Consider the following 57,671-nt stretch of genomic DNA (forward strand, 5'->3'; position numbering starts at 1 on the left):
TTTACGCGGGTCATCGTCATCTTACGGAAGATTAACGAAATCATCTGGAAGGTGGATGCACTCCCCAGACCGGCGGTCAGGAACAGCACCATAAACACGCCGAAGAAGGCAATAAAGTTACCGCCTTCCCCATGAGTCGGCAGCGTCAGGAACAGCAGGCCGCTGAAGATAGCCATCACCACGAAGTTCACCAGCGTCACGCGAGTCCCGCCCAGACGGTCGGAGATCGCCCCGCCCATTGAACGTGCCAGCGCACCGATAAACGGCCCGAAGAAGGCAAAATGCAAAATCTGCACGTCCGGGAACTGGGTTTTCGACAGCATGGCGAAGCCGGCGGAGAAACCGATAAACGAACCGAAGGTTGCCAGATACAGCAGCGCCATGATCCACAGATGGCCACGCTTAAGTACCGGTAACTGTTCACTAAGAGAAGCTTTGGACGCGGACAGATCGTTCATAAAGAACCATGCCGCCAGCGTCAGTACGACCAGAAACGGCACCCAAATCCAGGCGGCATTTTCCAGGTACATAACGGAGCCATCTGGCTGCTGGGCGCCGGTTCCGCCGAACACGGCGAAAATAGACAGCGAAATCACCAGCGGAGCAACCAGCTGCATCACGCTGACGCCCATATTACCCAGGCCACCATTCAGGCCAAGGGCGCCGCCCTGCTTCTGTTTCGGGAAGAAGAAGCTGATGTTCGCCATGCTGGAGGCAAAGTTTGCCCCGGCGAAACCGCACAGCAGAGAGATGATCACAAAGATACTGAACGGCGTAGAGGTATCCTGCACCGCGAAGCCCAGCCAGACGCAAGGGACAATCATGATCCCGGTGCTGAATGCGGTCCAGCGACGACCACCAAACAGCGGCACCATGAAAGCGTAAGGAACGCGCAATAACGCCCCCGACAGCGCCGGCAGCGCGGTCAACATAAACAGCTGGTCAGTGGTAAACTGGAAGCCGACTTTATTCAGATTCACCGCCACCGCACTAAACAACATCCATACGCAAAACGCCAGCAGCAGACAGGGAACGGAGATCCATAAATTTCGGCTCGCAACACGGTGGCCGCGCTGTTGCCAAAACTCGGGATCTTCAGGACGCCAGTCGGTGATGACTGAAGTACTGGCCTTCTCCGGGAGGGAAGATTGACTCATAAATACCTCTGATTATCTAGATTTTCTGCCGCTACATTAGGGGTTACGAAGGGCGGTAAGTTGATATAAATCAAAGGAAAAGTGGTCATCATTTTGCTTAAAAATAAATCATTATCCGAAGTGAGTAGTCTTTCCTGCCAAAAAAAGTGTGGTTTTTCACATGGCTGCCGGGTTTATACCCTGCGCCACCGTAAACCTACCCACCACCGACAATTAAGGGGTAATACCTTAGGGGTATGGGTATACTCCATGGGATGTCCGAGAATAGTCGCCACTCCCGGATGGTTTGCCGGTCAGGAGCCACGCATTCTATGTTAAAACGTCTTTTTACCCCGCTTACGTTAGTGAATCAACTGGCGTTAATCGTGCTGCTATCGACGGCGATCGGTGTCGCTGGCATCGGGATCTCGGCCCGGCTGGTGCACGGCGTACAGGGTAGCGCCCACGCCATCAATAAAGCCGGATCGCTGAGGATGCAAAGCTATCGCCTGCTGGCGGCGGTCCCTCTTACCGACAGCGACCAGAAGCTGCTGGAAGATATGAACGCCACCGTCTTCAGCGAAGAGCTGCAAAATGCCGCGCTCAGGGACGGCCAGGATCGCCAGCTTAAAGCCTTGCAGCAATACTGGCAGATGGAACTGGCGCCGGGCATGAAGCACGCGAAAAACCAGGCGACCGTCGCCACCGACGTTGCCAGCTTTGTCGATCGCATCGACCACCTGGTGACATCCTTTGACCACACCACCGAACAGCGCATCCGTTATGTGGTCTGGCTGCAGCGGGTGATGGCCTTCGGCATGGCGCTGCTGTTTCTGTTTACCATCGTCTGGCTACGTGCCCGGCTGCTGCGCCCGTGGAAACAGCTGCTGGAGATGGCCCGGGCGGTCAGCCATCGCGATTTTACCCAGCGCGTGAATATCAGCGGCCGCGATGAGATGGCGACCCTCGGCACGGCCCTCAACAATATGTCGGAGGAGCTGGCGGAAAGCTACTCCGTCCTCGAACGACGGGTGCAGGAAAAAACCGCCGGACTGGAGCAGAAAAACCAAATTCTCGCCTTTTTGTGGCAGGCAAACCGCCGCCTGCACTCCAGCGCCCCGCTCTGCGAACGTATTTCACCGGTGCTCAATGGTCTTCAGGGGCTGACGCTGCTGCGCGATATCGAAGTGCGGGTCTATGATTTCGAAGATGAAGACAACCATCAGGAGTTTGCCTGCCATTCCGATCTGCAGTGTGATGATAAAGGCTGCTATTTATGCCCGCGCGACCTGCCACCGCTGCCGGATTCCGGCGCCACGCTGAAATGGCGGCTGTCGGACGCCCATAACCAGTACGGGATCCTGCTGGCCACGCTGCCGGCGGGCCGTCACCTGAGCCACGATCAGCAGCAGCTGGTCGATACCCTGGTCGAGCAGCTCACCGCCACCCTCGCGCTGGACCGCCACCAGGAGCACCAGCAGCAGCTTATCGTGATGGAAGAGCGCGCCACTATCGCCCGCGAACTGCATGACTCTATCGCCCAGTCGCTTTCCTGTATGAAGATGCAGGTCAGCTGTCTGCAGATGCAGGGCGACAACCTGCCGGAAGAGAGCCGCCAGCTGCTGGGCCAGATCCGCAACGAGCTGAATACCTCCTGGGCGCAGCTGCGCGAGCTGTTGACCACCTTCCGGCTACAATTAACGGAGCCGGGGCTTCGCCCGGCGCTGGAGTCAAGCTGTCAGGAATACAGCGCCCATTTCGGCTTCACGGTGCAGCTGGACTACCAGCTTCCGCCGCGGTTTGTCCCCTCGCATCAGGCGATTCACCTGCTGCAAATTGCCCGTGAAGCGCTTAGCAATGCGTTGAAACACGCCCAGGCGACCGAAGTTACCGTCAGCGTATCGCTCAACGATAATCAGGTGCGGCTGGTGGTTGCCGACAATGGCTGCGGCGTGCCTGACCATGCGGAGCGGAGCAACCATTACGGCTTAATTATTATGCGGGATCGCGCCCAGAGTTTGCGCGGAGACTGTCAGGTGCGTCGCCGGGAAAACGGCGGCAGCGAAGTGGTCGTCACCTTTATCCCGGAAAAATCGATTTCAATCCAATAAGGAGAACCCTATGACTCAACAGGAACGGGCCACCATCCTGCTCATTGATGATCACCCGATGCTGCGCACCGGCGTGAAGCAACTCGTTAGCATGGCAAGCGATATTCAGGTTATTGGCGAGGCCAGCAACGGCGAACAGGGTATCGCTCTTGCAGAAACTCTCGATCCCGATCTGATCCTGCTGGATCTCAACATGCCAGGCATGAACGGCCTGGAGACCCTTGATAAGCTGCGCGAAAAGTCGCTTTCCGGGCGGATTGTGGTCTTCAGCGTCTCCAACCATGAAGAAGACGTGGTCACCGCGTTAAAACGCGGCGCCGACGGCTATCTGCTGAAAGATATGGAGCCGGAAGATCTGCTCAAAGCCTTGCAGCAGGCCGCGGCCGGCGAAATGGTGCTCAGCGAAGCCTTAACCCCGGTGCTGGCGGCCAGCCTGCGCGCTAACCGTGCTACCTCAGACCGCGATATCAACCAGCTGACGCCGCGCGAGCGCGATATTCTCAAGCTGATCGCCCAGGGACTGCCGAACAAAATGATCGCCCGTCGTCTGGAGATCACCGAAAGTACCGTGAAGGTGCATGTGAAACATATGCTGAAGAAAATGAAGCTGAAATCCCGCGTGGAAGCCGCGGTCTGGGTGCATCAGGAGCGGATTTTCTAAGGCGTTTCCTGCCAGGAGATGCCCTCGGCCGAGAACTTAACCAGCGGCTCGGTCAGCGCCAGCGCTATCTCATTGGAGGAGACGCGCTGACCCGCATCATCTTCCACCACCACCGACAGATGCCAGACGTTTGCCGCTCCCGGCGTAGTGTCCCATACCGGCAGGATCACGCTCCAGCCGTCCGTGCTGCTGGCGTTCGCTGGCGCGGTGAGGCTCAGCTGCTGGGTATCGCCCTGCCATTTCAGTGATTTAACGCCATGCAGGCTGCGAATTTGTAGCTTCAGCTGCACCGTTTCTCCCGAATGCAGGTCCCACGGCGGCGTCGCCAGATAGACTGACAGCGATTTACGCTGTCGGTACTCCACCACCGGCAGATTATCGCGCTCCGGGCTGTCGTAACGGCTGCCGCGTAACGACCGGCTGGCCGCTACTTCATCGGCCGCCAGCTGCTGCTTGAGCGGTACGCCGAAGCGGTAATTCAGATTCAGCCCCACGTTATTCTGGCTGATGCCGTTCTCGCCCTGCTTATGTTTTGCCGTCATGGTCACCAGCGGCACCGGCGTATAGTTAAGCCCCACCGAGACCGCCACCGGGTTATGGTAGCCGGTACCAGAATGGAACAGGTCGACGCTATCGCCAAAATACTGCTCGACGCTGACGCTGGTATTAATGTGTTGATAAAACGGCAGGCGCGCCTGGGCGGTTACATCGTAACCGCTGGCCATGCGCTGCTCCTGAGTCAGGCTTTCGTTGCGTTGCCAGCTACCGACAGGATGGTAATAGTTGGCCGACAGGCGCAGATATTCCCCCCACGCCTCGGCCCCGACGCTGCCCCGCGCCATGCTTTCACCCAACACTTTATCGTAGAAAGAGTTGTAGCCCAGCAGCCAGTCGCCTTTTCGCCAGCGCTGCCCCAGGCCGATGTTGCCCACCAGATCGTTATCCCGTTGGGTCACGGAATACTGGTTCCAGGTCAGATAGTCGCCGTTATCCTGCAGCGGAATAAACCAGCTGCCTTTACTGCCGGTAAAGTGACCTTCTTTATCCACCAGCAGATCGACATTGGCATTGCCCCAGGGCGAAAGCCAGTTTTCCAGTTGATGGCTGACCTCATTACCCAGCTTACCGATCGCCATCATGCGCGCCTGCTCGCCCGTGGTCAGGCCATTATCGCTCATGCTGGCCTCGCCAAATTTTTTGGCCATTTCGGCAAAGTGGCGGGCATCATCATCGACATGCGGAGCAATCCCCAGGTCCGGGAGCGCCGCCTGTTTTTCACTGAACGGCTGGCTGTCTTGCAGGGCACAGGCAGGACCCCCTGCCAGCAGCAAGGGTATCGCAAGGAGTGGGGCCACGCGGTACGACAACAACATTGAACGGATTAGGTTAACTCATTAATAAACACATCTACGGGTCAGTTTACCGTTTTTTGCCGCCCCTCGCAGCCTCAGGGAAAATTTCAGGAATATACTGAATCTCATGCCGGTGTTTTCACCTCCGCCAGCAGCGCTTTAAGTTCCGGAATGCAGGAGCCGCAGTTGGTCCCGCATTTCAATGCCTTACCCAGCTCACCGGCCGTACGACAGCCACTGGCAATCGCCTCGCTGATGGCCCGCTCACCCACGCTAAAACAGCTGCAAACGATACGCCCCGGCGGCAGCACATCCCCGCCTTTTTTGCCGCCGAGCAGCGCGTGGCGCAACGCCGGTTCGGGCGACGTTACGTTAAAGGCATCGGCAATCCACCCGGCATCGATTGTCGGCTCAGCGGCGTCACTCCACCAGCCGAGCATCAACTGCCCGTCATGCCAGGCCAGCAGGTTCCAGACCGTACCGGCATCGGCTACCTGCATCTGCCACCCCTGCTGGTGGCACCAGTCGGTTAACCACCGACGCGGGCTCTCTTCCCCGGCTAACGAGAAATGGCTGACGCCCGACGCGGCGCGACGCCGCCAGTGCGCTGAAGCCGGGAGCGACACCGGCTGGCGACAAAACAGTTCGCCCTGCCAGGCCGGTTGCCACGGGGCAATCGCCACCGCCACCTGCTTGCTCTCCGGCTGACCGGACCACCGGTCGGTCACCGCCGCCAGCAGATTATTCACCCGCCCATGGCGCGCAAACTGGTTATTCCAGTGCATCGGGACGAACAGTGAACCAGGCCGCTGCCCGTGGCTGACGCTCACTTTCGCCACCATAACGCCATGAGGCGAGCGGATCCGCGCCAGTGCGCCGTCGTACAGCTGCAGGCGCACGGCATCCGTCGCGGCAACTTCCACCAGCGGTTCGGCGATATGCTGCATCAGACGCGGCACGCTTCCGGTGCGGGTCATGGTGTGCCACTGATCGCGGATGCGGCCGCTATTGAGGATCAGCGGATAAAAAGCGTCGGTGACCGCCCGGGTGCCCTGCGGCGTCACCGGCACCATCCGCAAGCGGCCATCGCGATGCCAGCCCTGCTGAATATTGAGATCGCTACCGCGTTGGCTGACCGGCCAGCGAACCGGGGCCAGATCATCCCACGCCTCACGGCTCAGCTGCGCCAGCCCGCCAATATCAAACGCCCGCTGGCCATTATTTTCAAACCCCGAAAGCGCCGCATGCTCGCTGAACACCTCATGCGGATGGCGCCAGGCAAACGCCTCGCCATACCCCAACTGTTCGGCGACCCGGGCAATGATCCACCAGTCGGCTTTCGCCTCTCCCGGCGGCGGCAAAAAACTACGCTGCCGGGAAATGCGCCGTTCCGAATTGGTGACGGTGCCATTTTTTTCGCCCCACGCCAGCGCCGGAAAGCGGATATGGGCGAAGGCGGCGGTGTCGGTGCCGGCGGTGACATCGGAAACCATCACCAGCGGGCAAGCCGCCAGCGCCTGGCTGACGGCATGGCTGTCCGGCAGCGACACCACCGGGTTGGTGCCCATAATCCACACCGCTTTCACCTCGCCGCGGCCGATCGCCGCAAACAGCTCCACCGCCGTCAGACCCGGAGTTTGCGCCAGCCGCTCACTGCCCCAGAAGCGCGACAGCCGCTGCAGATCCTCAAGCTCAAAATTCATATGCGCCGCCAGCATAGTCGCCAGCCCGCCCACTTCGCGCCCGCCCATGGCGTTTGGCTGTCCGGTCAGCGAAAATGGCCCGCAGCCCGCACGGCCATATTTGCCGCAGGCCAGGTGGGCGTTAATAATGGCATTACACTTATCGCTACCGCTGGCAGACTGGTTGATTCCCATGGTGTAGAGGGTTATCGCCCGCGGCGCGGCAATAAAATCACGATAGAACGCCGCCACCTGCGGTTCATCCAGCCCGCAAAAATCGGCCACTTTCGCCGTCGTCCACGCTTCTGCTGCCGCCAGCGCCTGCGGCTGGTCGCGAAAGTCGCCCGTCAGCTCGCCGGTCCCGGCAATGGCGTTCAGCAGGCCGACAAACAGCCCGCCATCGCTGCCGGGTGCCAGCGCCAGGTGGCTGTCGGCGATATCGCAGGTAGCGGTGCGCCGCGGATCAATCACCACCACTTTCATCTGTGGATTGTCGCGCTTCGCCTGCACCAGCCGCTGATACAGGACCGGATGCGCCCAGGCGGCATTCGAGCCGACCAGCACCACCAGATCGCTGCATTCCACATCCTCATAACTGCACGGAACCACATCGGCGCCAAACGCGCGCTTATAGCCGGTCACCGCGGAGGACATGCACAGCCGCGAGTTGGTATCGATATTGGCGGCGCCGATAAATCCCTTCATCAGTTTATTCGCCGCGTAATAGTCTTCGGTAAGCAGCTGCCCCGAGGCGTAAAAGGCCACCGCCTGCGGGCCATGCTGCGCAATGATCTCCCGCAGGCGGCTTCCTGCCGCCTCCAGCGCCTGCGACCAGCTGACGGGTTCGCCATCGAGCTCCGGCGTCAGCAGTCGCCCTGCCAGACCAGTGGTCTCCCCAAGCGCCGCCCCTTTAACGCACAGGCGCCCCAGGTTAGCCGGATGCTGCTCATCGCCGCGCACGTTGACCTGGCCGTTTTCCGCCACCTGGACCAGCACGCCGCAGCCGACCCCGCAATAGGGGCACGTGGTTCGGGTTTCCTTCATTAAGACGCCTCCGCCCGGGCCAGCAGCACCTGGTTTCCGACCCATACCGTGCCGTTTTCCACCTTCACCGGCCAGGCGCGAACCGCCGGCTCGCCGCCTTCGCACGGGCGGCCATCGCGCAGACGAATGCGCTGTTTATACAGCGGCGAAATGACTATCGGCTCGCCCCCGGCATCGCCCAGGATGCCGCGCGACAAGACGTTGGCATCGCTGCCGGGCTCCAGATTGTCGAGGGCGTAAACCTGCTCGCCGAAGCGGAACAGCGCAATCTGCCGCTCCCCGAGCCGCGCGCCGATCCCGGCCTCGGCGGGGATGGCGTCCAGCGCGCAAATGGCCTGCCATGGGCGGGACGAGGCCGCGCCCTCACGGTGTATCGGCGTAGCGACCGGCTGCGGCTGGCCGCGCAGGCTGTGCCGCTGCACCGCTTCATCCGGCTGCTCGCTGTTAACGTAAGAGCGGAACAGCGCCAGCCGCTGCGGATCGTTCAGGGTGGTCTGCCACTCGCACTGATAGCTCTCCACCACCCGCGCCATCTCCTGCTCCAGCTCTTCGCCAATGCCGAGGCTGTCGTTGAGGATCACCTCCCGCAGGTAGTCGACGCCGCCTTCGAGGTTGTCCATCCAGGTGCTGGTGCGCTGCAGCCGGTCGGCGGTCCGGATATAGAACATCAGCAGGCGATCCACCGTGCGGATCAGCGTCGCGTCGTCGATATCGCTGACAAACAGATCGGCGTGACGCGGCTTCATGCCGCCGTTGCCGCAGACGTAGAGATTCCAGCCCTTTTCCGTGGCAATCACCCCAATATCTTTCCCCTGCGCCTCGGCGCATTCCCGGGTACAGCCGGAGACCGCCATTTTGATTTTGTGCGGCGCGCGCAGCCCTTTGTAGCGATGTTCGAGGGTCACCGCCAGCCCCGTTGAATCCTGCACGCCATAGCGGCACCAGGTCGAGCCGACGCAGGATTTCACCGTGCGCAGCGATTTGCCGTAGGCGTGCCCGGTTTCAAACCCGGCATTCGCCAGCTCGCGCCAGATATCCGGCAGCGACTCCAGCCGGGCGCCAAACAGGTCAATACGCTGGCCGCCGGTAATTTTGCTGTACAGCTGATAGCGTTTGGCAATCTGGCCGATGGCAATCAGCCCGTCCGGCGTCACTTCCCCCGCCGCCATCCGCGGCACCACCGAATAGGTGCCGTCTTTCTGGATATTGGCAAAGTAGCGGTCGTTGGTGTCCTGCAGCGGCAAATGCGCCGGTTTCAGTAGATACTCGTTCCAGCAGGAAGCGAGAACCGACGCCACCAGCGGTTTGCAAATTTCGCAGCCGTGCCCCTGCCCGTAGCGGCTAATCAGCTGGTCAAAGGTACGGATATGGTTGACCCGCACAAGGTGATAGATCTCCTGGCGCGACCACGGGAAGTGCTCGCAGATATCTTTTTTGACCTCGACGCCCTGGGCCGCAAGCTGATACTCCATCACCTGTTTGACCAGCGCACTGCAGCCGCCGCAGCCGGTAGCGGCTTTGGTGCAGCTTTTCAGCGCCGCCATATCGCCCGCGCCATCGTTCACCGCCTGGCAGATATCTCCTTTGCTGACGTTGTGGCAGGAGCAAATCTGCGCGCTGTCCGGCAGCGCCGCCACCCCCAGCGCTTTCGGGGCACTCCCCTCCAGCGCCGGCAGAATCAGGCTTTCCGGACGCGCGGGCAGCGCCATTGCGTTCAACATCATTTGCAGCAGGGTGGCATAATCGCTGGCATCGCCCACCAGCACGCCCCCGAGCAGGGTTTTCCCGTCCTCGCTCACCACGATTTTCTTGTAGATTTGCTCCGGCCCATGGGTCCACTGATAGCTTTGACTGCCCGGGGTACGCCCCTGCGCATCGCCGAAAGAGGCCACGTCGATGCCTAACAGTTTCAGTTTGGTGCTCATATCGGCGCCGCTGAACCCAGCATCTTCTCCGGCCAGCTGCGCCGCCGCGGTTCGCGCCATCTGATAGCCCGGCGCCACCAGGCCATAGATTTTGTTGTCCCACAGCGCGCACTCGCCAATCGCCAGTACGTCGGGGTCGGAGGTGCGGCACTGGTCATCGATGCAGATCCCGCCGCGCTCGCCCACCGTCAGGCCGCCGCTGCGCGCCAGCGAGTCCTGCGGGCGAATCCCGGCCGAGAACACCACCATGTCGGTGGACAGCGACCCGCCATCGGCAAAATTCAGCACCAGACCGTCGTCGTGCGGCACAATCGCCTGGGTTGCCTTACTGGTGTGTACGCCGACGCCAATGGCGGTGATTTTCTCACGCAGCATCGCCGCGCCAGCACTATCCAGCTGCACCGCCATCAGGTTGGGGGCAAACTCGACGACGTGGGTTTCCAGCCCCAGTTGCTTCAGAGCGTTGGCGGCTTCCAGCCCCAGCAGGCCACCGCCAATCACCACCCCGCGTCTGGCGGTACTGGCACAGGCGGCGATACGGTCAAGGTCGTCCAGCGTACGGTAGACAAAGCAGCCGTCACTGTCGTGGCCCGGCACCGGCGGGACGAAGGGATATGAGCCGGTGGCCAGCACCAGTTTGTCCCAATGGGTTTCATGCCCGCTGGCATCGCGCACCAGCCGTGCTTCGCGGTCGATACTCGCCACCGGCGCAGACAGCCGCAGCTCAATGCCGTGCTGATTGAAGAAATCCCCCTCCACCAGCGACAGTGACTGCGCGCTGCGTCCGGCAAAATACTCCGAGAGATGCACCCGGTCATACGCGGCGTAGCGTTCTTCGCCAAACACCACGATCCGAAACTGTTGATGCAGGTTGCGGCTGACGCACTGCTCAAGAAAATGGTGGCCGACCATACCGTGGCCGATCAGAACTAAAACAGGTTTTGTCATGGTGATATGTCCTGCAGCACGCGGCTGCGTTGAAGAAGGGTCGAAAAGCCAGTCGGTTGGCGCGCTGGCGCCGAGCTGCGCGGTCAGCGGGGCCGCGTGCTGGCAGTCGCCAAACAGTAAAACGCCGCGCAGGATGCCGTCGCGCACCAGCAGACGCCGGTAGTGACGGGCCAGCGGGTCCCAGCTGGTCCACTGTTGATCCTGTTCCGCGGCCCGCAAGTCGCCGGCGCTGAACAGTTCGATGCCGGTGACCTTCAGGCGAGTACCGCTCTCCTGCCAGGTAAAGTCCTCTCCCGGTGTGCCGCAGAGCCGCTCGGCCAGCACTTCGGCCTGGCGCAGACAGGGGGCCACCAGCCCCCAGGTTTCGCCGTCAATTTCGCAGCATTCACCTAGCGCGCTAATCCCCGGCAGCGCGGTGGCCAGTTGGCGATCGACGACGATGCCGCGATGACACGTAATCCCGCTGCGCTGCGCCAGCGCAATATTCGGGCGTACCCCGGTCGCCAGCACCACCCGGCTGGCCGCAAACGCCCGGCCATCCTCCAGCACCACCTCATGCTCGCTTATCGCGGCAATAGCGCAGCCGGTGACGCAGGCGATCCCCCGTTCCGTCAGCTGCTGCTGGAGCTGCTGGCCGGCGAAGGCATCGGTCTGCTGCTCCATCAGCCACGGCCCGCGATGCAGTAAAGTGACGTTGTCACCATGACGCCGTAACGCCGCTGCGGCCTCGACGCCCAGCACCCCGCCGCCGATCACCACTGCCGGACCACCGCTCGCCAGAATGCGGCTGACGTCGGCAAACGTCCGGAACGGGTAGACATGCGGCATCTCGACTCCGGGCAGCGGCGGAATCATGGCCTGCGAACCGGTGGCAAAAATCAGTTCATCCCAGCCATATTCCCCCAGGGTGGTACGCAGCGTGCGCGCCTCGGTATCCACCGCCAGCGCCGATGCGCCGGTCAACACCGTCACCCCGTGCTGCGAATACCACTCCGCGGGCAGCAGTTGCGTTTGCTCTAGCGTTTTTTCCCCGCCGAGGACCGGTGACAGCTGGATACGGTTGTAGGCCTGATAGGGTTCGTCGCCGATGATCGTTATCTGAAATCTGCCGCCCCCCCGCGCCACCAGCGTTTGCGCCAGTCGGGTGGCCGCCATGCCGTTGCCAATAATCACCAGTTGCCGCTTCATAGCCGCCCCTTACGCCGCTTTCGGCTGCTTTTCGTAGAGGAAATGCAGGATCTGCTGACGCAGATGGTGGTAGCGACTGTCGTCGGCGAGCTGGACCCGGTTCCGCGGGCGCGGCAGATCGACATTGAGGATTTCCCCCACCGTCGCCGCCGGGCCGTTGGTCATCATCATCACGCGATCGGAGAGCAGAACCGCTTCATCAACGTCGTGGGTAATCATCACGATGGTGGTATTCAGCGCCTGCTGGATCTGCATCACCGCATCCTGCAGATGGGCGCGGGTCAAGGCATCAAGCGCCCCGAACGGCTCGTCCAGCAGCAGCACCTTCGGCTTCATCGCCAGCGCTCTGGCAATGCCAACCCGCTGCTTCATACCGCCGGAGATCTCCCCCGGCCGCTTGTACATGGCGTGGCCCATCTGTACCCGCTCCAGGTTGTGTTCGATCCACGCTTTACGTTCGGCTTTGCTCATGGTGCGGCGGAAGACCTGATCGACCGCCAGCGCCACGTTGTCAAAACAGGTCAGCCACGGCAGCAGGGAGTGGTTCTGGAACACCACCGCGCGCTCCGGCCCCGGCCCGGCAATTTCCCGGTTATCACACAGCAGCCCGCCTTCCGTGGGGGAGGTAATGCCGGCGATGAGGTTTAACAGCGTCGATTTCCCGCAGCCTGAGTGGCCAATCAGGCTGACGGTTTCCCCTTCGTGGATGTCGAAAGAGACGTTTTGCAGTGCCAGAAACTCGCCGCTGGCGGTGTTGAAACGCTGGCTCACGGCCTGTACCTGAATTAATGGTTTCATAGCGACTCTCCTATTTATCCTGCCAGCTGAAGCGGCGAGCGATCAGCATCAGCCCCTGCTCAAGCAGCAGGCCGACGACACCAATAATGACGATGGCGATGATGATGTTTTCCACGTTGAGGTTGTTCCATTCGTTCCAGATCCAGAAACCGATCCCGAGGCCGCCGGTCAGCATTTCGGCGGCGACGATCACCAGCCAGGCAATGCCGATGGACAGACGCACGCCGGTCAGCACCGCGGGCAGTACCGCCGGGAACAGAATGCGGCGCATCACCGTCCACTCCGAAAGCTGTAAAACCCGGGCCACGTTGAGATAGTCCTGCGGAATGCGGCGCACCCCTTCGGCGGTGTTGATCACCATCGGCCAGATCGAGCAGATAAAGATGGTCCAACTGGAGGCCGGTTCGGCCTTCTGGAACAGCAGCAGGCCGATAGGCAGCCACGCCAGCGGGCTGACCGGACGCAGCAGCGCAATCAGCGGATTAAACATGCGGGCAAAGAACAGCGAGCGGCCGATCAAAAAGCCCAGCGGGATGCCCACCAGCGCTGCGAGGCCAAACCCCACCGCCACGCGTTGCAGCGACGCCAGCACGTTCCAGCCGATCCCCATATCATTCGGCCCGTCCTGATAGAACGGGTCGGCAAACAGCGTCAGGGCGGAGTCCAGAGTACTGAGCGGCGTCGGAAAGCCTTTGCCGTTGATCGCCGCGAGCTGCCAGCACAGCAGCAGCAGTCCCAGCCCCAGCAACGGCGGCAGGAGTCGCTGAACGGTTTCGCGCAGCCAGCGTCTGAGCGGCGGCGTGGTCCGCCGGACCTGTACCGGCGGCAGAATAATGACTTCGCCCGGCGCGTGCTCAGCGCTGACCGGCGGTTGCGTTTTGTGTGCGTGTTTCATTTCATGCCCCCTTACGTTGAATCGCGAAACTACGGGCGTAACCTTGCGGATCGGCCCCCGTCCAGACCGTGCCGTCCATCAATGTGCTGCTGCGCATCAGCGTCGACGGCGGCGTGATACCGCCCACCGCCTGCGCCGCCTCTTTCCATACGTCAATGCGGTTAATGCGTTGTGCCACCGCCTGATAATCCGGATCCGTTTTCAGCAATCCCCAGCGGCGGAACTGGGTTAAAAACCACATGCCGTCCGAGAGCCACGGGAAGCTCACTTCCCCCTGGTCGTAGAAGCGAATCGGGTGGGCATCCTGCCAGCGACGCCCCAGCCCGTTGTCGTATTCACCGAGCATGCGCCCGACGAGGTACTGCTCTTTGGTATTCAGCCATGCGCGTTTCGCCAGGATACGCGCCGTCTCGCGTTTGTTCTCTTCAGAGGCTTCGATCCAGCGCGAGGCCTCCAGCACCGCCGCCACCAGCGCTCGTGCGGTGTTGGGGTTGCGTTCCACCCATTCGCTACGGGTGCCGAGAATTTTTTCCGGGTGTTCGGGCCAGACGTCCTGGGAAGTCGCGGCGGTAAAGCCGATGCGATCGTTGATCGCCCTTGCGTTCCACGGTTCGCCGACGCAGAAGCCGACCATGTTGCCAATGCGCATGTTCATCACCATTTGCGGTGGTGGCACCACCACGGTGCGCACATCGTCAAACGGGTTAATGCCGCCGCTGGCCAGCCAGTAATAGAGCCACATGGCGTGAGTGCCGGTGGGAAAGGTGTGGGCGAAGGTGTAGCTACCCGGCGCGCTTTGACCAATCAGCCGTTTCAGCCCGCCGAGGTCGGTCACCCCTTTCTGCTGCAGATCGCTGGAAAGCGTGATGGCCTGCCCGTTGCGGTTGAGGGTCATCAGGTTGGCCATCGACTGCGGCTTGCTGGCGATCCCCAGCTCCAGGCCATACAGCAGACCGTAAAGAATGTGCGCCGCATCCAGCTCACCGGCGATCAGCTTGTCCCGCACCGCCGCCCAGCTGGCCTCTTTGGTCGGCACCAGGGTAATGCCATATTTCTTGTCGAATCCTTTCAATGACGCGATGGCTATCGGCGCGCAGTCCGTAAGCGGAATAAATCCCACCCGGACGGTGGTTTGCTCCGGTTTATCGGAGCCCGCTGCCCACGCGCCGTGCATCATGCCAGGCAGCAACATGGCGCCGCCCAGCGCGGCACCCGCCTGTATAAAACGCCGCCGTGAAATCGAAAATTTATCGCCCATACCCGCTCCAGAACGCGCAAAAAAAAAGCGCCCGGCAGTGCTTACGCACTGCAGGACGCCTTTATCCATGGACACACTGACCGTCGTTGGCCCGTTGCCCAAAACTTTTATTCACTCGGATTATCTAATGCAACGCGGATGCCAGGTTTGTCACGGGTCGTTTTACCCGCTTTTGCCGCTAATTTTGTGCGGATCGTTGCCCGATTTGCACCGTCGACTGGCAGTAAATGCCCACTGATTGTGCATCTACTCCTTTGGGGTTACCTGCCATAACGCCTTCACCGTCAGCAGCGCCCGGGCGATCTCCACCATCCGCTGATTCTTATCCATCGCCATTTTCCGCAGCGTCTGCCAGGCCTGTTCTTCCGGCATTCCCTGGTGCGCCATCAGCACGCTTTTGGCCTTTTCGATCAGCTTGCGCTCTTCCAGGGCATCCTTTAACGAGGCCAGCTGCCCGGAGAGCTGCTGCAGCTCGAAGGCCTGCTGGCGAACCAGCGGCAGCAGCTGTTTGTCCAGCCGCCGCGCGACGCCGTCGCCTTCGTCCTCTTCCGACCAGCCGGCAGGCGGCATCGGCGGTTCTTCGCCGCTGAGCAACCGGTCGGCGGCGTTGAGCAGGCCATCAATCAGGTGCTCCTCCAGACCGCGCATCTGCTCCAGCCGTTGGGTCTGGGCGCAAAACCAGCGCAGCGCCGTCTCTCCCCGATCTGCTGCCGGCTGGCGGGTACAGGCGATCCGCCGTAGCTGTTCGATCTCCAGGCTCGCCTGGCACTGCTCCAGAAACAGCGCCCGCTGCGCCTCAGTAGCCAGTGCGATAAAGCTGTCAAAACAGGGCTGCTGGCCGTCAATCCGATCCACCAGCCGCTGGCGTAATTCGTCGCTGAAATGGCCGCGGGCAAACCCTGAGGCCCCGAGGGCGCGCTCCTGTCCTACCAGCTCTTTGCCCTGCATAAAGCTATACAGCGCCACCATGCTGCCGGCGATTTGCGGGTCGTCGATGCTGTCATTGAGCTGTGGAACGATATTCAGCAGGTGGCGGATGATGCGGCTAAACTGGCTTGTAGCCTCTTCGGCGACAATCGTGCGGCGGCCAACGGCATCACGCAGGTGCGGGAGCTGCTCGAGATACCAGACCGCGCTGGCAATCCGCCAGCAGAGCGCGCTGCTGGCGCATCCCTGGGTGGGTTCCAGCGCGGTGCGAAACACCATCAGCTGTTCGTCAACCAGCGCGCAGCTTGCCCGGCACTCGGCGGCATACAGCCGTCCCTCTGTGCATAACCAGATATTGGAGGCCCCGCGTTCACACTGCAGCATATGCACCAGGGCGCTGATCTGATTCGCCAGGGCGCCAAGCTGCGCAAGCTGGCGTAGCTGCTCGTTTTGCAGCTGCCGCGCGCGGTGAAACCAGCGATTGGCGTCAGAGGTGGTGCCGGCGGTGTTATTCATATCCCCTCCCGAGTTAATTCTTTATACTTTGCTTTGCGCTTTATCTATCAATTACTAGCAATAACCGTGCCTTATACCAAGGAGTCTTTATGCAACGCATTGTGATTGTCGCCAACGGCGCAGCCTACGGTAGCGAATCGTTGTTTAACAGCCTGCGTCTGGCGATTGCCCTGCGCGAGCAGCAGTCCGAACTCGACCTGAAGCTTTTTTTGATGTCTGATGCGGTCACCGCCGGTCTGCGTGGGCAGAAGCCAGCAGAGGGCTATAACATCCAGCAGATGCTGGAGATCCTCACCGCGCAGAATGTGCCGGTAAAATTGTGCAAGACCTGCACCGATGGTCGGGGGATCAGCACCCTGCCGCTGATTGACGGTGTCGCTATCGGCACGCTGGTTGAACTGGCGCAGTGGACCCTGGAAGCGGATAAGGTCCTCACCTTCTGAAAAAGCCGCCTCTGGCGGGATTAAATATCATGCTGGCATCAATTGTTAACCGAAAACATATGCCAGCTGAATGCTTTCAGGCAGAACATCATTTTTGTTTAATCTTTATCCCTTTTTTTGATCAAAATCAGCATTCGTCTGCGTCCCATTTGGTGTTATTCACTGAGTAAAGTGTGAACAATATCACGCGCGGGATTGAGCTGGCAGGATGCTGTAGACAGACAACAACGGGGTGGGTAAATGGCAATGGTGAAAACAAGTTTGATGTTATTTGGTGGCGATACGCTGGTGGTTCGGTGCTCTGAACGCTGCCATATTCATATGATGAGCGCGAAAGCCGCCGGCGACAGCCACGCGGACATTCTGAGCGTCCAGGATCGTGACAGCGCGTATTTAACCGTGCCTTACAACGGCACCTGGAACGTCCTGATTGACAGCCACAGTCAGTCGCTGGAGCACTCCATCAGCTACGTTCCCGCCTGATAAGTCTTGCCCGGGGCGTTCCCGGGCACTCTTCACGTCACGCCAGCCCTGGCTGGCTGCTTTCCCCAATCAGGTTCCGCACTTTGGCGACGAGATCGTCAAGGCAATCGTCGTGCATCCCGAGCTTACACAGCTCCTGTTCGAGCGAGAAAAGATACTGCGCGTTGGTACCGAGCGGCCCGCTGGCTTTGGCGATCAGCGGCGCAATGACCTGGGCGCTGGTGTCCGGCTCAAACAGCGGATGACGCGGATCCATAATGAACACCAGCGCGTTGACCGTCCGCCCGTCGTCAAGCTCCAGCTTGCACCAGGTCGGCAGATAGCATCCGGTGATCATCTCCCGCTTCCACAGCAGGGTCAGCTCCTCGTCCAGCGTCTCATCGGGCAGCCGATAGGCCACCCCGGTGGTACGTCCGCCCTCTTTCAGCGCCAGCATCCGCCCGGGTTGACAGGCGCTGCCTCGCCCGGCGGTCAGCCGCAGGCAAAAGGCACGATGCCAGCCCGGCAGCGTACCGGTACAAGACTCGCGGTAATCCAGTGCCGGGTTCCACATCAGTGAACCGTAGCCAAAAATCCAAACTGAGCCGGCATCCGGACGACAGGCCAGAGTCGCAGCCAGCGAGGCTGCCCGTTGCTCTGCCGACCAGAGTAGCGATTCCTCAATAGCACCAAACGCCGTCTTACAATCTGCATTGATTAAGAAATCACGTGTTAACACTTTCTACTACCTCCGCCACTGCCCGCTTCCCGGCGATTATCTGATGGCATCCTTGTAATATTGCCGAATTATTATCCAGCTTTAATCGACAATAAGCAATGAACGACATGTTGGCAAGGCAAGTACCAGCAGATGAGGCACAACAACAGATTGTTTTTTCTTATACCTGCCGTTTGCCCTTGCTGCGGCGCTTGCCCGGGCCTGCCGATGTGGCGTCACATCACCGTCTGAGCGGGCGGCGATAATCAGCGCATCGGGATGAATTTCACAGCACGTGCTGATTTACTGCCATAAGGAAGACTTACCATGCGATTACGCTGAAAACTGACATCTGAATGGCGTATAGCGGCGATTATTGGATGAGTTAGATGTGAATATATTTAATCAACAACATGAATAATAAGAACAAAACATAATTAACAGCAACTTTCAGCAACCCCGACAAACTTTCATGAAATAGCCGTAAATAAAAGTAAAAAAATGCATCTTATTACGTAATCTCTGTTATTTTATCGAATTACGTTATCTATAATTATAACCCCTAAGTAATTCAAGGTGCTCCCAGGGAGCTTACACCGGTAGGTGACAGGAGCGCGCGGGCGCAGCCAACACCGATGCAGCTTGAAGTATGACGGGTAAAACACCTGCAAAAATGGAGATGGTTCATGACGAATGCACATGAGGCGGTGAAAACCCGCCACAAGGAGACATCGCTTATTTTCCCGATTCTGGCGCTGGCGGTGCTGATCTTCTTCGGAAGTAGTCAGTCGCTGCCAGCGGTTATCGGCATTAATATTCTGGCCCTGGTGGGGATTTTATGTAGCGCCTTTAGCGTAGTCCGCCATGCCGACGTGCTGGCACACCGCCTGGGAGAGCCGTACGGTTCGTTAATTTTAAGCCTTTCCGTGGTTATTCTTGAAGTCAGCCTGATTTCCGCCTTAATGGCGACCGGCGACGCGGCCCCGACGCTGATGCGCGATACGCTCTATTCGATCATCATGATCGTCACCGGCGGCCTGGTTGGCTTTTCTCTGCTGCTGGGCGGGCGCAAATTCGCCACCCAGTACATGAATTTATTCGGTATTAAGCAGTACCTCATCGCCCTGTTCCCGCTGGCGATCATCGTGCTGGTGTTCCCGATGGCGCTGCCAGGGGCCAATTTCAGCACCGGTCAGGCACTGCTGGTGGCGTTGATTTCCGCCGCCATGTACGGCGTATTCCTGCTGATACAGACCAAAACGCACCAGAGCCTGTTTATCTATGAGCATGAAGATGACAGCGACGACGATGACCCGCATCACGGCAAGCCATCCGCGCACAGCAGCGCCTGGCACACCGCCTGGCTGCTGGTTCACCTGGTGGCGGTTATCGCCGTAACCAAAATGAACGCCAACCCGCTTGAGACGCTGCTGACCAGCATGAATGCGCCGGTGGCCTTTACCGGTTTCCTGGTGGCCCTGTTAATCCTCTCGCCGGAAGGGCTGGGAGCGCTGAAAGCGGTGCTGAACAATCAGGTCCAGCGCGCCATGAACCTGTTCTTCGGCTCGGTGCTGGCCACCATATCGTTGACCGTGCCGGTGGTGACCTTAATCGCTTTCTTAACCGGGAATGAGCTGCACTTTGGTCTTGGCGCCCCGGAAATGATTGTGATGGTCGCCTCGCTGGTGCTGTGCCATATCTCGTTCTCTACCGGGCGCACCAACGTGCTGAACGGTGCCGCGCATCTGGCGCTGTTTGCCGCCTATCTGATGACGATTTTCGCCTGATGCTCCTCCCCCGGCGGCACGCTGCCGACCGGGGTTAGCCACGCATCACCTGAAAAAGAGATATAAAAAAGCCTGCCGGTTTTGCAACGGGCAGGCTTTTCGCATTTTACAACGCGGTCTTAGTTGCTGGTATCCAGCTCATCAAAACCTTTCACCAGGTCGTCGATGGCTTTCATTTGCTTGAGGAACGGCTCCAGCTTCGCCAGCGGCAGCGCGGACGGGCCGTCGCATTTCGCATGTTCCGGGTCCGGGTGTGCTTCGATAAACAGACCCGCAATACCGACAGCCATACCGGCACGAGCCAGTTCGGCAACCTGCGCACGACGACCGCCGGAAGCAGCGCCAAACGGGTCGCGGCACTGCAGCGCGTGGGTCACGTCGAAGATAACCGGGGAGTTGTTGGACGCTTTTTTCATCACGCCAAAGCCCAGCATATCGACAACCAGGTTGTCGTAACCGAAGTTCGCGCCACGGTCACACAGGATAACTTTGTCGTTACCGCCTTCAATAAACTTGTCGACGATGTTGCCCATCTGGCCCGGGCTGACAAACTGCGGCTTCTTGACGTTGATGACCGCGCCAGTTTTCGCCATCGCTTCTACCAGATCGGTCTGACGAGCGAGGAACGCCGGCAGCTGAATCACGTCCACCACGTCGGCAACCGGCTGCGCCTGGCTGGCTTCGTGAACGTCAGTAATGATTTTCACGCCGAAGGTCTGCTTCAGCTCCTGGAAGATTTTCATCCCTTCTTCCAGACCCGGACCACGATAGGAGTGGATGGAAGAACGGTTGGCTTTATCAAAAGAGGCTTTGAACACGTAAGGAATGCCCAGCTTCTGCGTAACCGTCACGTAGTGTTCGCAGATGCGCATCGCGAGATCGCGGGATTCCAGCACGTTCATCCCACCAAACAGGACGAAAGGCAGGTCGTTTGCTACGTTGATATCACCAATGCTAACCACTTTTTGTTTCATAAGATCGCCTTATCAGGGTGTAACCGGATTCATTCCAGATTAGTGAAGAGTAATTTGTTTATGCGAAATCGTGTTGATTTGCGCGCGGATCATTTCGCTGATCGGGTCCTCAGGGCACTGCTCAACAAAATAGTTCAGATCCAGCAACGCCACATGGTCGCACTCAAGCTGGGCGTAGATCAGCCCGCGATCGCGAATTTCATAGGGATCTTCCGGGTTAAACTGCAGCAGCGCTTCACTGGTTCTCAGCGCCAGCTCCATTTGCCCCTCTTCCATCAACGCGGATTTTAAAGTGTCGAGCAGTTTATGGATAACTTCCGCGTTATCCGCCTCTTCGAGATCTTCGTTAAACAACTCGGCTACCGGGCTGATATTGCCCTTCAGCCAGACTTCCAGCGTGTGTTCGTTGAGGGTTTCACCGTTGAACGGGTTGATCAACCACATCTCTTCGCTGGTTTCCGGGTCGGCACGCATCAGCAGCTGGGTCGGGAAGATAACCGGGACCAGCGGCAGCGACAGGCGCTGGGCAATCCACAGCACGATGGCGCCGAGCGATGCCGCGCTGCCCTGGCGGTTGATCAGCACTTTGTCGATCCACAGCGCATCGGACAACTTATAGACGCCGTGAGAGTCGCGGAAGCCCCACTCTTTGTAGAACAGCTCCAGCAGCCGTTCCAGCTGACGCTCCTGATCCCACGAAGACGCAATCTCCTCCTGCGCCAGAGCCAGCAGCCGCTCCAGTTCATCCTGCACATAGTGCGTCGGAAAATCGTCGCGGATTAATTCCGAAATGAGGACCATGCCATCGCACAATGGTGCTTTATTAAATTCGAAATCAGCTAATGACCTCATGACTTACCCCAGTAACGGTATTCTTGTAATGGCGAGTTGTATGATGATGAACAACACCACCAAAGCCAACAGAAAGGCAATAAACCGGCTCTGCTGGCTGCGCGGACGACGACGGCCCAGCGCGATAAAACCCAATGCGATGTAAATAATAACGCCAAACAGCTTTTCAGTCAGCCATGAGCCGTCTTGCGTAAATGGCAGATAGTGGGTCAAGGCCATTAATCCGGCGCCGCTGAGGAATAACAGCGTATCGCTACAGTGCGGTGCAATCCGCACCCAGCGTTGATTCAGCCGGGCGCTGCCGTTGTAGGTCCACCAGTAGCGCAGGGCAAACAAACTGACCGACACCACCACACACGCAATATGCACATACAGCACCGTACTAAACAAATTCATGACGCGGTCTTCTCCATACCGGGAAATCGCCCGATCGTCAGACGCTCGTTATCACCGTAGTCACGGCAGGTCACGACATCAAGGTAGCCAGCCTGCTGGAACAGCGCCCGAACCGCCTCGCCCTGCGTCCAGCCATGTTCCAGCAACATCATGCCATCGGGGGTCAGGAAATGACGCCCGTGGTCAATAATATGCGCGAGATCGGCCAGCCCGTGATCGGCCGCCACCAGCGCCGTCTTCGGCTCAAAGCGCACGTCGCCCTGATCCAGATGCGGGTCGGTTTCGTCGATATAGGGCGGGTTGCTGACAATCATCGTGAATGATTGCCCCGTCAGCGCCGCAAACCAGTGGCTTTGCAGCACGGTCACGTTGGTGATGGCGAGACGTTCGGCATTGCGCGCGGCTAATGCCGCGGCGTCCGGCATAAAATCTACCGCCGTCACCTGGCAATCCGGGCGTTCACTGGCCAGGGCCAGGGCAATCGCCCCGGTGCCGGTGCCTAAATCCAGGATCCGGCAGGCGGTGGCCGGCAAGCGCGCCAGCGCCTGCTCGACCAGGCACTCGGTATCCGGGCGGGGAATTAAGGTGGCGGGAGAAACCAGCAGCGGCAGTGACCAGAACTCGCGTTCACCGATCAGGTGAGCCACCGGTTCGCCGCGCTGACGGCGGTCCAGCAGCGTCTCCAGCTCCGCCAGCTGTGGCGGCGTCAACGCCGTTTCACCGAAGGCAAGAATATAGGTTCGTGCCTTGCCGGTGACGTGCCCCAGCAGGATCTCGGCGTCGCGTCGCGGACTGTCACTCTCACTCAGGCGGCTTATCGCCTGGGCCAGCCACTGTTGAAATATCATCATTCCTGCTCGGAAAGCGCCGCCAGCTGATCGGCCTGGTATTCCTGAACGATCGGCTCAATCAACATATCCAGCTTGCCTTCCATCGCTTCATCCAGACGATACAGCGTCAGGTTGATACGGTGATCGGTGACGCGGCCCTGCGGATAGTTATAGGTGCGGTTACGATCGCTGCGATCGCCGCTACCCAGCAGGTTACGGCGCTCGGAGGCTTCGGCCTGTTGGCGTTTGGCCACTTCGGCCGCACGAATACGCGCCCCCAGCACCGACAACGCTTTGGCTTTGTTTTTGTGCTGAGAACGTTCGTCCTGGCACTCCACCACGATACCGGTCGGTAAGTGAGTAATACGGATCGCCGAGTCGGTGGTGTTAACGTGCTGACCGCCTGCCCCGGAGGAACGGAAGGTGTCAATGCGCAGGTCGCCCGGGTTGATATCCGGCATTTCGGCTTCCGGCAGCTCCGGCATCACCGCCACGGTACAGGCGGAGGTGTGAATACGCCCCTGGGACTCGGTCGCCGGGACGCGCTGGACGCGATGACCGCCAGACTCAAACTTCAGACGGCCATATACGCCGTCGCCGCTGATCTTGGCAATCACTTCTTTAAAGCCACCATGTTCGCCTTCGTTGGCGCTCATGATCTCGACGCGCCAGCGGCGCGCTTCGGCATAACGGCTGTACATCCGGAACAGATCCCCGGCAAACAGCGCCGCTTCATCCCCGCCGGTACCGGCGCGGACTTCAACAAAGGCGTTACGCTCGTCATCCGGATCTTTCGGCAGCAGCAGAACCTGCAGCTGTTGTTCCATTTCTTCGCTTTTGGCTTTGGCGTCGCGCAGTTCTTCCTGCGCCATTTCGCGCATTTCCGGATCGTCGAGCATCATCTGGGCGGTTTCAATATCGTCCTGCACCTGACGCCATTCGGTATAGCAGCGGGCAACGTCGCTCAGCTGCGCGTATTCCCGCGACAGCGCGCGGAATCGATCCTGATCGGCGATGGTCGCAGCATCACCCAGCAGCGCCTGAACTTCCTCATGGCGTTCGTACAGAGCTTCCAGTTTGGCAACAATAGAAGGCTTCATAGGCGTGAATTCACCCTGTCCTAAAAAAAGAGAGAAATGTGCGCTATTCCAGCCCGAGGCTGTTGCGCAGAATATGCAGGCGTTCATCATCCCCGTCACGGGCGGCCTGCTGAAGAGATTTGGTTGGTGCGTGGATCAGGCGATTGGTCAGCTTGCGTGCCAGATCCTGCATGATTTCCTGCGCATTGCCCCCCTGCTCCAGCGCCGCAAGCGCCTTCGCGGTCAGTTCCTCGCGGACCTGCTCTGACTGGGAACGATATTCACGGATAGTCTCGCTGGCGCTCTGGGCGCGCAGCCAGGCCATAAATTCGCTGGTTTCCTGCTCGACGATCGACTCAGCCTCAACCGCCGCGGCTTTACGCTGCGCCAGGTTGTGCTGAATAATGTTCTGTAGATCGTCCACGCTATATAAATAGGCATTCGCCAGCTTACCTACTTCCGGTTCGACATCGCGAGGTACCGCGATATCCACCAGCAGCATCGGCTGGTTGCGACGCGCTTTCAGCGCGCGCTCGACCATCCCTTTGCCAATAATCGGCAGCGGGCTGGCAGTGGAACTAATAATGATATCGGCCTCTTGCAGCCGCTCGCCGATGTCGCTGAGCGCGATCACTTCCGCGCCGACTTCTTCGGCCAGTGCCTGAGCCCGCTCGCGGGTTCGGTTGGCAATCACCATTTTACGCACGTGGTGTTCGCGCAGATGCCGCGCCACCAGTTCGATGGTCTCCCCGGCGCCGACCAGTAATACCGTCACGCTGGAAAGGGATTCGAAGATTTGTCGCGCCAGGGTACAGGCGGCGAAAGCCACGGAAACCGCGCTGGCGCCGATATCGGTTTCGGTGCGCACGCGTTTGGCAACGGAGAACGACTTCTGGAACATACGCTCCAGTTCGCTGACGTTGAGGTGGCCCCGGCTGGAGTCGGCAAAGGCTTTTTTGACCTGCCCGAGAATCTGCGGCTCGCCGAGAACCAGCGAGTCCAGCCCGCTGGCAACGCGCATCAGATGGCTGACGGCATCGTTATCCTGGTGCCAGTAAAGGCTCTTGCGCAGGTCTTCTTCATTCAGATGGTGGTAATCACACAGCCAGCGGATAAGCACTTCCTGCAGATTATCCTGCTCCTCGACGCTGAGATAGAGCTCCGTGCGGTTACAGGTCGACAGCACCACGCCCCCCTGCACCATTGGCTGAGCCAGCAGGCTCTCCAGCGCCTTATCGAGCGTATCCGGCGAAAACGTTACACGTTCTCGCAGCGCGACCGGGGCTGTTTTGTGATTAATGCCAAGAGCTAAAAGGGTCATTGTGAGGGAGTAGTACCAGCGTTGCTAAGGTTAGTCTGAGCGCATCATACAGGATGCGCGGAATCAATAAAAGAGAGGCTCCCCTTTTGGAGTAATAGGTACGGGAGTAAAAGCCATTAACGGTAATTTTTTGATTTCAGACCATTTGAACGTAGACGCTATCGCCGGGCAACGCTAGCATTATGGGTTAGAATTGTAACCTGCTACACAAATCGTGGGCGCCCTTCCGTCGCCGGATTTCACTGTAGACATCAAGGATTTGTCAACATTATGAATCGACTGCTCCGCCTGTTACCGCTGGCAAGCCTGGTCCTCACGGCCTGTGCAATCAACGCCCCGAAAGGCCCCGCTACCAGCCCGGATTCTCCGCAATGGCGTCAGCATCAGCAAGATGTCCGTCAACTGAATCAGTTCCAGACCCGCGGCGCTTTCGCCTGGCTGTCCGACGAGCAAAAAGTGTATGCCCGCTTTTTCTGGCAGCAAACCGGCCAGGATCGCTATCGCCTGCTGCTGACCAACCCGCTGGGCAGCACCGAGCTCTCCCTGGTGGCGCAGCCGGGCAGCGTGACCCTGATTGATAACAAGGGCCAGACCTATACCGCGACCGATGCCGAAGAGATGATTGGTCGCCTGACCGGCATGCCGATTCCGCTGAACAGCCTGCGCCAGTGGATCGTTGGCCTGCCGGGCGACGCCACAGATTACAAGCTGGACGACAAATACCGTCTGAGCGAACTGAACTACACGCAAAACGGCAAAACCTGGCACGTGACCTACGGCGGCTATACCAGCGATACCCAGCCAGCACTGCCGGCCAATATGGAGTTGAGCAACGGCAGTCAGCGCATCAAGCTGAAAATGGATAACTGGATTGTGAAATGATGACCCGCTGGCCTGCTCCTGCAAAGCTGAACCTGTTTTTGTACATCACCGGTCAACGCGCCGATGGTTATCACCTGCTGCAGACGCTGTTTCAGTTTCTCGATTATGGCGATACGTTAACCATCGAACCCCGTCAGGACGGCGAACTTCGTCTGCTGACGCCGGTTGCCGGCGTGCCGGACGAGGAAAACCTGATCGTGCGGGCCGCACGTCTGCTGATGCAGGCCGCGGCGGATCGTGGGCAGCTTGCGCCAGGCAGCGGCGCCGACATCAGCATCGACAAACGTCTGCCAATGGGCGGCGGGCTGGGCGGCGGTTCCTCCAATGCGGCCACCGTTCTGGTGGCGCTCAACCATCTCTGGGGCTGCGGCTTCTCTGATGATGAGCTGGCGACGCTGGGCCTGCAGTTAGGAGCCGATGTGCCGGTGTTCGTGCGCGGGCATGCCGCCTTTGCCGAAGGGATTGGTGAAGTGCTGACCCCGGTCGAGCCGGAGGAAAAGTGGTACCTGGTTGCCCATCCGGGGGTCAGTATTCCGACGCCGGTGATTTTCCGTGACCCCGAGCTACCACGATCGACCCCGGTCAGGTCAATAAGTACGTTGCTAAAATGTGAATTTCGCAATGATTGCGAGGTTATCGCAAGAAAACGTTTTCGCGAGGTTGATGCGGCGCTTTCCTGGCTGTTAGAATATGCGCCGTCGCGCCTGACCGGCACAGGAGCGTGTGTCTTTGCTGAATTTGACACCGAATCTGCCGCTCGTCAGGTGCAAGAGCAAGCCCCGGAATGGCTACAAAGCTTTGTTGCACGAGGCGTTAACGTCTCACCGCTCAAGCTAGCCCTACTAAAGTAGTCGGCTTTTCGCCGCCATTACTGCACGTACGCCGGGCAAATTGAGTAACGGTGACAACGTCACCCTGTTCCAGACGTTGCATCGTTCTCTATTAAATACACCGCCTGGATAGATTAGTGCCGCCCGCACAGTTTTGGCGCTTTTCATCCACCACTGGACGCATGCCTGAGGTTCTTCTCGTGCCTGATATGAAGCTTTTTGCTGGTAACGCCACCCCGGAACTAGCACAACGTATTGCCAACCGCCTGTACACTTCTCTTGGCGACGCCGCTGTAGGTCGTTTTAGCGACGGCGAAGTCAGCGTACAAATCAATGAAAACGTACGCGGTGGTGATATTTTCATCATCCAGTCCACTTGTGCTCCCACCAACGACAACCTGATGGAATTGGTTGTTATGGTTGATGCTCTGCGTCGCGCTTCGGCGGGTCGTATCACCGCTGTTATCCCTTATTTCGGCTATGCTCGTCAGGACCGCCGTGTGCGTTCCGCTCGTGTGCCAATCACCGCTAAAGTGGTCGCTGACTTCCTGTCCAGCGTCGGCGTTGACCGCGTACTGACCGTTGACCTGCATGCAGAACAGATCCAGGGCTTCTTTGACGTTCCGGTTGATAACGTATTCGGCAGCCCAATCCTGCTCGAAGATATGCTGCAGCTGAATCTGGATAACCCGATTGTGGTTTCTCCGGACATCGGCGGCGTGGTACGTGCTCGTGCCATTGCTAAGCTGCTGAACGATACCGACATGGCGATCATCGACAAACGTCGTCCGCGCGCTAACGTTTCTCAGGTGATGCACATCATCGGTGACGTTGCCGGCCGCGACTGCGTGATGGTTGACGATATGATCGATACCGGCGGCACGCTGTGTAAAGCAGCAGAAGCGCTGAAAGAACGTGGTGCGAAACGCGTATTCGCTTACGCTACTCACCCGATCTTCTCCGGCAACGCAATCCAGAACATTAAAAACTCTGTGATTGATGAATTCGTCGTCTGCGATACCATCCCGCTGGCGCCGGAAATCAAAGCACTGGAAAAAGTTCGTACGCTGACCTTGTCCGGCATGCTGGCAGAAGCGATTCGTCGTATCAGCAACGAAGAATCCATCTCTGCTATGTTCGAACACTAATCGAGCCCGGCCAAAAAACCCGCTGCGGCGGGTTTTTTTGTCTCCGAACCCAATTTGTATGATTAATGCCTCCTTCACCTGCCATTCGTTGACAGATGATGCGCTCATGGATGAAACATTATTGTGAACCGATTATTTACCTCACATGTGATGCCTTTCCGCGCCCTCATCGATGCCTGCTGGAAAGAAAAGTACACCCTCGCGCGGTTTACCCGCGATCTGATTGCCGGAATAACGGTCGGGATTATTGCCATTCCGTTAGCGATGGCGCTGGCCATTGGCAGCGGCGTTGCGCCGCAGTACGGGCTGTATACCGCGGCGGTAGCCGGGATTATTATCGCCCTCACCGGGGGATCGCGCTTCAGCGTCTCAGGGCCGACGGCGGCCTTTGTGGTGATCCTCTATCCGGTATCACAGCAGTTTGGCCTCGCAGGGTTGCTGGTGGCGACCTTGATGTCGGGGATCTTTTTAATTCTTTTCGGCCTCGCCCGCTTTGGCCGACTCATTGAATATATTCCGCTCTCGGTCACCTTAGGGTTTACCTCCGGTATCGGTATTACTATCGGTACCATGCAGATTAAAGACTTCCTCGGTCTGCAGATGGCGCACGTCCCGGAACACTATCTGCAGAAAGTCTCGGCGCTGGTAATGGCGCTGCCGACCACCAACCCCGGAGACGCCGCGATCGGCGTCGTCACCCTCGGCACCCTGATCCTGTGGCCACGCCTCGGGATTCGTCTGCCTGGCCATCTGCCGGCCCTGTTGGCGGGCTGTGCAGTGATGGGTCTGGTGAATCTGTTCGGCGGTCACGTCGCCACTATCGGCTCTCAGTTCCATTATGTGCTGGCTGACGGCAGCCAGGGCAACGGGATCCCGCAATTGCTGCCGCAGCTGGTGCTGCCGTGGGATATGCCGGGCTCCGACTTTACCCTTAGCTGGGCGTCATTGCAGGCGCTGCTGCCGGCGGCGTTCTCGATGGCGATGCTCGGGGCGATCGAGTCCCTGCTGTGCGCGGTGGTGCTCGATGGCATGACCGGCACCAAACATAAAGCCAACAGCGAGCTGATCGGCCAGGGGCTGGGCAATATTGTGGCCCCTTTCTTTGGCGGGATCACCGCAACGGCGGCGATTGCCCGCTCCGCGGCTAACGTCCGCGCTGGCGCCACCTCCCCGATCTCGGCGGTGATCCACGCGCTGCTGGTGATTATGGCCCTGCTGGTGCTGGCGCCGCTGCTCTCCTGGCTGCCGCTGTCGGCGATGGCGGCTCTGCTGTTGATGGTGGCGTGGAACATGAGCGAAGCGCATAAAGTGGTTAATCTGCTGCGCCACGCGCCAAAAGACGACATCGTGGTGATGCTGATGTGCATGTCGCTGACCGTGCTGTTTGATATGGTCATCGCCATCAGCGTCGGTATTGTGCTGGCCTCGCTGCTGTTTATGCGCCGTATCGCGCGCATGACCCGCCTGGCGCCGGTTAACGTGGAAACGCCTGAGGATGTACTGGTCCTGCGGGTCATCGGACCGCTGTTCTTCGCCGCTGCCGAAGGGCTGTTTGCCGACCTGGAAACCCGGATCGCCGGCAAACGTATCGTGGTGTTGAAATGGGATGCGGTTCCGGTGCTGGATGCCGGTGGACTGGATGCCTTCCAGCGCTTTGTTAGCAAGCTGCCGGAAGGTTGTGAACTGCGCGTCTCTAACCTCGAGTTTCAGCCATTACGCACTCTGGCCCGGGCAGGCGTCCAGCCGATCCCCGGACGCCTGAGTTTCTATCCCGACCGCGCCGCCGCGCTGGCCGATATCTGACTACCGTGACGCGGGCGCTCGCGCCTGCGTCATCATCACCCCAATCGCCTGCTGTAACCAGCTCAGCACCTCCGGCGTCATCCACGTCCCCTTCATCAGGTGCGGTTCCCGCTCCATCGCCACGCGAAATTTTTGCTGGGTCGCGGGGCTGGTCCCGGCGTACGACTGAAAGAGCGCCAGCCATTGCCGGGCCAGCACCTGACCGGCGTCCGATGCCGGATCGAGACGATCGCGGCAGGCCTGATGCAGCTGCGTTACCAGCACCGGCCACTCCATCAGGCGATCGAAGTAGTGCTCGCGGGTGAAGGCCAGTTCATCGGCGTCGAGGTAGCGCGCCCAGATAACCAGCTTGCTCTGAGCAAAAGCGCGGGTGATGTAGTCGATAACATCGGCGGTGATGCCGGTTTGCGCGCGCATTTGCGGCTCCGCCGCATGCATCTCGTTCAGGCGGGTCAGAAACTCCGGCCGCCCGGCGGTATCCTGTTCCAGACGTTCCATCCAGCGGGTAGCCAGCGCCATCGCGCGCGGGTCATCCTCCGGACACCCTTCCCCAATCAGCTCCCGTACCTCTGCGACCAGCGCCAGCCAGACCTGATTCCGTTGCTCGTCTTGCTCGGCAAACGGCAACCCCTGCAACTCCTGCGGACTAAACCAACGATCGTACATTTTCATTAACTCCAGCGTCTGTAGCCAGGACTCAAGATCGGGCTCGTTACCGCCCCCCAGCGCATCGCGCAGGGTCACCAGCCGCTCACGCAGCGTACTGATGGTGCGCAGCTGCGTATCCAGCGTCGCGATCTGCTGCACCAGCAGGTCCGACAGCGATAGAGAATCCCGATCCAGATGGTCCTTAATAGTGGCGAGCTCCAGCCCGGCTTGAGCCAGCGCCTTGATCATATGCAGGCGCTGAACCGCCGCCAGGTTATAAAGTCGATAGCCCGCCGCGCTTCTGGCCGACGGCATCAGCAGCCCCGTTTGTTCATAGTGATGGAGCGTGCGTACGGTCATACCGGCACGCCTTGCCAGTTCACCTACCTGAATTAACATACCTGCTCCCGTCGTTGACCAGTGACGCTACCTTGCCGCCTGACGTTACGTCAGGGTCAAGGGGAAAAGTGATGGCATTTTATCGTGAAGGTATCCCCCTGGCAGCAGGAGAATCTATTCGCAGGGAATCGGGGTAAGCACCAAACAAAACAGCCAGCGACCCGAGAGACGCTGGCTGCATAAGAAAACCGTTACATTCATGCCCTGTCGCGAGTGACAGGTGCGCTAGTTAACTGTGCCGGTGCTGGTCACGGCGGCAGCGTTTATCGTAGTGACGAACCCACCAGTACTTGTCGCAGACCTGTTCGTGGCCGCCCACGCGTGCCCCGGCAAGCCACAGTACCGCACCGACGAAGATGCTTAACACTGCGCCATGCGCAAAGAACTGCGGCAGGTCAACTTGCGGAAGCTGGTTTAAAATGGAATAACCGACGCCAACCACCATGACAACGAGTCCTAAACCCATCAGAGTATTACCGAGTAACGAAGCGTTTCTGCGTTTCATATGTCACCTCCGGAACCTTGGGCCATAGGGAATATCCCTAAAACTTATAGGTCTAGTATAGACAATGGGCTTAAAGCTGATTGCGTTAGCGATCACATTAGTCAATATCTGATCAACAAATATTTACAAATAACCCTCTGAACAACATCAAATTCTAATGGTTCATTAGGTAAATTATCGTTTTCCTCGTCGCAATACGGGCAGAATTTTGTCAAGCGCCCCGGCAACCAGTACACTACGCGCCAGAGAACGACCCAAGCAGGATAGAAAAGTGACGATAAAACTGATTGTCGGCCTGGCAAACCCCGGCGCAGAATATGCGGCAACCCGCCATAACGCCGGTGCCTGGTACGTAGATTTACTGGCTGACCGCCATCGTGCCCCGCTGCGCGAAGAGAGCAAATTCTTCGGCTACACCTCGCGGATTAACTTCGCCGGTGAAGATGTCCGTCTGTTGGTCCCGACCACCTTTATGAACCTCAGCGGCAAAGCCGTGGCGGCGATGGCGACCTTCTACCGCATTAACCCGGATGAAATCCTGGTGGCGCACGATGAGCTGGATCTGCCACCCGGCGTGGCGAAATTTAAGCTCGGCGGCGGTCACGGCGGCCACAATGGTCTGAAAGATATCATCAGCAAGCTGGGCAATAACCCCAACTTTCATCGCTTACGCGTCGGAATCGGCCATCCAGGCGATAAAAATAAAGTTGTTGGCTTTGTTCTGGGTAAACCACCGTCAAGCGAACAGAAACTGATTGATGAGGCCGTAGACGAAGCGGCACGTTGTACCGAGGTCTGGCTGAAAGAGGGCCTCACCAAAGCGACCAACCGTTTACACGCTTTTAAAGCGCAATAACCGGTTGCCGTGCGGAATTTTTGCCGCGCACCGTGTATAATAGGCAAAGCTATTTACTTTTCTGCAATCTGTTCCCTGTAACAGGTTGATTATCCAAAGATTAAGGTGATTTAAATCATGGGATTCAAATGCGGTATCGTCGGTTTGCCCAACGTCGGCAAATCCACCCTGTTCAATGCGCTCACCAAAGCGGGTATTGAAGCGGCCAACTTCCCCTTCTGTACCATTGAGCCGAACACCGGTGTCGTGCCGATGCCCGATCCGCGTCTGGACAAACTGGCTGAAATCGTCAAACCGCAGCGTATTCTGCCGACTACCATGGAATTCGTCGACATCGCCGGTCTGGTGAAAGGCGCGTCCAAAGGTGAAGGCCTGGGTAACCAGTTCCTGACCAACATCCGTGAAACCGAAGCTATCGGCCACGTGGTTCGCTGCTTTGAGAACGACAACATCATCCACGTGAACAATAAAGTCGATCCGGCTGACGACATCGACGTTATTAACACCGAGCTGGCGCTGTCCGATCTCGACACCTGCGAACGTGCTCTGCACCGCGTACAGAAGAAAGCCAAAGGCGGCGACAAAGACGCGAAAGCCGAACAGGCCGCGCTGGAAAAATGCCTGCCGCAGCTGGAAAACGCCGGTATGCTGCGCGCGTTGAAAAACCTGACCGAAGAAGACAAGGCCGCCATCAAATACCTGAGCTTCCTGACCCTGAAGCCAACCATGTACATCGCCAACGTCAACGAAGACGGTTTCGAGAACAACCCGTACCTGGATAAAGTGCGTGAAATCGCTGCGGGCGAAGGTTCTGTCGTGGTTGCCGTCTGCGCCGCAGTTGAATCTGATATCGCTGAGCTGGACGACGCCGACCGTGATGAATTCATGGCCGAACTGGGTCTGGAAGAGCCGGGCCTGAACCGAGTGATCCGCGCAGGCTACGAGCTGCTGAACCTGCAGACTTACTTCACCGCAGGCGTCAAAGAAGTTCGCGCGTGGACCATCCCTGTCGGCGCAACCGCCCCGCAGGCGGCAGGCAAAATCCACACCGATTTCGAAAAAGGCTTTATCCGTGCGCAGACCATCGCCTATGAAGACTTTATCACCTACAAAGGTGAGCAAGGGGCGAAAGAAGCCGGCAAGATGCGCGCCGAAGGCAAAGACTACATCGTTAAAGATGGCGATGTGATGAACTTCCTGTTCAACGTCTAAATAAAATTTGTTGTCTCATGCGGTGTCAGAACATCTCATGAAACTCACAAAATCCTCTAAAATCCACGCAATTGCGTGGATTTTTCATTTCAGGCGCTTTGCGAAATATGTCGCGGCCTTTTGTTGCATGGCCAGTTCTTCATCCCGTTCAGCGAGTTTCAGGGCTTCATCGCGAATATTCGGGTGTGTACAGTTTACGGGCCGTTTTGCTGGTTGATGCTGGTTTTGTCATGAGTAATCACCGCTGGTTGAGAATTTACTCACTTAGTCGCGTGTCTACTATGATGGGTCGGATCAGATACCCATCCCCGGGAACTGCTCCGGATGGTATATCAATATGATAGGTTCGGGGTCGTTGTTCAATTAGGACACTCCCAGTGCTTTGTTGAACATAAGCCCCTGATGCCAGCGAAATTAAAGCTGGTATCAGTAGCCACTTCAGCATGAACTTTATTTCTTTTTATTCCTATACAAACAGTAAATTCTGATCACCAGAATAGATTTTCATTTTTAATGGAACATGATTAATCTGTATGAAATCATTAGGAGTCTGAGGTAGGTCGCCCCCTGTTACGATAAATGATTCAAAAGTATCTTCTTAAGGTCATTGAGAGACATACTTATCATCAGAAAAATACGCGGAATAATCATGGACACCACCTTTTTTTTCGAAATTCAGGATTTATGGTAAAATATTACTGATTCAGTCATGAAAAGCACCAAACCACTCATATGATAAAATAAGTAACCTGTTGGAATTATTTTACGTAGCAGAAAGCATCTTATTAAACCGCTAATTTCCATTAACTCATTCAGGAGACAGCATTATGGGGCAGGTGGAGGTTTTTAATGCAAGTAAATCAGATATTTATGTCAGCCTTAATAATGGCAGTTTTTTTACAGTAAATGCTGCTACTCAAGTTTCATGGCAGGCGGGTCAAGCCGCTACCCCGCCCACTTTTGTTAACAATACCACGGCCACCACCGGGCAATTGAAGCTGGGTGACAATATAATAACAGCTTATTCATCAACTTCCGGTCCAGCCACGGCAGGAATCTGCACAATAACTATCCCCGAAAATATTCCTATAAACTCAATACAACTCTATCTTTTCTGGAAAGATGCTACCAGTGTTGCGGCTATTGTTCTGCAGGATGGACAACCTTTCCAGGCGGTAATCATCACCAGGGCAATCACAAGCACATTATTAACTGCCGTCTCTGCCATTCAGTATCCATTAGAAAACAACAAGATGACATCCCCCTCTCATCCAGCAGGCAGTCAGATAAAAATTAATTTGTAATTTATTTTGCAAAAATAATTTTTACTCCTATAGTTTTTACTTATGTTGACTAATTGGGATTAATCCTAGTTAGTCAACGGCCTGTTCAGTGTGAAGTTTAAGCCTGATTAAATATATTTTCTCATGTTGTAGTAAATATAAACTACGGCGCAGAAAGGCGCGCCCGGATCAACACTCAACCGCTGATAGCAAGGTAATTATCTCATGTCAAACGCATATATTTTCAATGCATCAGGTGTCGCCATTTCAGTAAGCGTAAACAATGGCAATTTCCTGTCCGTAAACCCGGCAGACAGTACCACCTGGGTGCCAAGTGTTCCCTCGACTCAGCCTCCGTTTGTCAATAATATCAACCCTGGCAACGGCCAGCTAGGCCTTGGCCCGAACACGATTACCCTCTACCCATCGACCTCCGGGCCGAGCCATAGCGCCAACTTCACCCTCAATATTCCGACCGAAGTTACGGTCAGTTCACTGCAGCTGTATCTGTTCTGGAAAGACGCCGAAAATGTCGCTTTCGCAGCACTGAATGGCGGCCAGTTTATCCAGGTATCTCCAGCTAACCTCGCATAAACTCAGTGCATTCATTAAATTAATATTATTTTTAACAAATTAACCACCTGAAAGCACAGCCCTAGATTAATCATTTACGCCGAAAACACCACGCCTGAATAATATTCATTCAGGCGTAAACACCTCAGTAACTGAATGCAGTAAAAGGGGGGGGGGCATGGCAAATGTTTATACATTCAACACCAGCGGCGTGTCGTTAATGTTCAGCATTAATAATGGCGATTTTATAAAACTGCCCAACACCAGCGGTAGTTTTCAATGGATACCGTTGCCCCCTGCTAATTACCCTGCTTTTTACAATCAACTTAACCCACCCAAAGGCGGATTAGGATTGGGCAATAATATATTGACAATGTATCCTGCAAGCAGCGGCTCGCAATATGCAGGAACTGTGAATATTGACATTCCAGAAGACGTTAGTGCCATCTCAATACAAATATATCTTTACTGGAAAGACGCGAGTCATCTCGGCGCAGTAGTATGTAATGCCGGGAAATATATTAAAGCTATTAGCTTACCGTAATTTTTTCCCTACACATAGCAACACTTGAGGAGCTTGCCATTTATGTCGAGCGTCACCAGCCCCTTACCTGAGATATATCCTGGGCTTTATTTGATTGCTGCGCCGGGATCGTCAGAAGCCAACGGCAGCCCGCTGTGGGTTTATTTTTTGACGGCCACTAGCGGCAGTTCGCTTGCAAAAACACGAAAAAAGAAAACGGCAGCGGCAAGCGCCCCGGAGGTGACCTTACAAAGCAGTTGGGACTCAATTTCAGGCTGGTATTTTTTCACTCCGCAGACCATTAACCCGCAGCAGGCCCCAGCCTTTATTCGTGCCGCACGAAAAGGGTTTCCTCCGCTGTCAGGTTCATCTGTCGTGGCGCACAATATCCTATGGTTGACCCAACAGGACGCCATCACGGCCGCTCTCCCCTGCATTTACTCACAAAAAGTGGGGCAACTCGATGTCGTCACTAACGAATCTCAGTTTAATTGGTCAGGCTTATCCCTGACCATGCAGAGCGGATTACCGCTGGCGTTGATCGTCGAGAACGGCTATCCGTCGCTGCAGTTGAGCACCAGTAACCCCGGCGATGCCGATCTGATTGGCCTGCAGTATTATCAGGTCCCCCAGACACTGGGCTACCGTAGCGAAGGCTGGTTGGTCAATATCTGGCTGGATGGCCCCGCGGCCGGCAGCTTTAATTTCTCCGTGGGCTTAAACATCCCACAATTGCTGAGCAACTTTGGCGGGGATTTTCATTACGTACCCGGTACGCAACTGAATAAGACGCTTGCTTATCCACTCTACGACCCCACGCCGTTCCAGCCCGGAAGTTACTGCGCGTTTGAGATCTGGCTTAATCCGCTGCTGCCACGCCAGACCAGCGCCACACGCTTTCAACTCGACACGACGGGGAGGATCGGAAAAATCAGCTGGCAAAACCAGGCCTCTCTGCTGAAATCTGATTATTTCTACGCCAACGACGGGGCAACGCTGCGGTTTCAGCCTGTCGATCCGTGGGCCTCGGAGACACCCGCCCCCGATACCGTCGGGGCAGGATTTGCATTCTCATGGCGCCCTGTCGTCTCATCCCCCCCTTCCCCCGGAGAACTCTATCTCTCTCCGATCGGTGATTACCGGGTGACACGAGTCCAGTCCCCGTCAACCACCATCACGTTACAGGTCATGCCTGGGCTGTTTACCCGCGAATATTTTCGCATTAACAGCGACGACATCCTTCGATTTGTGGCCGATCAACCTGCACGAGCGGGGGCCTTTTCGCTCCAGCTCACGCCGGATGCTCTCGCCCATGATGCCAGGGCTATTCTCGACGCGACCTATACAACCTCGTGGGCGCAGTGGTATTCCCTGCCCGCCGAGGCGCGATATTACGGCCAGCCAGCTTCCGCCCCTTTTTTCGGTGATATTGCCGGGGCCGCATTTCCAATAGCTATTGATGTCCTGCTGGAAACATTCACCACCAGCGTGCTATTCCCCTGGGTTCCCTATGGCGGACTTGATGAAAGCCTGGCCGGGAGCGGAACCGATCTTATGCGTTTTGAGGCGACGGTCATCGGCGCCGTGCGCCACGGAATGCTAACTGAACAGTCTGGCGGGCCGATTTTCATGCCGCAAAACACAACCGAAGCCGACCCAGGATTACGCAGCGCCACCACGCCACAAAGCTTATTATTTAATATCGATGAACAGGGCAGCTTGCGCAGCCTGACGCTGTCAATGGAAGAGGCTCACTCTGCCGCCAGCCCGCCTGAGCCACAGAGCTTCCTGCGTTTTTCATCGAAAGGTTCACCGTCACGCGTGCCAACCGACCTGGCATTGACCCTGACGCAAAATCAGCTCTTTTATGTCGTCACCGTGCCGGGAGATGACTGGGCTTTTGACAGCACGACATGGCTCGGCGGCTTCCAGTTCAATATGGGCTTTGGCGAACAGGATCCCAGCACCTCTGAGCATCAAACGATTATGGTGTTTAAATTCAACACCACCGCCACGCTGGCAGAGCTGTGTCAACAACACACGCTGTGGACCGGCGCGCAACGTTACAACACTGACCCCGCCAAAGTGTCAGGCTCGTTAATAGAGGCCATCGACTTCGCCCGCAGCCAGGCTCATGCGCCAGACAACCCGTTTGAAAACTTCAACCGCATAGTGAATGACTGTGCCTGGACCGGCGTGCTGTTTTTCAACGCGGCCATCAATGGCAACGGAATGCCGCCAGACCTGCAAATGCTGCTCGGCGGTATCAACGGGGGTCTGAGAGCCCACCATGTTGGTATCCAGGGCAATATGTTTGATCACCGCGCATCTCCTGCCCAGCTGGATATCAAAAAGTCATCGCTTTTTGGCGTGATTTTTTATGACGAAAACAGCTCGCCACCCAGCCCTGCGGTGCAACAGGAGGTGGTTGACTATGAAGTGGAAACGTTAATTGTCGTGTTCAGCCACTCGGCTGTAGCACAATTCAATACCACCGTAGGTTTGACGCTGAACCAACTGTTCAGCCGCAATGTTGCCTTGCGCTCTCACCCCTCGCCTGCGACGGCGAGCAACCCTAATACACTGAGCATTAAAGGGAAATACCAGACCACCAGTGACGGCGTCGGCAGGGTGGTGTTTACCAGTGATAATGGCTTTATCTACGACATCGTTCCAGCCAGTAATGACGCCACCTACGTGGTGAAAACTATCCGGTTTGACAATGCCTCGATGGTACCGGTGAGCAGCACGCCGAGCGGCAGTCCGACCATGGGGACATGCGTCAAAGCTCAGTTTGCGCTTGGCGGGCAATTGTGGTTCAACGCCACCCCCTTCCCCATCAGCGGTGAACTGGATCTTTTTTCCTACGGGCAGGAGAACACCGGCCTGCCTATTTCGGGACTGACAACCCACATTGAGTTCACGCTAGATGCTGCCGGCAACTGTATTTCTGACAGTAAAAAAGTCACCCTGGATATGAGCACGCTGAACGTGCAGCCAAAAAATGAGGCTATCCGCCCCGACAGCCTGCTTTACAGCATCCCGCTAAAGTTTTCGCGTTTCCTGAGCGCAACCGACGGCAAGCCGCTCAACGCCAGCGCGCTGGGGGCGACAACCGTCAATATTCTGCAACTGGAAGGCCATCTGCCCACTGCTGGCGCATTGCCACCTCCCGCTTCACCCGAGCCACCGCGACCCGCCGCCACCCTGCCGGTCTCCTACGCCACCAGCTCCGCTCGATATGGCCTGGAATATGACATGCAGCTCGGCTCATTGGGCGCGCTAGGGGCCAACGCCCGTCTTAACGCCAAGGTCATCCTTGGCTGGGGGCCTTCAGCGACGGTGCCGGATAACGACGCGGCTGCGTTGTTTGTTCAACTCCCACAGCTCTCGGCAGGTGCAGGCGGTTTCGAACTCGAAGGGATCCTGAAGACCACGTTCGGTGCAGCAAATCTGTTGAAAGTGGATCTCAAAGATAAACAGCAGACGGTGTACGCCTTTCTGTTCAATAACATTCAGCTCAGCGTCTTCGGCTATCGCTTCCCACCTGGCGTACTGATTGATTTTCTGGTGTTCGCTGGGGCCGTAACGCCGGGACAAAAAGTCGCAACCAATACCAATAATCTGGCCTGGTTTCTCAGTGCGCAGCCGCAGAAAAAAAGCCCATGAGTGGAAAGAAGGAGGCAGCGATGAAGTTAACATCCCACGTCGTCAACGACGTGATGAGTTGGTTAAACCAGAAATACGGCCTCGCTTTACCGCTGTTGCCGCTGGCTGGCTGGAGCCGTTCGGTGGTCGCCCTATGGCAAAAAGCAGTCAATAAATTGCCCGATGACACGCCGCTACCGCAAAGCATTGACGTCGAGGGCGACTGGCAGCCGCTTTCAGGCAGCCGTTTTACCGTGACTCAGATTCGGATTGTCATTCGCCAGTCCGATACAACCGGCAGTACCCCTTCAACCACAAGAGGAACGCAAGATGACTAGATTGGCGGTGGTGGGTTCTCCTCCCACAAATCCTATTACGGTAGCGATCAGCAGCTCCTTTCTTATCAACGGGCAGTCGGTGGCGATCAGCAGCCAGGATATCGATAACGTCAAGAAAGGGATTAACTTCCAGCTCGCGCAGCCGGTGACGCTGGGCAGTATCAATAACTTTCTCGACTGGCTAAAAGACACCTTTGGCGTGCCGCTGACCTCGAAGGATCTGGGGGATATGATCAACAAGCTCCCGGACTCGCCGCTGGTCATCAAAAACATCAAAGATGCGCTAAACGGCATTCTGGCTGCCGCCATCACGATAACCGTGCTGTCGGTCAATACTGCCAGCGGCGAGTACCGCTTTGGCGTCACCATGACGCCCCAGACTCCCATCAACATCCTCAATGTGTTGAGCCTGGAGACCATCGGCGTGGAAATCGGTTCAGTAGAAACTGTGCCGACTAGCCCGTAAGCCGAGGTTTGGTCGTTCTGACTTGCAGAGAATCTAATCCCCACATCCACTCACTGATGGGCCGATCATGACTGATATCATTCTAAAAATTACAGGGAGCGCCTTTAAGGTGCCTATGGACGTCGCACTGCGGGTGGCTGGCGGGCCGGTCTCGTTTTCGCTTAGTACCGTCGAGCCTATCTGCCTGAATGATATTTGGGATCTGTTCAGTAGTCAGTTGAAAACAGTGATTGGAACGGGCTTGCCAGAGATCCCCCCAGGACCATGGCAGCAGATAATGCGCGTGGGGATTATTCCCTCGCTGTGGGTCACACCAGATCGCAACACTGGCAATACAAGCTCGTTTTTACAGCTCACGCTTGCAGAAGAACTGCACCTCGGCACTCACTACAACGCAGGACCTTTTGACATCACGATTGAACCGGATATAACGATTCTCGGCCTGATGATCGGCTATGACGGCGCAGGCGACGGCCTGACGGTAAAAGCACGCATCAAAACCACGGTCAGCAGCGGTAATACACTGCTCGCAACGGGCAGCCCGACACCAGAAAAAAGCAAAGAGCAACTGGTGAATTTCCCCTTCCCGTTGCCCGCCCAGAACTCTATCTCCTCGTTCGAGTTGAACTATCTTGGGATTGGCCAGCGAGTTGGTCCTACGGTGAAGCTTCCTGCCAGCGGCAACCCGATGGAGATCATTTTTAATCAGTTGGAAACCCAACTGGTGGGTAGCGATCCTGAAACCATTATTACCGAGCTGGCAAAAACATTTTACCAACCGGATCGCGATTGGTTTATCGCAGCGGATATGCGTTTGCGCGAACTGCGCCTGCGGATGCTGTTTAACGATCCCGCGATGTACGGCCTCGAAATTAGCATTCCGATGACCAGCCCGCCGTCGTTTTTCAGCGGCCTGCTGTTTGAAATCCTCTACCAAAAACTGGGGCCTAATCTGGGGGTCTACTACGGTGCGCTGAGCCTGCCTTATGGTATGAGACGGATTCCGCTGGAGGGATTTATTCTCATCCTGCCCGGTTTTTCCGCCTGGATTTATACCAATGGCGACTTTCGCATTAACGTCGGCTGGCCGGTCACGCCGAATAACGCGATAGGCGTTTCCTTCGATATTCTTACCGGCTGGGCCGGGTTCTATTTTGCCAAATTACGCAGTGGCGATAACCCCGGCGCGCTGCCAAGCGTCAACTACAACCCTATCCTTGAATTTGGTATCGGCGTCGCGGTCACGGCCGGGATCAGTATCAATGCCGGGCCTCTCAGCGCCAGCCTGGAAGTCAATCTCTCAGCCAGTTTCCAGGGTCTGCTGGCATGGAAAGCCAGCGGTAGCTCGATAGCCAATAAGCCGGATCACTACTGGTTCGCCGGCAGCGCATCGATTTCCGTCGTGCTGCAGGGCTGTGTCGATTTGGCTATCATCAAAGCCTCTGTGCTGGTCAGTTTCAGCGTCAGCGCTGGCGTTGCCTTTGAATGCGGTTATCAAACGATAATCCCGATTGCCGCTTCGGTAAAAGTCAGCGTATCGCTGAAAGTAGTGTTCTTTACTATCCATCTTTCTTTCCACACAACTGTCCATCACACGTTTCATATCGGCAAAGGCTCTCCTGCCTCGCTCAACGGTCCTCTTGCGCCAGGACTAAGTCCATTATCAAACAACTCGCAGGAATGGCAGGCGTTGTTCTCACGTGCTAAATCTCTGGCCGCGCTGCAACGTTCCCAACTGATCGATACGCTTCGCCCGCTGCACGACGTCCGGGAACCTCCGCGCTTTCGTGCCACACCGGCGCCGTGGATGCGCTGGCAGGCCGATGACATAACGCAGGTTGAGCTTGAGGTAATTTTTGTTTTACAGCCTACTGTTGTGTGGCAGGCGCAACACCCGCCCGTCGTCAATCTGATTGCCACGCTGGTGATGGATTGCCCTTCGCCAGACCAGCCACCGCTGGCTTCTCCCGCGATCGCCAGCGGTTACGAAGAGATGATCATTCGCCTGGTGAAGTGGCTGCTGACTTTCGCGCCGGATAACGGCGGAGATCGGCCGCTGTCAGTCACGCTGCAACAGGTGGCCGATATGCTCGGTAACGGCAGTGCGCAGCCTGGCCCGGAGTTTGGCGGCAGGAATGGGTTCCTTGACAAACTGAACGCCTTTTTTGCCTCTAGCCTGCGCTTTGTCCTCCGCGGGCTGGGTTCCGGAGAAGCGCCCTTTGATACGGCGGCTATGCTGCCAATGTTTGACGCATTGCATCTGCAGGCCAGCGGCATAGACATTGATTTCTCCCGCTTCAATCTGACCCCGAATAACTACACGGAAGCGGTAAAAATCTATTTTGATAATGTCGGTCTGGTAGGACCATCCGTCCCGGATGGCAAGCAGAAGGCCAGCCTGCGGGCATCAGATACCCCGCCCGACGGCCCAAGTATGGCCAGCTATTTGTTCGGCGATTATTTCCTGATGATTGCGCGCTACACCCTCTCGACCCTGATTGAAGATGCAAAGCAGTACGAAAAGCAGCAGGATACCGCACTCCGCCGCTGGGCCAAACGTGCGACATTGGCCGGGATGGATGCGCAAAATCCGCTAATCACTCAGGATGCGCAGGATCTCGCCTGGCTCACAGATAATCCCACAAAAGAACTTAGCGAACTGCTCGACAAACTGGCGTACTGGAGCATCGCCGGGTTTGGTTCACGCTATTTGATGTCCGGCCTGCAACTTCCCGATCCGTCTCACATTCCGCCCATAGTAACGCCAGACAACATAACCAGTCTGCCAACCTCTTCGCTGTATGTTCTTTCCGGGCAACAGTTTGCCGTCAGCGGCAGCCCGCAAGATGCGCAGGCCACGCTCAGCTTCACTCCCGGCCTGGAGGTCGACTGGTTACGTTTTGGGAATGGAAGCCCACAGAACGCCACAGCTCAGTTTACGGTGCCTGCCGCGTTACCGGATAACCCCGACCCTCACTGGATTTTTGACGCCGCACCTGCGTCACCCGCGCCGGTCGCCCCCGGTACATTGCTGATTCAACCCTTGCCCGGCGCTATCGCGGCCCCGCTCGGGTATCAACTGAAAAACAGCCTGGCCTGGCAGAGCCCGGACGCCCTGCGCACGCTGTTTATTTTCCCCCAGCCTCTGCTTAACCGCCTTCAGTCGCTGGCGGGTGGCACCTTACGCCTGGTACCTGAAGCCAGCAGTTACGATGATGATACGGACGATGCGCCAGTCAATGCATTTGGCTCGCTGCAAATCCGCCTGTCGCTGACGCAGGTGGCCACGCCCCAGGGCAAAACGCCAGGCTCGCCCTCTTCACCAGACCATGCTAAGACCGCGCCGATCTATCAATTGAACGGCACCGATGAAACAACCCGCGAGCTTATTTATCAGGCACTACAAAACGCCGATCTTTCCCACGCATCACTGCGACTGCTCTACCTGCCACCGGGTAAATCTGAATGGGTATCAGACACGCTTTCGCCGGATGTGCTGCTGGCGAAAATGAACCTGTCGACCCTGAATCAGGTCGCGCAGGTTAGCCTGATGCATACGATGATGCGGGCCACGTTTACCTCCGATAGCGATACCGCACGCCTGAGTAACGTAGAGAATTTCCTGCAGCTCGTCTGGGAACTAAGCGTCGTGCGGGCGCCAGGTTATTACCTTTATTACCAGACTGCCGATGGACAGGGATTACCGGATTCGCTGTTCGCGGATACCGCGGCGTCAAACCGTTCACCCAATGATCCAAACCAGCAGGCCGTGGACGGCACTTCCTCCGGCACTGCCGATTTTATGATAGTCGTCGATTTTGACACCCAGCCTGCCAATGCGCTGGTGCTAGCGTCATACCACAACAGCCTCTGGATAACGGCACAGCACGATCTCGCTGCCCTGAACTGCCGGGCGTATGACAGTGCCGGAACGCCGCTGTATGTCTGGCAATCCACGCTTGCACCAGGAAATATTGGCTTTACCGCCAGCTGGACCCCGGCTGGCGATACCTCTCCGACGGCAACAATCCCGGTGCATCATCTTTACCATTTGCTGCAGTACCGTATTACTGAAGCCAGCCCGCAGTGGCGTGGTTCGGTGTGGAGCCTGCCGGTTGGCCCGACGGAAAACGGCGAAACCACTTCGCCGGCGGCCACATGGCAGCTTCAACAGCAGGTGCCACTTCTGCCGTTCAGCGCGCTTCCTGGCACAAATCCTTATGCGCTTATCGGCCAGACGGTGAATCTGGCATTTCGTCTGTGTGATATGTATGGCAACCCGCTGACCGAAGGGCACAATGACAGCTTTACGCCGCTCTACAGTGACCCACTGATCGCGCTGGGAGAATGGCCTGGGTTGCAGAGCACTTTCTTCTTTGTGCCGGACACCACACAAAGCGCCTGTCTGCAAATCCGGCTGGCCTTTAACCCGGATATCGTTGACAGCGTGGCATCTCCAGGCAGCGACCCACGTGAACAGTGGCGCCGAATGGGGGATAAATACCGCCGCATTTGCCAGCAGCTGACGGACAGTGGAACCCAATATGCCCTGACCTGTAGCCTGCTTCAGGGGGGAGTACCGGGTGATTTGCAAAGTCCGTTACTGACGGCAGCACAACAGATTCTTGACTATATAAATGCCCAGGCTACAGGCAGCCCGGCGCATTACTCACCCGACGGCGAAATGCAGTGGTCGCTGGATTTCACGATTCCGTTTACCCTGCTGGCCCAGCAGGAACACGACATCGTGGCGATTGGCGTCAGCGCCCGCGCCTGGCGCGATCCCGCTCGCGTTGACAGCAATGTTTCGCAAAAGCTGCCGCAGATCATAGAGGTTACCTACCCACTACTGGCACAGCTCTCACCCGAGGCCAGTCCACAACATGATGGCGGAAATATCACGCCCTTTGCCCGCAGTTTCGAACAGGCTTTCTGCAACATTGACGGTAAGGGAGGCCAGCTCAAACTGGCGCAGCGCGCCGGGGTCCAGGTCGGAAGTAGCGGCGATGCCTCCCAGGAGCTGTGGTCGGTCCGCTTCGCCAGCAGCCTCGGATTCACTGTGCAATTCGCCAACGATCCACGCTATTTTGCGCTGCGTCCCCTTAATACCAGCCCACGTAACAGCCTCGTTGACGGCGTTCAGTACAACAACGTCGATATGGATGCCTGGGCAAAAAGCTTCTTCAACGCCTTTGATACCGTGATGTCTCCACAGATGGGCGTGGCGATTGCCAGGCTTGATGCAGCCAGTTACAACCAGCTGATGCATGCAAAGCAGCTGCTGGCAAAATCTATTCCTTCCGGGCTGGTGTCGGTGCTGCAAAAAGATATCGACAACGGTGGCGATGTTAGTGTCGCGCAGAAAAGGCTGGAGCAGGCGCTGCTGGAAAACCTGTCGAGTGCTTACATGGTGTCGACGGTTGTCCAGTTCCCAGCCGAGGTTGAGGTTAATGGGAGCGCCGATGACACCAGTCCCCAGAAAGCCCCGCAGCTGTATGGCATTCTGCAACAGCCTGCGGCAGGTTCACCGCTTCAGGCGGGCGATAGCAACAATCTGTATCAGTTTACGCCAGTGACGCTGGATCTGACTTCCGGCACGCAATGGGCCACCAGCCTGCTGACAGTTGCGAAACCGGGCGATCAATCCTTTATTTCGCTCCCACTGGAATACCAGGTCAGCTATCTGCAGCACGATTTTGCCGTGAGTGAGGAGCAGCAAGGTTACATCCCCAGTACCTGGCTAAAATTCGTACTCCCGGAAACCACACAGCTCACGATGCCGATCACCGATCTCACCTCGCCTCCAGGCAGGGTTGATATCCCCATTCCGCTGCCGTTTGAGCCTCCCTTGCCGGTATTAGCTTCACAGCAGGGTCTGGGCGTCGCGATGCATTCCCCCGCCGGTAGCCCTGGTTCACTGGCTGATGAAATCGCCCAGGCGTTGCAGTGGTGTTACCAGACTCAGCTTTCGCTGGATCTGCAGGATCAGGATGATTTCTATTTTGACGTCGAACGTAACGTACTGGCCCGGCAGCCGCTGAAGCTTAACAGCCATCAGCAAACCGGCCCGATCCTGGATGGCCTTTTCGCCGCTCTGGCACATTTTACCGAGGCCTGGCCTGCCCTGGCACCAAAGCTGGATAGCCTGTTGCAGTTGTCCAGTAGCTCTGGCTCTCCCGCCCCGGATGCCGACGCGATTCTGCAGGAGTTCTGCAAGTTGACCAGCGGCATTGCCACCAACTGGCCAACGAACTGGTATCAGCCTATGTCACTGATGGCAAATGTGCGTGAAATCGATCACTTTTGCCTCAGTTTCAGCGATAAAACGCTGCAGCTCCGTGGCCGCACTGATGACGGCGGGCAAAATCCGGCTATCTGGCCCACGCTGCAACTGGCGGGGAATGTCCAGTGGGCACCAGACCGTAGCAAAGCCACAAAACAGGGTGAGTGGTGGCAAATCAACTGCACGTTAAAACAGCGACCGGACTTCACCACTACGGTGCTGCGCTGGGAACCTCTGGCTATTCTCACCTGCCAGAGCATCCAGTTCTCCGCCTGGAGCGTTCGCAACGACGAATTGTTGAGTGACGAAAAAACAAACACTTTATTTATCTATCAAACCGATACGCTGCGTTTTCCCGACGTGATGATTCCCCTGATTGAACGGGATAGCCTGCCAGCGGTTCACGCCGGGGCAATTAGCCTCGGCGTACTGCAACAGATGATTCAGCAGCTCATCACGCCGCTAACCAAAGTGGGTAATCTGGGCATCGATCCGGTGATTAATTTGCAGGTGAACTATGCCTGGCCATTGCGTCCCGGCTCGGACCTTCTGGTGGAGTCCCCGGTCCTGATGATCAACGCTCTGGAGATAAATAATACGTCACCGCAGCCTCTTGCCGACCAGATAGCAGCGGAAGTCTGGCAATGGTATCAGCATGCCGCGCTGCAGGCCTCAACGGCGGCCAGGATGTCCTTCTCCCTGACCCTGTTTGGCTCCGTCGGCGACCAGCAATTACCGCTGGTGCAAATCAACAATATCCCCGTGATTTTTGACTGAGAAACAAGGAAAGCCGATGGAAAGTGCCCAGTCGCTAGTTCAACCGCCCACCTTGCCGGCAAATTTCGCGGACTATTATCAGCGCCACGCCGGCGAAACTATATTGGTGTGCGGCTGCGGTAACTCACTCAACCAGTTGCACGACGCGGAGCACTACCTGACCATTGGCGTAAACGACATTAGCCGTAAATTTCATCCGGATTACCTGGTCGTGCTCAACTCACGCCATCAGTTCACCCCCGAGCGCTTTGCGCATATCGAGCAATCGCAGGCGAAAGTGATATTCAGCCATCTTGCACTGGATATTGCGCATCCGGTGATGGTGCGTTTCATGCTGGGGCAATACGGCGGCGTGGAGATCAACGACCGTCATTCGTTGCCTTACACCCGTAACTCCACCTACGTTGCGGCGTGCCTGGCAATGTTCATGGGCGCTAAACGCATCGGTTTTATCGGCATGGATTTCACCGACCACCACTTCTTCGCACAAACGGGGCGTCACTCGCTCAGCCATGAACTGCCGAGAATCCGCCAGGAATACGCCCGGCTGGTTGATGCCGCCGCACGCCATGGTGTGGAGGTGGTTAACCTCAGCCAGCACAGCGCTGTCGAAACCTTGCCGTACCAGTCGCTTTCCGCTTTCGGCCGCCAGGCGAAAAGCACTAAATCCCTGAATATCGTCTCTTATGCCACCACGCCAGTTGTCGGAGTGCCAAAACTGTTGAGCGAATGCATCGAACATTACACCCCGCATCGGTGCCGCACCGTATGGGCGACAAACCACTATGGGAATGGCGTGCGGTTTGAGCGTGAAGTGGAGTGGGAAAAACAGCCGGATATTGCCTGCGCCCTGCTGGAGGCAGCCGATCTGCTGATCGTGCATAACGGTTTTACCGCGCCGCAGCACAAGGCATTGCTGGCGAATAAACCGGTGATCACCCTCGCCCATAATTACATCAGCAATGTCGATCGACAATTTGTCGCGCGCGGCATGCCCGGGCTGGTGGTAGCGCAATATCAGGCCTCGCTGGAAGAGTTCGCACAGTGGCGGGCGGTACCGAACCCGATGCCACTGTGCAATCCGCTCTTTGACGATGCCGAGAAAGAGGCCACGGTGACCATTGCTTACACGCCGAGTGTGAAACATGACGAGTACCCGGCCAATCATCGTTTGTACTGGCACGGCAAAGGTTACCAACGAACAATGGCTATCCTGACGCGACTGGCACAGCGCTATCCACTTCGCCTACTGACGCTGGAAGCCGGGCAGGTCGATTTTACACAATCGATGGAGATGAAACGGCGCGCGCATATCGTTATCGATGAGTGTGTCACCGGCAGCTACCATCGCAACAGCCTGGAAGGCCTGGCGGCAGGTGCTGTGGTGGTCAATGGTTTAGGGCTGAAACCCGATATTGCCGCCGTTTTACAGCAGTGTGCCCCTGACGCCAGCTCCCCTTTTGTTTGCGCCAGCCTGGATACGCTGGAAAATATCCTCAGCGAGCTGATAACACTTGGCCCCCAGCTCCTGCGCGAGCGCGGCTTGCAAAACCGGGCCTGGCTACAACAACACTGGGATTTTGCCGAGCAATGGCCGCAATTCTGGTTACCGGCGATACAGGCGCTGTTGGGTAACACACCACCTTCTCTGCATCCACGGGCGCCGCTACTTCGTAACACGTCCACCGTGCCACATCTGGCGACGCCCGCAGAGCTCGATGATGGTGTGAGCATTATAGTGCCGTTCGCCGGAAAACCCCGGATAGCGGCATTGCAATGTATGCTGGCTGGGCTTAAACAGCAGCCTGACGTGCGCCGCGTGCTGGTTGTCGAATTGGATAACCAGCCTCATGCGCAGGCCGTTGCGACGAAGCTTGCCGACGACTACCTGTTCGCCTGTACATCATCGCCATTTAGCAAAGCGCGGGCTCTGAATATCGCCTTACCTTTTGTGCATACCCGCTACCTATTGTGGCTGGATGCGGATTTACTGCTGCCGCAAGATTTTATCCGCCTGGCCTGGCAGGAGTGCGAGGCGCGGCAACTCGACTGCCTGATCCCCTGGAGTACGATCAATTTCCTCGGCGAAGAAGAGAGCCTGCAGGTGCAGGCTGAACAACGTCGACCAGAAACCTGTTCGCCGGTGTTCCAGCAACGCAGTGGCGCACAGGGAGGAGCCGTGCTGGCACGGACCGATTTTGTCCTCCGCCACGGCGGTATGGATGAAACGTTTGTGGGTTGGGGGGGAGAGGATAATGCCTGGTTCCACAAGGCCAGCGTGCTGGGCACGGCGGCCTTCACCCGCGACACAGGGCGCCCACTCTGGCATCTTTATCATCCCCTGAGTGCCGGTTACTGTCGCCAGCAAGAACATATTGCCGCCAACCCACACTACGCGCAGAACGTCCAGCGGTTGCAACAACTCCGTACGGTTCACCATGGCACAGCTTTTAGTCAACACTTCCCGCCACCCGCAAAATACTCGGCCCCCTGGGACGGTAGCGTGACGATGGTTTGTCCGGTAGAGCACTCCGTGCTCGCGCAGCAGCTTCATGCAATGTATGGCGAAGCGCTGCGCGTGGTGACACAGCCGGAGCAACTGGCGATTAGCCCTGCTTTATCCTCCCCAGATACTGCACCCGATATTCTCGTTAAGCAGGTGATCAAAGCCATTTGCACTCATCATGCACAACGTGCCGCCAGCCCTACGACTGGCACTTTCCCCGAAACCTCAGTCACAGGAGCAACACGATGAATACCCGGTACCTTTTGCCTGCCAGCATCGCCGCACTGCTGTTTGCCTCTGTCAGTAACAGCTATGCCGATGATTTCTCTCAGGCAGCCGCCAAAATAGACAAAATTAAACCCAATATTCCTTACTCCACCTTTTGCTCCGCCACGCCCAAAGGTGAGGATAAAATGGCCTGTCAGATAGCCAGTATCCCTACGATTGCCCTGCTGGTTTGCCAGAATACCGACTATGACGGCAAGAGTTGCAACACGTTGATTAATGAGGAAGTCAGCAACCTGACAAAGGTGAAACAATCCGGGCTGGCGACGGTCGATTTTCGCCCCAGCCTGCTGACACCGCTCAACTGTGCCACTGAAAAGGCCAAAACCTGTACAGGTTACCTGGCCAGCTGGGTAAGCCAGGGTAAATTCGTCAACCTGGATGACGCTATCGAGGCAGGCACCATTGCGCAGGTAGCTGATGAGATAAAAAGTAATACCTCAGCAAAAGGGCTGGCAGCCACCCGCTCGGACCTGAAAAAAATTGCCAGTTTCATGACGCCAGGGGCGGATAAATACAGCCGCATTTGCGATCTGCAGGGCTTTTACCTGCGCAGCGGCGGTTTTTTGATTAATGATGTTCCGACCCTGTATGTCAAAACCACTCCCGCTCCGGCATGCTGGGATGGGATGCCTGACTGGCAAAAATCGCTGGACGGCATTAACCAGTTGGTAAAACTCTTGAATGAGAAGTGATCCCTGCCCCCGGCTAGCACATTTTGCTGAACGGGCATTACACCTTCCAGGGCAACAATGAAATTATTGACTTGGATGCACTGGTTGCGGGGCTGAAACTGGGGTGGGATATATCTGAGCCTAATGGTTTTCCCCGCAATCGGTCAGAGAGATCGCCCCGCACCACATTCTTAAGAGATTTCAGGATACGGCTAAACAAGGAGCACCAGCCGTTGCCATGAAAGCCCGGCGCACCGTTTCTCATCCGTTTTCGGCCTGGCAGCCGTCACAGTGCCTTTGGCGGCCTCCGGCCGGAACAATTTGAACACGAAAACCTCACTTAGGGCGGTGTCCCCATTACGTGGGTAGGATCACCTTTCGTTTAAGACTTAGCGCGGCGAATCTACGGCCTTTGCATTACGCAATGTGAGCCAACTTCAAAATGAGTACCAATAAAGAATCATATTAATTAAATCATTATAATCAATACATTATGATTTAAATAACGGTTCAACGTCTGATTTCCCTTCCGGCAACGGGACATCTCCGGGTGTTCTGTTAATCACGCCTGAAACATAAAATCCACGCCATGGCGTGGATTTTATGTTGCATCGCATCTCAGATGACATCGTTAAAGCGCAGCTAAAGTTGAGTACTCCAGTGAGTTCAATAACGGCAGAAGCGACAGACGCAGAATGACTTGCATAGCCAGTCTCTCAAAGTAAAAGCCAACAACAAAAAAGTGGATGCAAACCTAAGCCCCTTTCCGGGAGGCTTTAAGCGCCGACGGTTTTCAGGCCTGCCGCCGGTACAGTGCAAGCCCGGTAGCCATGCAGGCCAGCGTTGCCGCACTGATACGATTCATCCATGTCAGATAGCGGACTGACAGGTAACGTGCGGCGTAATAGCCAGCCATGGCGTAGCACGCCATAATAACGACATCAATCATAACGGTCAGCAATGCAAAAGAGACATACTGGGGTATAGCAGGTTGTGTCATGTCCAGAAATTGCGGCAGAAATGCGCCAAAAAATAACAGTCCCTTGGGGTTAGACAGCGCGGCAAACAGGCTCCGGATAAATGCTGAGTTTCCGCACGTGATATGAGGATGAGCAGCGTTTACTTCCGTAGAAAGTCGAGATGAAACCTTTGCCCGGAAAAGAGATACGGCCAACCACAGGAGATAAATCACCCCCACCCATTTGACCACGCTGAAAAGTGTTTCCGATGCCACCATGACGGCTCCGAGGCCAAGCGCGGCAGCGCCGATCAGTATGATATCTGAACATGCAGCCCCCAGTATTCCCATGCTAATCACTTTTACCCTCCTGGTTGTCCCGTTTGAAAGCGCCAGCAGCATGGTAGGCCCCGGAATAATGGTGACGGCCAGAGAGGAAACAGCGTAGAAAATCAGTGTGTTTATCATATGGACTCCTTGTCCCAAAGAGGGGGGTTGCACTACAGCAAAAGGTTCTACTTTAATGCTTGTACTATTAAGCTAGTTTTATGGAACGGATTGCCAAAATACCACAGAATACCGAAACAGGTGACGTGATATTTTTCCATATTGATTTAATGACGGAGTGATAGCGGATGATTCATTTATCAGGTCTAGAAAAAGACCGGAAATGATAAATTATTTAACGAGATCAAATACAATACCGTTCTCTTTGCTGACGACTTTGGCAATATTTCTGCACTATCAAAGATGAGTTATCCGGCGTGTTTCCCTCGCACCCCACTGCATTATTTTGTCCATCGCCCTTCACCACCGCAACTTAATCCTGCCGGTGCACAAGCATAGCCAGCGTCGTCGCCTACCCGCCATGACACAATCATGCTCTCTCTTTAACCCCGAAATCCACATAAGGGATAAGGTAATCGAAAGATGGCGAGCTACTTCTTTTCTCTTCCTGACATCTATTTTGGTGACGACGCGATCCACACATTGCAGCGCCTGAACCATAAAAATGTGGCCATTGTGACCGACAGTTTTATGGTGACATCCGGTAAAACACGCTACCTGATTAATGAAATGCCGCAGGCCAGCGTCTCGATTTTCAGCGACGTCAAACCCGATCCCAGCGTGGAGATCCTGCAGGCTGGCGCCACCCAGTTTAAAAGCTTTAAGCCCGACGTCATCATCGCCCTGGGCGGCGGCTCTTCTCTGGATGCCGCCAAAGGCATTAAGGTGACGCTGGAAGAGTACCTGCCCGGCCACGCCATCGAGCTTATCGCCATTCCGACCACCAGCGGTTCCGGTTCTGAAGTGACCGCCTATGCCATTATCTCCGACCCGCAAAACGGCCGTAAATATCCTCTGTTCGCCGAAGCTCTGGTCCCGGACTGCGCCATTCTCGACCCGAATCTGGTGCTGTCCGTTCCCCGTCAGGTTGCCGTAGATACCGGCATGGACGTACTGACCCACGCCATCGAGGCGCTGGTATCCACCGGGGCAAATGACTTTAGCGACGCGCTCGCCGAAAAAGCCATTGCGCTGGTCTGGCAACACCTGCCCGAGGTGTTTGACGATGAGCACAATATTGCGGCGCGGGGCCATATGCACAACGCCTCCTGCATGGCCGGCATGGCGTTTAACTCGGCAGGACTGGGCTTAGTGCACGGCATGGCGCACGCCATCGGCGGGATGTTGCATATTGCGCACGGCAAAATTAACGCCATGCTGCTGCCCCTCATTATTGAACACAACACCCGACACGCCCCGCGTGCGCGGATGAGATACCTGAAATGCGCCGCCATCATGGGTATCCACGGCGAAACGCCAGACCACACCCTGTGGGCGCTGACAGCCAGCATCCGCGAGATGAATCAGCGGTTTGGTATTCCCTCCACGCTGCAGGCGCTGGGCAACGCACCAGCGGAGGTTGAATCTCTGCGTCAGGCGCTGATCGCCGCCACCCTGGCGGACGGGTGCACGCTCACTAATCCCTGTCGCCCCAGTGCCGCGGATGTCGACCGTCTGCTGAGCGCCATCGCCAGCTAAATCTGGACAAGATTGTCCTGCCTGCGACGGACCGTCAAAAAAGTCCTGCGTAACCGCAAAAAGGCCAGCGCGGGACTGAATATGCTGGTACCGCTCTTTTCATCACTTTCAGGTTGTTGACGCTATGAATGACACCCAGCAGCAAGCCGAATGGATCGCCCGTGAAATCCTTCAGGAACTTAAGACCCGTGGCCCGGGCGCAATACGCGGTGAATACCGCACCGCCCCGACGTTGAGCATCCCCGTTGGCATCTCGAACCGCCACGTTCACCTGAGCCGGGAAGATATGGACGTCCTGTTTGGCTATGGTTCCACCCTCACCCGCATGAAAGCGGTCAAACAGCCGGGCCAGTATGCCGCCGAAGAGACGGTGACGCTGCGCGGGCCTAAAGGAGAGCTCACGAAGGTGCGGGTCCTTGGCCCATTGCGCAGCGCCACCCAGATTGAAATCTCCGTCTCCGACAGCTTCACCCTCGGCGTCAAGGCGCCGGTCAGAATGTCTGGCGATCTGCAGGACTCGCCGGGGATCGAGATTATCGGCCCGCGTGGACGGGTCAGCAAAACCGACGGCGCCATTGTCGCCTGGCGACACATTCATATTTCACCTGCCGAGGCCGAACAGCACGCCCTGCGCGACGGCATGGAAATTGACGTGCGTATCGACGGCTATCGCGGCGGGATTCTCAGCCACGTGGTGGTCCGGGTAAGCGCCGATGCGGTACTGGAAATGCATGTTGATGTTGAAGAGGCCAACGGCTTTGGCTTACGCAACGGCGATTGCGTCACACGCGCCGTCATGGAACGCCATCATGACTGACCGCGCCATGCCCGGTTGCTGAGGAGGATCACCATGGATGCACAGCAACTCTCGCAGCACCTCGACAGCCTGATTGCCGACATGCTGGCTCAACGCCGGCGGCGGCTACAGACCCACGATAAGGTCATGCGGGTGGTCGTCAGCGGGGAGGATCTCACCGCGCTCCCAACGACGCTGGATTGCCTGACGGCGCTGGACCGCAGCGGCTATCTGCTGGTCATGACCTTTTCCCATAGCGCCATGCAGGCGTCGCTGCCCTCATCCTGTCTGGCGGCGCTGGCGCGTCGTGGCGTCGACGCGCTGTGCGACAACCGGGACCCCGGGCAAACGGAAGCCGCGTTCTCCGGCCTGTATCTGCCTTCGTTGTCCAGCAACAGTCTGAGCAAAATCGCGTTAGGTATTCGTGATAACCGGGTGTGCCGCTGGGCGTTTCACGCCCTGAGCCGGAATACCCCGACCATCGTCACGCTCAATGCCGAGTGCCGGGACGACGGCACCAGCCTGCTCCCGCCGGCCTTACGGGCACGGCTGGCCAGTTACGTCGCCACGCTCGGGGAGTACGGCATCACGGTGATTGGCCGCCCCATGGCGAAGCGCGAGCCCGGCCCTGCAATGCCGGCCGGTAAAGCGCTGCTCACGCTCAGCGATGTGCGCCAGCATCCCACCGGCGCGGTGCTGTCCATCGGACCGCGGACGCTTATCACTCCCGCCGCGCGCGATGCTATTCGCGACCGGGGCATTGTCATTGCGCAGGAACCGCAGGAGGAAATATGTATCTGGCAAAAGTAACCGGGGCGCTGGTTTCAACCACCAAACATGCCTCGCTCAACGGCGCGAAATTACTGATTGTCGCCCGCCTGGATGAACACTATCAGCCCACCGGCACGGCACAGGTCGCCGTCGACTTTGTCGGCGCGGGAAATGGCGAAACGGTGATCGTCACCACCGGCAGCTCCGCGCGGATGACCACCAGCAAAGAGCATTCCGTCATTGATGCCGCCGTGGTCGGTATCGTCGACTCGCTCGATCTGAACGCCCTGTAAGCGCCACGGAGGAGACACCATGCGCCCCACCCCGGATGCCGATCTCGATCGCTGTATCAATGAGGCGATTACCCGTCAGTTAACCTCGCCTCCGGCCTCGCTGAGCCTGACGGATGCGGCCTCTCTGGCCCGCTATGCCGAAGCCGCCGCGAACGAGCTGCACGTGCCCATCGTTTTCAGCCTGGTGGATGCCCACGGCCTGCAGCGTTACTTCTTTAGTCAGGATAACGCTCTGCTGATCAGCCATACCCTGGCGACGCAAAAGGCGTGGAGCGCGGTCGCTCTCAGAATGCCGACCCAGCAGCTCGCGGGCGACGTACAGCCCGGTGCCAGCCTGTATGGTCTGCAGCACGCGCAAGGTCTCTGCTGCGTTGGCGGTGGGCTGCCCTGCTGGTCGGGTGGCGTCTTGCTCGGCGCTATCGGGATCAGCGGTGGGAGCGTCGAGGAAGACATGACAATTGCCACCCAGACCCTGGCGCGTTTTAGCCGCGAGCGGTTTTCACTCACACCATTCAATGAATCTTTCTAAACAACACAGCTACAGCAGGGGTCTTTATGTCGTCAGCGTCACTGGTTCTGGTTATCAACTGTGGGTCATCGTCCCTTAAGTTTTCCGTTATTCCGCGCAACCAGCACACCCCGGTGCTCTCCGGGATCGCGGAGAAGCTCGGTCTACAGGACGCCAGCATCACCTTTAAAGATGCGGCGGGAAATAAAACCAGCGAGGCGCTTCAGGGCGCCAGCCATAACTGCGCGCTGCAAGCGCTGTTCGTCCGGCTCGACGCGCTGGCGCTGCTGCCGGATGTGGGCGCCATCGGCCATCGGGTGGCACACGGCGGGAGTGATTTCAAGCACTCGGTGCGCCTGACGCCGACGGTCATCGAGCGGATCCGCGAACTATCGGCGCTGGCACCGCTGCACAATCCAGCCAACCTGATAGGGATTGAGGCGGCGATGGCGCTGCTCCCCGAACTGCCGCAGGTTGCGGTATTTGATACCGCCTTTCATCAGACGCTGCCGCCGGAAGCCTACACCTACGCCATTCCGTTGACCTATTTACAGCAGCTGCAGGTCAGGCGCTACGGCTTTCATGGCACGTCTCACCGCTTTATCGCCGCCGAAGCCGTCGAGCGCCTGGGACTGGATCCCACTGACCACGGCATTCTGATCGCCCATCTCGGCAATGGCTCGTCGGTCTGCGCGGTCAAAAACGGCCACAGCGTGGATACCTCGATGGGCATGACGCCGCTCGAGGGCCTGGTGATGGGAACCCGCTGCGGCGACCTGGATTTAGGCGCCGCGGCCTATATCGCCCGCTGCACCGGACAGACAATCGAATCGCTGTACAACATGGTCAATAACGAAGCCGGACTGTTTGGCCTCTCGGGTCTTTCCAGCGATTGCCGCACGTTACAGGAGGCCCGCAGCCACGGCGATCCCCGGGCAACCCTGGCGATTGATGTCATGGTTCACCGTCTTGCCCGCCATCTTGGCGCCCATCTTGCCTCCCTGCATCGCTTCGACGCCCTGATCTTTACCGGCGGTATCGGGGAAAACTCAGCGCTGGTGCGCGAGCTGACCGCCAAGCGGCTGGCGATCTTTGGGGTGCAGCTCGACCCGGACAGCAATGTGCAAATGTTCGGCGGCCGGCAGGGGATCATTTCGCGCCCGGAGTCGCCGGTTGTCGCGGTGATCCCCACCAATGAAGAGCAGATGATTGCGCAAGATGCGGCGGCGCTCGCCCCGCAGCTGGAAGGCGCCGCCTGAGCGTTTTCCGTCCTTGTCATTCGGGGAGGATTTTATTGTCCAGCCGAAAAGCGGAAAACAAGAAAGTCTCTCTGACGGGCAAAACATTTTGTCCATCG

Annotated in this window: 44 protein-coding genes (1 of these 44 cut by a window edge); 26 read left to right on the plus strand and 18 right to left on the minus strand. The window is 57.3% G+C overall.

The window, feature by feature from the left end; all coding sequences use genetic code 11:
* A protein-coding gene (locus EDF82_RS06580) for a NarK family nitrate/nitrite MFS transporter (protein WP_123754753.1) crosses the window boundary here: on the minus strand, positions 1-1,157 show its 5' portion. Its footprint begins 235 nt before the window's first position; the window shows 1,157 of its 1,392 coding nt (coding positions 1-1,157); the start codon lies at positions 1,155-1,157; its stop codon lies beyond the left edge, outside the window.
* Between the two features lie 311 nt (positions 1,158-1,468).
* On the opposite strand from EDF82_RS06580, the gene narX reads away from it, so the two are divergent.
* Positions 1,469-3,247 carry a nitrate/nitrite two-component system sensor histidine kinase NarX gene (gene narX / locus EDF82_RS06585; protein ID WP_123754754.1) on the plus strand — a complete coding sequence of 593 codons (1,779 nt, stop codon included), beginning with the start codon at positions 1,469-1,471 and terminating at the stop codon, positions 3,245-3,247.
* Positions 3,248-3,257: 10 nt separating this feature from the next.
* The gene (narL, locus tag EDF82_RS06590) at positions 3,258-3,908 is read left to right on the plus strand and encodes a two-component system response regulator NarL (protein WP_123754755.1); all 651 of its coding nucleotides are present in this window, start codon (positions 3,258-3,260) and stop codon (positions 3,906-3,908) included.
* Here the strand turns inward: narL and EDF82_RS06595 are convergent.
* From EDF82_RS06595 to nasR, 7 genes are all read right to left on the minus strand, one after another.
* Positions 3,905-5,281, minus strand: coding sequence for a YchO/YchP family invasin (locus EDF82_RS06595; RefSeq protein WP_123754756.1), 1,377 nt, complete (start codon positions 5,279-5,281; stop codon positions 3,905-3,907). The two genes, narL and EDF82_RS06595, sit on opposite strands and share 4 nt — an antisense overlap.
* Before the next feature lie 104 nt (positions 5,282-5,385).
* On the minus strand, positions 5,386-7,986 hold the full coding sequence (locus EDF82_RS06600; protein ID WP_123754757.1) for a nitrate reductase: 2,601 nt from the start codon (positions 7,984-7,986) through the stop codon (positions 5,386-5,388).
* Positions 7,986-12,047: a nitrite reductase large subunit NirB gene (gene nirB, locus EDF82_RS06605; RefSeq protein ID WP_123754758.1), complete on the minus strand. Its 4,062-nt coding sequence runs from the start codon at positions 12,045-12,047 to the stop codon at positions 7,986-7,988. Before nirB ends, EDF82_RS06600 begins: the two co-directional genes overlap by 1 nt.
* A gap of 9 nt (positions 12,048-12,056) precedes the next feature.
* A complete protein-coding gene (locus EDF82_RS06610; protein ID WP_123754759.1) occupies positions 12,057-12,845 on the minus strand; it encodes an ABC transporter ATP-binding protein in 789 nt (262 codons plus the stop codon).
* A gap of 10 nt (positions 12,846-12,855) precedes the next feature.
* Complete coding sequence (gene ntrB / locus EDF82_RS06615; protein ID WP_123754760.1) at positions 12,856-13,740, minus strand: nitrate ABC transporter permease; 885 nt, start codon at positions 13,738-13,740, stop codon at positions 12,856-12,858.
* 1 nt (position 13,741) lies between these two features.
* Positions 13,742-14,998, minus strand: a complete 1,257-nt coding sequence (locus EDF82_RS06620; protein WP_123754761.1) for a CmpA/NrtA family ABC transporter substrate-binding protein — start codon at positions 14,996-14,998, stop codon at positions 13,742-13,744.
* Between the two features lie 246 nt (positions 14,999-15,244).
* Complete coding sequence (nasR, locus tag EDF82_RS06625; protein WP_123754762.1) at positions 15,245-16,441, minus strand: nitrate regulatory protein NasR; 1,197 nt, start codon at positions 16,439-16,441, stop codon at positions 15,245-15,247.
* 89 nt (positions 16,442-16,530) lie between these two features.
* Here nasR and EDF82_RS06630 point away from each other — a divergent pair, with 89 nt between their 5' ends.
* Complete coding sequence (locus EDF82_RS06630; RefSeq protein WP_123754763.1) at positions 16,531-16,884, plus strand: DsrE/DsrF/TusD sulfur relay family protein; 354 nt, start codon at positions 16,531-16,533, stop codon at positions 16,882-16,884.
* A gap of 240 nt (positions 16,885-17,124) precedes the next feature.
* Entirely contained in the window at positions 17,125-17,367 is a 243-nt protein-coding gene (locus EDF82_RS06635) for a DUF1883 domain-containing protein (protein ID WP_123754764.1), read from the plus strand.
* A gap of 37 nt (positions 17,368-17,404) precedes the next feature.
* Here EDF82_RS06635 and EDF82_RS06640 read toward each other — a convergent pair whose 3' ends face one another.
* Complete coding sequence (locus tag EDF82_RS06640) at positions 17,405-18,085, minus strand: gamma-glutamylcyclotransferase (protein WP_123754765.1); 681 nt, start codon at positions 18,083-18,085, stop codon at positions 17,405-17,407.
* A gap of 665 nt (positions 18,086-18,750) precedes the next feature.
* On the opposite strand from EDF82_RS06640, the gene chaA reads away from it, so the two are divergent.
* Positions 18,751-19,851 carry a sodium-potassium/proton antiporter ChaA gene (chaA, locus tag EDF82_RS06645; protein WP_123754766.1) on the plus strand — a complete coding sequence of 367 codons (1,101 nt, stop codon included), beginning with the start codon at positions 18,751-18,753 and terminating at the stop codon, positions 19,849-19,851.
* Positions 19,852-19,970: 119 nt separating this feature from the next.
* Here the strand turns inward: chaA and kdsA are convergent, their stop codons facing one another.
* From kdsA to hemA, 6 genes are read right to left on the minus strand one after another with little or no spacing between them, the layout of a single operon-like run.
* Positions 19,971-20,825, minus strand: coding sequence for a 3-deoxy-8-phosphooctulonate synthase (kdsA, locus tag EDF82_RS06650; protein ID WP_123754767.1), 855 nt, complete (start codon positions 20,823-20,825; stop codon positions 19,971-19,973).
* 39 nt (positions 20,826-20,864) lie between these two features.
* Positions 20,865-21,677, minus strand: coding sequence for an invasion regulator SirB1 (sirB1, locus tag EDF82_RS06655; protein ID WP_123754768.1), 813 nt, complete (start codon positions 21,675-21,677; stop codon positions 20,865-20,867).
* 3 nt (positions 21,678-21,680) lie between these two features.
* On the minus strand, positions 21,681-22,073 hold the full coding sequence (sirB2, locus tag EDF82_RS06660; RefSeq protein ID WP_123754769.1) for an invasion regulator SirB2: 393 nt from the start codon (positions 22,071-22,073) through the stop codon (positions 21,681-21,683).
* The gene (prmC, locus tag EDF82_RS06665) at positions 22,070-22,921 is read right to left on the minus strand and encodes a peptide chain release factor N(5)-glutamine methyltransferase (RefSeq protein ID WP_123754770.1); all 852 of its coding nucleotides are present in this window, start codon (positions 22,919-22,921) and stop codon (positions 22,070-22,072) included. Before prmC ends, sirB2 begins: the two co-directional genes overlap by 4 nt.
* Positions 22,921-24,003 carry a peptide chain release factor 1 gene (prfA, locus tag EDF82_RS06670; protein ID WP_123754771.1) on the minus strand — a complete coding sequence of 361 codons (1,083 nt, stop codon included), beginning with the start codon at positions 24,001-24,003 and terminating at the stop codon, positions 22,921-22,923. The genes prmC and prfA overlap by 1 nt, the downstream gene beginning before the upstream one ends.
* Before the next feature lie 43 nt (positions 24,004-24,046).
* Positions 24,047-25,303, minus strand: coding sequence for a glutamyl-tRNA reductase (gene hemA, locus EDF82_RS06675; protein WP_123754772.1), 1,257 nt, complete (start codon positions 25,301-25,303; stop codon positions 24,047-24,049).
* Between the two features lie 270 nt (positions 25,304-25,573).
* On the opposite strand from hemA, the gene lolB reads away from it, so the two are divergent.
* The 4 genes from lolB (at position 25,574) to dauA (ending at position 29,966) form a co-directional block, all read left to right on the plus strand.
* Positions 25,574-26,185, plus strand: a complete 612-nt coding sequence (gene lolB / locus EDF82_RS06680; protein ID WP_123754773.1) for a lipoprotein insertase outer membrane protein LolB — start codon at positions 25,574-25,576, stop codon at positions 26,183-26,185.
* On the plus strand, positions 26,185-27,036 hold the full coding sequence (ispE, locus tag EDF82_RS06685) for a 4-(cytidine 5'-diphospho)-2-C-methyl-D-erythritol kinase (RefSeq protein WP_174508155.1): 852 nt from the start codon (positions 26,185-26,187) through the stop codon (positions 27,034-27,036). Before lolB ends, ispE begins: the two co-directional genes overlap by 1 nt.
* Positions 27,037-27,215: 179 nt before the next feature.
* Positions 27,216-28,163, plus strand: a complete 948-nt coding sequence (gene prs, locus EDF82_RS06690) for a ribose-phosphate diphosphokinase (protein WP_004863536.1) — start codon at positions 27,216-27,218, stop codon at positions 28,161-28,163.
* A 123-nt stretch (positions 28,164-28,286) separates the two neighbouring features.
* Positions 28,287-29,966 (plus strand): C4-dicarboxylic acid transporter DauA, encoded by a 1,680-nt coding sequence (gene dauA, locus EDF82_RS06695; protein WP_123754775.1) that lies wholly within the window; start codon positions 28,287-28,289, stop codon positions 29,964-29,966.
* Here the strand turns inward: dauA and EDF82_RS06700 are convergent, their stop codons facing one another.
* Positions 29,967-31,013, minus strand: a complete 1,047-nt coding sequence (locus tag EDF82_RS06700; protein ID WP_123754776.1) for a MerR family transcriptional regulator — start codon at positions 31,011-31,013, stop codon at positions 29,967-29,969.
* 229 nt (positions 31,014-31,242) lie between these two features.
* A complete protein-coding gene (gene ychH / locus EDF82_RS06705; RefSeq protein WP_123754777.1) occupies positions 31,243-31,518 on the minus strand; it encodes a stress-induced protein YchH in 276 nt (91 codons plus the stop codon).
* A gap of 271 nt (positions 31,519-31,789) precedes the next feature.
* Here ychH and pth point away from each other — a divergent pair, with 271 nt between their 5' ends.
* The 11 genes from pth to EDF82_RS06760 all read left to right on the plus strand — a co-directional run bounded on the left by pth (position 31,790) and on the right by EDF82_RS06760 (position 50,963).
* Positions 31,790-32,374 carry an aminoacyl-tRNA hydrolase gene (gene pth, locus EDF82_RS06710; protein ID WP_123754778.1) on the plus strand — a complete coding sequence of 195 codons (585 nt, stop codon included), beginning with the start codon at positions 31,790-31,792 and terminating at the stop codon, positions 32,372-32,374.
* 117 nt (positions 32,375-32,491) lie between these two features.
* Positions 32,492-33,586 (plus strand): redox-regulated ATPase YchF, encoded by a 1,095-nt coding sequence (gene ychF / locus EDF82_RS06715; RefSeq protein ID WP_123754779.1) that lies wholly within the window; start codon positions 32,492-32,494, stop codon positions 33,584-33,586.
* Positions 33,587-34,413: 827 nt separating this feature from the next.
* Positions 34,414-34,890: a hypothetical protein gene (locus EDF82_RS06720; RefSeq protein ID WP_123754780.1), complete on the plus strand. Its 477-nt coding sequence runs from the start codon at positions 34,414-34,416 to the stop codon at positions 34,888-34,890.
* Positions 34,891-35,094: 204 nt separating this feature from the next.
* Complete coding sequence (locus EDF82_RS06725; RefSeq protein ID WP_123754781.1) at positions 35,095-35,463, plus strand: hypothetical protein; 369 nt, start codon at positions 35,095-35,097, stop codon at positions 35,461-35,463.
* A gap of 157 nt (positions 35,464-35,620) precedes the next feature.
* Positions 35,621-35,986, plus strand: coding sequence for a hypothetical protein (locus tag EDF82_RS06730; protein ID WP_123754782.1), 366 nt, complete (start codon positions 35,621-35,623; stop codon positions 35,984-35,986).
* Positions 35,987-36,340: 354 nt separating this feature from the next.
* The gene (locus EDF82_RS06735) at positions 36,341-39,634 is read left to right on the plus strand and encodes a hypothetical protein (RefSeq protein ID WP_148060382.1); all 3,294 of its coding nucleotides are present in this window, start codon (positions 36,341-36,343) and stop codon (positions 39,632-39,634) included.
* A 20-nt stretch (positions 39,635-39,654) separates the two neighbouring features.
* Positions 39,655-39,951, plus strand: a complete 297-nt coding sequence (locus tag EDF82_RS06740; RefSeq protein WP_123754784.1) for a hypothetical protein — start codon at positions 39,655-39,657, stop codon at positions 39,949-39,951.
* Positions 39,944-40,417 carry a hypothetical protein gene (locus EDF82_RS06745; RefSeq protein ID WP_039290979.1) on the plus strand — a complete coding sequence of 158 codons (474 nt, stop codon included), beginning with the start codon at positions 39,944-39,946 and terminating at the stop codon, positions 40,415-40,417. Before EDF82_RS06740 ends, EDF82_RS06745 begins: the two co-directional genes overlap by 8 nt.
* A 115-nt stretch (positions 40,418-40,532) precedes the next feature.
* Positions 40,533-47,477, plus strand: a complete 6,945-nt coding sequence (locus EDF82_RS06750) for a hypothetical protein (RefSeq protein WP_148060383.1) — start codon at positions 40,533-40,535, stop codon at positions 47,475-47,477.
* 16 nt (positions 47,478-47,493) lie between these two features.
* Positions 47,494-50,232: a glycosyltransferase gene (locus EDF82_RS06755; RefSeq protein ID WP_123754787.1), complete on the plus strand. Its 2,739-nt coding sequence runs from the start codon at positions 47,494-47,496 to the stop codon at positions 50,230-50,232.
* The gene (locus EDF82_RS06760; RefSeq protein WP_123754788.1) at positions 50,229-50,963 is read left to right on the plus strand and encodes a hypothetical protein; all 735 of its coding nucleotides are present in this window, start codon (positions 50,229-50,231) and stop codon (positions 50,961-50,963) included. Before EDF82_RS06755 ends, EDF82_RS06760 begins: the two co-directional genes overlap by 4 nt.
* A gap of 772 nt (positions 50,964-51,735) precedes the next feature.
* On the opposite strand, the gene EDF82_RS06770 is transcribed toward EDF82_RS06760, so the two are convergent.
* Entirely contained in the window at positions 51,736-52,368 is a 633-nt protein-coding gene (locus EDF82_RS06770) for a LysE family translocator (RefSeq protein ID WP_123754789.1), read from the minus strand.
* 462 nt (positions 52,369-52,830) lie between these two features.
* Between EDF82_RS06770 and EDF82_RS06775 the strand changes: the two genes are divergently transcribed.
* From EDF82_RS06775 to tdcD, 6 genes are all read left to right on the plus strand, one after another.
* Complete coding sequence (locus tag EDF82_RS06775; RefSeq protein ID WP_123754790.1) at positions 52,831-53,946, plus strand: 1-propanol dehydrogenase PduQ; 1,116 nt, start codon at positions 52,831-52,833, stop codon at positions 53,944-53,946.
* Between the two features lie 124 nt (positions 53,947-54,070).
* Positions 54,071-54,763 carry a phosphate propanoyltransferase gene (gene pduL / locus EDF82_RS06780; protein WP_123754791.1) on the plus strand — a complete coding sequence of 231 codons (693 nt, stop codon included), beginning with the start codon at positions 54,071-54,073 and terminating at the stop codon, positions 54,761-54,763.
* 33 nt (positions 54,764-54,796) lie between these two features.
* A complete protein-coding gene (locus EDF82_RS06785; RefSeq protein ID WP_123754792.1) occupies positions 54,797-55,552 on the plus strand; it encodes a hypothetical protein in 756 nt (251 codons plus the stop codon).
* Positions 55,534-55,806, plus strand: a complete 273-nt coding sequence (locus tag EDF82_RS06790; RefSeq protein WP_123754793.1) for a EutN/CcmL family microcompartment protein — start codon at positions 55,534-55,536, stop codon at positions 55,804-55,806. The genes EDF82_RS06785 and EDF82_RS06790 overlap by 19 nt, the downstream gene beginning before the upstream one ends.
* Positions 55,807-55,825: 19 nt before the next feature.
* A complete protein-coding gene (locus EDF82_RS06795) occupies positions 55,826-56,335 on the plus strand; it encodes a heme-binding protein (RefSeq protein WP_123754794.1) in 510 nt (169 codons plus the stop codon).
* 26 nt (positions 56,336-56,361) lie between these two features.
* Positions 56,362-57,573, plus strand: a complete 1,212-nt coding sequence (gene tdcD, locus EDF82_RS06800; protein WP_123754795.1) for a propionate kinase — start codon at positions 56,362-56,364, stop codon at positions 57,571-57,573.
* Positions 57,574-57,671: the final 98 nt, after the last annotated feature.

It is taken from the genome of Klebsiella sp. BIGb0399 (assembly GCF_003752615.1).
In the GTDB taxonomy this organism is placed as follows: Bacteria; Pseudomonadota; Gammaproteobacteria; order Enterobacterales; family Enterobacteriaceae; genus Klebsiella; species Klebsiella lignicola.

Bases quoted from the DNA above. Each gene is read 5' to 3' on its own strand.
- narX (WP_123754754.1), top strand. From the start codon at position 1,469: ATGTTAAAACGTCTTTTTACCCCGCTTACGTTAGTGAATCAACTGGCG.
- narL (WP_123754755.1), top strand. From the start codon at position 3,258: ATGACTCAACAGGAACGGGCCACCATCCTGCTCATTGATGATCACCCG.
- EDF82_RS06595 (WP_123754756.1), bottom strand. From the start codon at position 5,281: ATGTTGTTGTCGTACCGCGTGGCCCCACTCCTTGCGATACCCTTGCTG.
- EDF82_RS06600 (WP_123754757.1), bottom strand. From the start codon at position 7,986: ATGAAGGAAACCCGAACCACGTGCCCCTATTGCGGGGTCGGCTGCGGC.
- nirB (WP_123754758.1), bottom strand. From the start codon at position 12,047: ATGAAGCGGCAACTGGTGATTATTGGCAACGGCATGGCGGCCACCCGA.
- EDF82_RS06610 (WP_123754759.1), bottom strand. From the start codon at position 12,845: ATGAAACCATTAATTCAGGTACAGGCCGTGAGCCAGCGTTTCAACACC.
- ntrB (WP_123754760.1), bottom strand. From the start codon at position 13,740: ATGAAACACGCACACAAAACGCAACCGCCGGTCAGCGCTGAGCACGCG.
- EDF82_RS06620 (WP_123754761.1), bottom strand. From the start codon at position 14,998: ATGGGCGATAAATTTTCGATTTCACGGCGGCGTTTTATACAGGCGGGT.
- nasR (WP_123754762.1), bottom strand. From the start codon at position 16,441: ATGAATAACACCGCCGGCACCACCTCTGACGCCAATCGCTGGTTTCAC.
- EDF82_RS06630 (WP_123754763.1), top strand. From the start codon at position 16,531: ATGCAACGCATTGTGATTGTCGCCAACGGCGCAGCCTACGGTAGCGAA.
- EDF82_RS06635 (WP_123754764.1), top strand. From the start codon at position 17,125: ATGGCAATGGTGAAAACAAGTTTGATGTTATTTGGTGGCGATACGCTG.
- chaA (WP_123754766.1), top strand. From the start codon at position 18,751: ATGACGAATGCACATGAGGCGGTGAAAACCCGCCACAAGGAGACATCG.
- kdsA (WP_123754767.1), bottom strand. From the start codon at position 20,825: ATGAAACAAAAAGTGGTTAGCATTGGTGATATCAACGTAGCAAACGAC.
- sirB1 (WP_123754768.1), bottom strand. From the start codon at position 21,677: ATGAGGTCATTAGCTGATTTCGAATTTAATAAAGCACCATTGTGCGAT.
- sirB2 (WP_123754769.1), bottom strand. From the start codon at position 22,073: ATGAATTTGTTTAGTACGGTGCTGTATGTGCATATTGCGTGTGTGGTG.
- prmC (WP_123754770.1), bottom strand. From the start codon at position 22,921: ATGATATTTCAACAGTGGCTGGCCCAGGCGATAAGCCGCCTGAGTGAG.
- prfA (WP_123754771.1), bottom strand. From the start codon at position 24,003: ATGAAGCCTTCTATTGTTGCCAAACTGGAAGCTCTGTACGAACGCCAT.
- hemA (WP_123754772.1), bottom strand. From the start codon at position 25,303: ATGACCCTTTTAGCTCTTGGCATTAATCACAAAACAGCCCCGGTCGCG.
- lolB (WP_123754773.1), top strand. From the start codon at position 25,574: ATGAATCGACTGCTCCGCCTGTTACCGCTGGCAAGCCTGGTCCTCACG.
- ispE (WP_174508155.1), top strand. From the start codon at position 26,185: ATGACCCGCTGGCCTGCTCCTGCAAAGCTGAACCTGTTTTTGTACATC.
- EDF82_RS06700 (WP_123754776.1), bottom strand. From the start codon at position 31,013: ATGTTAATTCAGGTAGGTGAACTGGCAAGGCGTGCCGGTATGACCGTA.
- ychH (WP_123754777.1), bottom strand. From the start codon at position 31,518: ATGAAACGCAGAAACGCTTCGTTACTCGGTAATACTCTGATGGGTTTA.
- ychF (WP_123754779.1), top strand. From the start codon at position 32,492: ATGGGATTCAAATGCGGTATCGTCGGTTTGCCCAACGTCGGCAAATCC.
- EDF82_RS06720 (WP_123754780.1), top strand. From the start codon at position 34,414: ATGGGGCAGGTGGAGGTTTTTAATGCAAGTAAATCAGATATTTATGTC.
- EDF82_RS06725 (WP_123754781.1), top strand. From the start codon at position 35,095: ATGTCAAACGCATATATTTTCAATGCATCAGGTGTCGCCATTTCAGTA.
- EDF82_RS06730 (WP_123754782.1), top strand. From the start codon at position 35,621: ATGGCAAATGTTTATACATTCAACACCAGCGGCGTGTCGTTAATGTTC.
- EDF82_RS06740 (WP_123754784.1), top strand. From the start codon at position 39,655: ATGAAGTTAACATCCCACGTCGTCAACGACGTGATGAGTTGGTTAAAC.
- EDF82_RS06745 (WP_039290979.1), top strand. From the start codon at position 39,944: ATGACTAGATTGGCGGTGGTGGGTTCTCCTCCCACAAATCCTATTACG.
- EDF82_RS06750 (WP_148060383.1), top strand. From the start codon at position 40,533: ATGGACGTCGCACTGCGGGTGGCTGGCGGGCCGGTCTCGTTTTCGCTT.
- EDF82_RS06755 (WP_123754787.1), top strand. From the start codon at position 47,494: ATGGAAAGTGCCCAGTCGCTAGTTCAACCGCCCACCTTGCCGGCAAAT.
- EDF82_RS06760 (WP_123754788.1), top strand. From the start codon at position 50,229: ATGAATACCCGGTACCTTTTGCCTGCCAGCATCGCCGCACTGCTGTTT.
- EDF82_RS06770 (WP_123754789.1), bottom strand. From the start codon at position 52,368: ATGATAAACACACTGATTTTCTACGCTGTTTCCTCTCTGGCCGTCACC.
- EDF82_RS06775 (WP_123754790.1), top strand. From the start codon at position 52,831: ATGGCGAGCTACTTCTTTTCTCTTCCTGACATCTATTTTGGTGACGAC.
- pduL (WP_123754791.1), top strand. From the start codon at position 54,071: ATGAATGACACCCAGCAGCAAGCCGAATGGATCGCCCGTGAAATCCTT.
- EDF82_RS06785 (WP_123754792.1), top strand. From the start codon at position 54,797: ATGGATGCACAGCAACTCTCGCAGCACCTCGACAGCCTGATTGCCGAC.
- EDF82_RS06790 (WP_123754793.1), top strand. From the start codon at position 55,534: ATGTATCTGGCAAAAGTAACCGGGGCGCTGGTTTCAACCACCAAACAT.
- EDF82_RS06795 (WP_123754794.1), top strand. From the start codon at position 55,826: ATGCGCCCCACCCCGGATGCCGATCTCGATCGCTGTATCAATGAGGCG.
- tdcD (WP_123754795.1), top strand. From the start codon at position 56,362: ATGTCGTCAGCGTCACTGGTTCTGGTTATCAACTGTGGGTCATCGTCC.